Source organism: Fannyhessea sp. (assembly GCF_986145555.1).
This window is the reverse complement of the sequence record NZ_CFRCNA010000009.1, coordinates 1-57,671: the sequence shown is the minus strand read 5'-3', so window position 1 is coordinate 57,671 and position 57,671 is coordinate 1. Positions and strand designations below refer to the sequence as shown.

At 44.2% G+C, this 57,671-nt stretch carries 44 protein-coding genes and 8 tRNA genes (1 of these 52 running past the window's edge); 9 read left to right on the top strand and 43 right to left on the bottom strand.

The genetic code is table 11. The features are described 5' to 3' along the window. The 32 genes from AC5GD6_RS03220 to AC5GD6_RS03065 all read right to left on the bottom strand — a co-directional run. Positions 1-57, bottom strand: partial view of a type I restriction-modification system subunit M gene (locus AC5GD6_RS03220; RefSeq protein ID WP_491846220.1) — the start only. 1,515 nt of this gene lie to the left of the window's left edge; the window shows 57 of its 1,572 coding nt (coding positions 1-57); it begins with the start codon at positions 55-57; its stop codon lies beyond the left edge, outside the window. A 300-nt stretch (positions 58-357) separates the two neighbouring features. Then, on the bottom strand, positions 358-456 hold the full coding sequence (locus AC5GD6_RS03215) for a hypothetical protein (RefSeq protein ID WP_416432247.1): 99 nt from the start codon (positions 454-456) through the stop codon (positions 358-360). 178 nt (positions 457-634) lie between these two features. Continuing rightward, positions 635-1,642, bottom strand: a complete 1,008-nt coding sequence (locus tag AC5GD6_RS03210; RefSeq protein ID WP_491846219.1) for an ORF6N domain-containing protein — start codon at positions 1,640-1,642, stop codon at positions 635-637. Positions 1,643-2,088: 446 nt separating this feature from the next. Continuing rightward, complete coding sequence (locus AC5GD6_RS03205) at positions 2,089-6,546, bottom strand: DNA-directed RNA polymerase subunit beta' (protein ID WP_491846218.1); 4,458 nt, start codon at positions 6,544-6,546, stop codon at positions 2,089-2,091. A 5-nt stretch (positions 6,547-6,551) separates the two neighbouring features. Continuing rightward, entirely contained in the window at positions 6,552-10,079 is a 3,528-nt protein-coding gene (rpoB, locus tag AC5GD6_RS03200; protein ID WP_491846217.1) for a DNA-directed RNA polymerase subunit beta, read from the bottom strand. Between the two features lie 311 nt (positions 10,080-10,390). Beyond that, positions 10,391-10,768 carry a 50S ribosomal protein L7/L12 gene (rplL, locus tag AC5GD6_RS03195; protein WP_006302356.1) on the bottom strand — a complete coding sequence of 126 codons (378 nt, stop codon included), beginning with the start codon at positions 10,766-10,768 and terminating at the stop codon, positions 10,391-10,393. An 82-nt stretch (positions 10,769-10,850) separates the two neighbouring features. Further along, complete coding sequence (rplJ, locus tag AC5GD6_RS03190; RefSeq protein ID WP_048596384.1) at positions 10,851-11,369, bottom strand: 50S ribosomal protein L10; 519 nt, start codon at positions 11,367-11,369, stop codon at positions 10,851-10,853. 575 nt (positions 11,370-11,944) lie between these two features. Beyond that, positions 11,945-12,652, bottom strand: coding sequence for a 50S ribosomal protein L1 (gene rplA / locus AC5GD6_RS03185; protein ID WP_048596385.1), 708 nt, complete (start codon positions 12,650-12,652; stop codon positions 11,945-11,947). Between the two features lie 145 nt (positions 12,653-12,797). Then, positions 12,798-13,226, bottom strand: a complete 429-nt coding sequence (gene rplK, locus AC5GD6_RS03180; protein ID WP_082734871.1) for a 50S ribosomal protein L11 — start codon at positions 13,224-13,226, stop codon at positions 12,798-12,800. Positions 13,227-13,421: 195 nt separating this feature from the next. Further along, complete coding sequence (gene nusG / locus AC5GD6_RS03175; RefSeq protein ID WP_006302350.1) at positions 13,422-13,967, bottom strand: transcription termination/antitermination protein NusG; 546 nt, start codon at positions 13,965-13,967, stop codon at positions 13,422-13,424. A 2-nt stretch (positions 13,968-13,969) separates the two neighbouring features. Further along, positions 13,970-14,335: a preprotein translocase subunit SecE gene (secE, locus tag AC5GD6_RS03170; protein ID WP_006302348.1), complete on the bottom strand. Its 366-nt coding sequence runs from the start codon at positions 14,333-14,335 to the stop codon at positions 13,970-13,972. A 77-nt stretch (positions 14,336-14,412) separates the two neighbouring features. Next, positions 14,413-14,488 (bottom strand) — tRNA-Trp (locus AC5GD6_RS03165). A gap of 15 nt (positions 14,489-14,503) precedes the next feature. Continuing rightward, positions 14,504-14,653 (bottom strand): 50S ribosomal protein L33, encoded by a 150-nt coding sequence (rpmG, locus tag AC5GD6_RS03160; RefSeq protein WP_006302346.1) that lies wholly within the window; start codon positions 14,651-14,653, stop codon positions 14,504-14,506. Positions 14,654-14,916: 263 nt separating this feature from the next. Next, complete coding sequence (gene tuf / locus AC5GD6_RS03155) at positions 14,917-16,122, bottom strand: elongation factor Tu (protein ID WP_006302344.1); 1,206 nt, start codon at positions 16,120-16,122, stop codon at positions 14,917-14,919. A 114-nt stretch (positions 16,123-16,236) separates the two neighbouring features. Then, positions 16,237-16,313: transfer RNA gene (locus AC5GD6_RS03150), tRNA-Met, on the bottom strand. 16 nt (positions 16,314-16,329) lie between these two features. Further along, positions 16,330-16,405: transfer RNA gene (locus AC5GD6_RS03145), tRNA-Thr, on the bottom strand. A 4-nt stretch (positions 16,406-16,409) separates the two neighbouring features. After that, a tRNA-Tyr gene (locus tag AC5GD6_RS03140) sits at positions 16,410-16,493 on the bottom strand. A 421-nt stretch (positions 16,494-16,914) separates the two neighbouring features. Further along, positions 16,915-16,989: transfer RNA gene (locus AC5GD6_RS03135), tRNA-Thr, on the bottom strand. A gap of 1,022 nt (positions 16,990-18,011) precedes the next feature. Continuing rightward, a complete protein-coding gene (locus AC5GD6_RS03130) occupies positions 18,012-19,046 on the bottom strand; it encodes a PTS fructose transporter subunit IIC (RefSeq protein WP_491846216.1) in 1,035 nt (344 codons plus the stop codon). A 115-nt stretch (positions 19,047-19,161) separates the two neighbouring features. Continuing rightward, a complete protein-coding gene (locus tag AC5GD6_RS03125; protein WP_491846215.1) occupies positions 19,162-19,476 on the bottom strand; it encodes a PTS fructose transporter subunit IIB in 315 nt (104 codons plus the stop codon). A gap of 78 nt (positions 19,477-19,554) precedes the next feature. Continuing rightward, positions 19,555-22,428, bottom strand: a complete 2,874-nt coding sequence (locus AC5GD6_RS03120; RefSeq protein ID WP_491846214.1) for a glycoside hydrolase family 38 N-terminal domain-containing protein — start codon at positions 22,426-22,428, stop codon at positions 19,555-19,557. A 19-nt stretch (positions 22,429-22,447) separates the two neighbouring features. Next, positions 22,448-23,233: a MurR/RpiR family transcriptional regulator gene (locus AC5GD6_RS03115; RefSeq protein WP_491846213.1), complete on the bottom strand. Its 786-nt coding sequence runs from the start codon at positions 23,231-23,233 to the stop codon at positions 22,448-22,450. An 888-nt stretch (positions 23,234-24,121) separates the two neighbouring features. Next, a complete protein-coding gene (locus AC5GD6_RS03110) occupies positions 24,122-24,877 on the bottom strand; it encodes an NYN domain-containing protein (protein WP_491846212.1) in 756 nt (251 codons plus the stop codon). 45 nt (positions 24,878-24,922) lie between these two features. Beyond that, positions 24,923-26,011, bottom strand: a complete 1,089-nt coding sequence (rlmB, locus tag AC5GD6_RS03105; RefSeq protein ID WP_491846211.1) for a 23S rRNA (guanosine(2251)-2'-O)-methyltransferase RlmB — start codon at positions 26,009-26,011, stop codon at positions 24,923-24,925. Between the two features lie 64 nt (positions 26,012-26,075). Beyond that, the gene (cysS, locus tag AC5GD6_RS03100; protein ID WP_491846210.1) at positions 26,076-27,548 is read right to left on the bottom strand and encodes a cysteine--tRNA ligase; all 1,473 of its coding nucleotides are present in this window, start codon (positions 27,546-27,548) and stop codon (positions 26,076-26,078) included. 54 nt (positions 27,549-27,602) lie between these two features. Beyond that, a complete protein-coding gene (ispF, locus tag AC5GD6_RS03095) occupies positions 27,603-28,094 on the bottom strand; it encodes a 2-C-methyl-D-erythritol 2,4-cyclodiphosphate synthase (protein ID WP_491846209.1) in 492 nt (163 codons plus the stop codon). A gap of 12 nt (positions 28,095-28,106) precedes the next feature. Then, positions 28,107-28,823, bottom strand: coding sequence for a 2-C-methyl-D-erythritol 4-phosphate cytidylyltransferase (gene ispD, locus AC5GD6_RS03090; RefSeq protein WP_464360870.1), 717 nt, complete (start codon positions 28,821-28,823; stop codon positions 28,107-28,109). Next, on the bottom strand, positions 28,820-29,896 hold the full coding sequence (disA, locus tag AC5GD6_RS03085) for a DNA integrity scanning diadenylate cyclase DisA (protein ID WP_491846208.1): 1,077 nt from the start codon (positions 29,894-29,896) through the stop codon (positions 28,820-28,822). The genes ispD and disA overlap by 4 nt, the downstream gene beginning before the upstream one ends. Positions 29,897-30,081: 185 nt before the next feature. Beyond that, positions 30,082-32,709 (bottom strand): ATP-dependent Clp protease ATP-binding subunit, encoded by a 2,628-nt coding sequence (locus AC5GD6_RS03080; RefSeq protein WP_491846207.1) that lies wholly within the window; start codon positions 32,707-32,709, stop codon positions 30,082-30,084. A 17-nt stretch (positions 32,710-32,726) separates the two neighbouring features. Continuing rightward, positions 32,727-34,283 (bottom strand): lysine--tRNA ligase, encoded by a 1,557-nt coding sequence (lysS, locus tag AC5GD6_RS03075; protein ID WP_006302331.1) that lies wholly within the window; start codon positions 34,281-34,283, stop codon positions 32,727-32,729. A gap of 173 nt (positions 34,284-34,456) precedes the next feature. Continuing rightward, complete coding sequence (gene greA / locus AC5GD6_RS03070) at positions 34,457-34,930, bottom strand: transcription elongation factor GreA (protein ID WP_311431198.1); 474 nt, start codon at positions 34,928-34,930, stop codon at positions 34,457-34,459. A 98-nt stretch (positions 34,931-35,028) separates the two neighbouring features. Next, on the bottom strand, positions 35,029-35,265 hold the full coding sequence (locus AC5GD6_RS03065; protein WP_010241907.1) for a twin-arginine translocase TatA/TatE family subunit: 237 nt from the start codon (positions 35,263-35,265) through the stop codon (positions 35,029-35,031). A 165-nt stretch (positions 35,266-35,430) separates the two neighbouring features. Between AC5GD6_RS03065 and AC5GD6_RS03060 the strand changes: the two genes are divergently transcribed. Then, complete coding sequence (locus AC5GD6_RS03060) at positions 35,431-36,333, top strand: spermidine synthase (protein WP_491846206.1); 903 nt, start codon at positions 35,431-35,433, stop codon at positions 36,331-36,333. A gap of 57 nt (positions 36,334-36,390) precedes the next feature. Here the strand turns inward: AC5GD6_RS03060 and tadA are convergent, their stop codons facing one another. Beyond that, complete coding sequence (gene tadA, locus AC5GD6_RS03055) at positions 36,391-37,029, bottom strand: tRNA adenosine(34) deaminase TadA (RefSeq protein WP_082139639.1); 639 nt, start codon at positions 37,027-37,029, stop codon at positions 36,391-36,393. A 226-nt stretch (positions 37,030-37,255) separates the two neighbouring features. On the opposite strand from tadA, the gene AC5GD6_RS03050 reads away from it, so the two are divergent. After that, positions 37,256-37,346: transfer RNA gene (locus AC5GD6_RS03050), tRNA-Ser, on the top strand. Between the two features lie 282 nt (positions 37,347-37,628). Continuing rightward, a complete protein-coding gene (locus tag AC5GD6_RS03045; protein ID WP_048597180.1) occupies positions 37,629-38,183 on the top strand; it encodes a LemA family protein in 555 nt (184 codons plus the stop codon). 141 nt (positions 38,184-38,324) lie between these two features. On the opposite strand, the gene AC5GD6_RS03040 is transcribed toward AC5GD6_RS03045, so the two are convergent. The 6 genes from AC5GD6_RS03040 to AC5GD6_RS03015 form a co-directional block, all read right to left on the bottom strand. Then, positions 38,325-39,665, bottom strand: a complete 1,341-nt coding sequence (locus tag AC5GD6_RS03040; protein WP_491846205.1) for a carboxylate--amine ligase — start codon at positions 39,663-39,665, stop codon at positions 38,325-38,327. A 211-nt stretch (positions 39,666-39,876) separates the two neighbouring features. Further along, positions 39,877-40,839, bottom strand: a complete 963-nt coding sequence (locus AC5GD6_RS03035; protein ID WP_491846204.1) for a transketolase family protein — start codon at positions 40,837-40,839, stop codon at positions 39,877-39,879. Between the two features lie 28 nt (positions 40,840-40,867). Continuing rightward, the gene (locus tag AC5GD6_RS03030; protein WP_276790056.1) at positions 40,868-41,803 is read right to left on the bottom strand and encodes a transketolase; all 936 of its coding nucleotides are present in this window, start codon (positions 41,801-41,803) and stop codon (positions 40,868-40,870) included. A gap of 78 nt (positions 41,804-41,881) precedes the next feature. Then, the gene (locus AC5GD6_RS03025; RefSeq protein ID WP_006302322.1) at positions 41,882-42,163 is read right to left on the bottom strand and encodes a PTS sugar transporter subunit IIB; all 282 of its coding nucleotides are present in this window, start codon (positions 42,161-42,163) and stop codon (positions 41,882-41,884) included. Positions 42,164-42,414: 251 nt separating this feature from the next. Continuing rightward, positions 42,415-43,869 carry a PTS ascorbate transporter subunit IIC gene (gene ulaA, locus AC5GD6_RS03020; protein ID WP_006302320.1) on the bottom strand — a complete coding sequence of 485 codons (1,455 nt, stop codon included), beginning with the start codon at positions 43,867-43,869 and terminating at the stop codon, positions 42,415-42,417. 154 nt (positions 43,870-44,023) lie between these two features. Further along, a complete protein-coding gene (locus tag AC5GD6_RS03015) occupies positions 44,024-44,473 on the bottom strand; it encodes a PTS sugar transporter subunit IIA (protein WP_006302319.1) in 450 nt (149 codons plus the stop codon). Between the two features lie 428 nt (positions 44,474-44,901). Between AC5GD6_RS03015 and AC5GD6_RS03010 the strand changes: the two genes are divergently transcribed. Continuing rightward, positions 44,902-45,792: a DeoR/GlpR family DNA-binding transcription regulator gene (locus AC5GD6_RS03010; RefSeq protein WP_311431200.1), complete on the top strand. Its 891-nt coding sequence runs from the start codon at positions 44,902-44,904 to the stop codon at positions 45,790-45,792. An 80-nt stretch (positions 45,793-45,872) separates the two neighbouring features. Here AC5GD6_RS03010 and dcuC read toward each other — a convergent pair whose 3' ends face one another. The 3 genes from dcuC to rbsK all read right to left on the bottom strand — a co-directional run bounded on the left by dcuC (position 45,873) and on the right by rbsK (position 49,442). Further along, on the bottom strand, positions 45,873-47,345 hold the full coding sequence (dcuC, locus tag AC5GD6_RS03005; RefSeq protein ID WP_311443951.1) for a C4-dicarboxylate transporter DcuC: 1,473 nt from the start codon (positions 47,343-47,345) through the stop codon (positions 45,873-45,875). 78 nt (positions 47,346-47,423) lie between these two features. Beyond that, positions 47,424-48,368, bottom strand: coding sequence for a ribonucleoside hydrolase RihC (rihC, locus tag AC5GD6_RS03000; RefSeq protein WP_491846203.1), 945 nt, complete (start codon positions 48,366-48,368; stop codon positions 47,424-47,426). 132 nt (positions 48,369-48,500) lie between these two features. After that, entirely contained in the window at positions 48,501-49,442 is a 942-nt protein-coding gene (rbsK, locus tag AC5GD6_RS02995; protein WP_491846202.1) for a ribokinase, read from the bottom strand. 384 nt (positions 49,443-49,826) lie between these two features. Here rbsK and AC5GD6_RS02990 point away from each other — a divergent pair, with 384 nt between their 5' ends. Next, entirely contained in the window at positions 49,827-51,902 is a 2,076-nt protein-coding gene (locus AC5GD6_RS02990; RefSeq protein WP_276778160.1) for a PfkB family carbohydrate kinase, read from the top strand. A 59-nt stretch (positions 51,903-51,961) separates the two neighbouring features. On the opposite strand, the gene AC5GD6_RS02985 is transcribed toward AC5GD6_RS02990, so the two are convergent. Next, a tRNA-Val gene (locus tag AC5GD6_RS02985) sits at positions 51,962-52,037 on the bottom strand. A gap of 86 nt (positions 52,038-52,123) precedes the next feature. Here AC5GD6_RS02985 and AC5GD6_RS02980 point away from each other — a divergent pair. The 4 genes from AC5GD6_RS02980 to AC5GD6_RS02965 all read left to right on the top strand — a co-directional run bounded on the left by AC5GD6_RS02980 (position 52,124) and on the right by AC5GD6_RS02965 (position 57,394). Beyond that, positions 52,124-53,866 carry a Mur ligase family protein gene (locus tag AC5GD6_RS02980; protein WP_491846201.1) on the top strand — a complete coding sequence of 581 codons (1,743 nt, stop codon included), beginning with the start codon at positions 52,124-52,126 and terminating at the stop codon, positions 53,864-53,866. Beyond that, positions 53,856-54,836 (top strand): HAD family hydrolase, encoded by a 981-nt coding sequence (locus tag AC5GD6_RS02975; protein ID WP_491846200.1) that lies wholly within the window; start codon positions 53,856-53,858, stop codon positions 54,834-54,836. The genes AC5GD6_RS02980 and AC5GD6_RS02975 overlap by 11 nt, the downstream gene beginning before the upstream one ends. A gap of 142 nt (positions 54,837-54,978) precedes the next feature. Next, positions 54,979-57,186 carry a DUF6541 family protein gene (locus AC5GD6_RS02970; protein ID WP_491846199.1) on the top strand — a complete coding sequence of 736 codons (2,208 nt, stop codon included), beginning with the start codon at positions 54,979-54,981 and terminating at the stop codon, positions 57,184-57,186. Between the two features lie 133 nt (positions 57,187-57,319). Next, positions 57,320-57,394 (top strand) — tRNA-Glu (locus tag AC5GD6_RS02965). Positions 57,395-57,671: the final 277 nt, after the last annotated feature.

The window sequence follows — 57,671 nt, the reverse complement described above, 5'->3', positions numbered from 1 at the left end:
CCATATAGCACGGTGAAGTTCATCACGTTCCTGTTCCTTCTTATTTTCGATAGCCATGATCTTTTTCCCTTCACTTTAAAATCAAGCCATGCCTCTTCTACATCTGAATAATCAACTATTACGCACACACGCCTGCTCCAGCAAAGCGCGCGCATCAGCTAGCGTAATTCTCGCAATGCTTACAGTCTTTGTATCAGGTTCTATCTTACCATGTGCTCAGGACAATAATTGCATGTACAGCAGCGACTACTTTCCGCGTTACGCTTTTGCGCAAACTTGTCATGTTTCGTCAAAACTTGAATACCAAAACTTAAATACCTAAACTTGAATACCAAAACTTGGATACCTAAAAAACTACTACATTTGGATACTCTCCATTTCTCTAAGCATTATCCTTTTCAGTTTATCTTGCATAGTTTCAGTCGCATTTTCATTAAAATGGACAATAAACCTCATAAGTTACTTTTCCAATCTTCTGTATGGTCTTAGTTCCTGTATTTTGTTCGTTTTTATTTTCGTGCATATAGTTTCCCTCCTGTTAGTTGCAATCAAAAAAAAGACGATAGAGTTTTATTTCTACCGCCTTTCACAAGTCTTATAGCTATTCATTGAATACCACTTTACCATTTACATATTAAATTTTCAAATTTTTATTGTTCAGCATTCCGCCAAACATCGTATGATACATATCCTTAGAAGATTCCTCTATCTTTGTAATACTTGATATTTTATTTCCTGCATCTTTTGATGAAGCTCCGCAAAGATAAAAGTCTTCATTTTCTGTTCCATAGTCAATAGCAATATATCTATCGTGATACCTTTTCCCTGCTACTTTCATCTTAAGATTGATATTAGGGTAATCTTTTCTAAAATCGTTTAGGATATTTTTTGTAAGCATATCCTTGTTTTTCACATTGTCGCTAAAGACTATAATTTCAACATTGTCTTTGGCAGCCCTTAATAATTCTAAGGTTTTCAAGCCTATATAGTTATCTATCACATAAATACTTTTCTTTGCAGACTTATATATTTTGGTATAGGCAACATCTGCTTCAATCTTATCTCCGTTCATTAAAAGGAAATGCTTGTATGTGTCTGGATCTATAAAATTATCCATCACCTTTTTCAAATCTTCTTTTGTAGCTAAAGTACTAATTTTATTGTTTATTGTTGCTATATCCTTTGTATTTTGGTTTGTCTGCACTGCTATTTGTAATAATTCTTTCGAGGTGATAAAGTCTTGGTTTTCAACTATAAAATCTTTCATCTGCTTAAACATTCGTATTAAAGCCTTGCTTTGTTTGACAGCAAGTTCTCCTCTTAATACAGTCATCAGCATATAAATACCTTGTTCTGTAAAGGCATAAGGCATATATCTTCTACCGCCTGAACCTTCATCTGATTTTGAGGTCAAAAATTTTGACCTCAAAAATTCCCATTCATTTTTGGTAAGTTGAAATCTAAAATCTTCATCAAATTTTTCTATGTTATTCTTAACTTGCTGATTAAATGTTTTTGTTTCATATCCATATATTTCAGCAAGTTCAAAGTCAAGCATAACCTTTTGACCTCGTATATAGTAAATCTTGCTTTTCATTGTAGTTTCATCTATCACTACAATTTCTCTGTTTTCTTCCGCCATGAAATGCACCTCCAACATTAGTCCTGTGAGTGGGTGATATTCTCCCCTGGGTATATCTACTTTTTCACTCTCCAATATCTTTGCTATTCGATACGGACCATTGCCTTGCATGGTCATATTGAATAATATTTATCGGGTTATTTCCCAAAAACACTCTTGCCTAAATAGCACACTCGCCTGCTCCAGCAAAGCACATGCATATCATCTAGCGTAATTCTCGTAATGCTTACAGTCTTTGTATCAGGTTCTATCTTACCATGTGTGCTGGACAAGAATTTCATGTCACCGCGCGCTCTTTAAACAAAAAAAACAGCCGACATGTGTCGGCTGTTTTAACTCAAACTTAAACGAGGTTGTTTATTGGCGCATTAACGAGCGCATACGCGCCACGCACCACACGCGCTAACGAGCGCACCACGCGCCGCGCGTACGCGCGATACGCAAACCTACTCGTCTTGTTTATCACTATCCGCGCTGTCTTGCTTCATAACGCTTGAAAGCAAGTCGCCTAAGGAATCAAGATCCTCGTTGATAATATCGCTATCTTCGCTATCATCATGCTCATCGGAATCTGCACCACCAATAAACTCATCTTCGGTAAAGTGATGCGTTGCAGGAGCAGCAGTTCCAAGCATAATGTCGTTATCAGGATCAGGCGAGAACACCATGTTCAACAGCTGCGAAAGATCTTCGCTGTCGGCTTCGTCCTCATCGGGCTCCAAGATATACAGCAAGTTACGCGCCTCAAGACCCTCGCGAAGCTCTTCAATTGCTTTCGCACCAATACCGTCAATACGCAGCAGCTCGTCCTCGGTCTTGCCAATAAGATCGCCCACGGTTTCTATACCAACTTCGCTGAATTTATTTGTCCAGCGTTGCGATACACCAAGGTCGTCAAACAGATAAAGCTTAGCATCCTCGGTAGAAAGCGAGCGGCCGTTCTTAGAGTAAACACCATTGTTGGAGTAATCCTCACCAATCCAGTCAAGCTGCTTGGGGAGCTGCTCTTCAATATCTTTAAGCTCATCGGGTGCCCAATCGGGGAGCGCTTTTGCGTTAGGAGAGGTAGGTCCATCAACAGCTTGACCCTTATACGTAAGCTGAACATCATCATACGCTTTAAGTCCAGTACCTGCAGGAATCTTCTTTCCAGCAATTACGTTAGACTTAAGGTCAAGTAAGTGGTCGGTTTCGCCCTTAATAGCAGACTCGGTTAAGACACCTGCCGTACGGATAAACGACGCGCTCGAAAGCCACGAATCAATTGAGGACGCAACTTTAAGCGTACCCAAAATAACCGCTTCTGCCTCGGGAACTTTACCACCTGCAGCGCTAATGTTTGCAACCGTATTGGCAAATACGTATCTATCAACATACTGACCAAGCAGGTATTGCGAATCGCCCGGATTGGTAATTTGAACACGGCGCAACATCTGACGTGCAATAACCTCGATGTGTTTGTCGTTAAGGTCTACACCTTGTGAGGTATAAACGTCTTTAACCGACTTAACAAAGGTGTGCATGGTTTCTTCGATACCAGTTAAGCTGCGTAAAACTCTAAAGTTAACAAAGCCGCGAGTGATCTGATCACCAGGCTCAACTTCGCAACCATCTTCGATACCAGGCATAAAGCGAACCGACGCAGGAACACGCCACTGTGCAAGAATACGGCTTTCGTCGTCTTTATCGGTAATGCTAATTTGGTACTCGGTTTGCTCGGGCGTAATGTGCAAAATACCACTGAATGCAGCAAGATCGGCTTCGCGTCCCAAAATCTTTTCGTTAACGTTGCCAACAACGTCGAACATACGAGCAACCGTAGGCAAACCTTGCGTAATATCCTCGGCACCTGCAACACCACCAGAGTGAATGGTACGCATCGTAAGCTGGGTACCAGGCTCACCAATGGACTGAGCAGCAATAATACCAACTGAAGTTCCAATGTTTACGGGACGACGTGTAGACAAGTCCCAACCATAGCACTTTTGACAAACACCATAACGAGACTTACAGGTAAGCAGCGCACGAAGCACAACGCTTTTAAGACCAGCGTCAACAAGCTTTTGCAAGTCTTGCTTTGAAGAGATGTAAGAGTCTTTGGCAAACAAAACTTCACCCGTCTGGGGATCACAAATATCTTGCAAAACGCAACGACCCACCAGATCCATATCAACATCGTTTTCGCCCGGCTTAATAAGCTTATAGGTTACGCCGTCTACGGTTTCGCAGTCTTCTTCGCGAACAATAACGTCTTGCGCAACGTCTACCAGCCTACGTGTTAAGTAACCAGAGTCAGAGGTGTGCGATGCCGTATCTACCAAACCTTTACGTGCACCATAGGTAGAAATAAAGTACTCAAGCGGCTCTAGACCCTCGCGGAAGTTTGCTTTAATAGGCAAGTCGATGGTATCACCAGACATATCGGCCATCAAACCACGCATACCAGCAAGCTGACGAAGCTGCGTTTTAGAACCACGAGCTCCCGAATCTGCCATCATGTAAATGGGGTTGTCTTCGTTAAAGCCCTCGAGCATTTCAGAACCCAAGTGCTCGGTGCAGTCGGTCCATACGTTAATTACTTCGCTGTGACGCTCTTTTTCTGACAAGAAGCCGTCTTCGTAGTACTCGTTAATTTGGTCTACTTTACCTTGTGCTTCTTCCAAAAGCTGAGGTTTATCATCTGGAATAATAGCGTCCCAAACAGAAACAGTTAAGCCTGCCTGAGTTGCATAATGGAAGCCCACGTGCTTAATTGCGTCCAAAATGGGCTCTACGCGAGAAAGCGTATAGCGGTCGCAGCAATCGTTAACCAAGGTAGCAATGTCGCCTTTAGCCATCTTAAAGTTCATGTATGGATAGTCGTTGGGCAGGCATTGACGATTAACAATAATGCGTCCAATAGAAGTTTCAAAACGAACAGGATCGCCGCTTAAATCGATTTCTTCAAGCTTGCCACGAGCAGAATACGTGCGGAAATAAGGCTTTCCGTCAACGGTTGCATTTGCATCTGCTGCGGTAAGGCGTACAAAAATGTGTGCTTGAATATCAATACCAGTAAGCGCGTTATAAGACGCCAGTGCATCATCAAAATCTGAGAACACACGACCCTCACCAGCAAGGCCGTCTTTTTGTGTGGTAAGGAAGTACACACCAAAGACCATGTCTTGCGATGGAATATTTAACACTTTACCCGATGCAGGTGAGCGCAAGTTATTGCTTGAAAGCATAAGAACACGCGCCTCGGTTTGTGCCTGCGTAGAAAGTGGCACGTGAACCGACATTTGGTCACCGTCGAAGTCTGCGTTAAACGGAGCACATGCTAATGGATGTAAGTGGATGGCTTTACCTTCTACCAAAACAGGCTCAAATGCCTGAATTGAAAGACGGTGAAGCGTTGGGGCACGGTTAAGCAGTACCAAACGGCCGCGAATAACCTCGTCCAAAATATCCCAAACCATAGCAGAGCCACGGTCGATAGCGCGCTTTGCACCCTTAATATTTTCAGCTTTGTTAAGTTCTACCAAACGGCGCATGACAAAGGGCTTAAAGAGCTCAAGAGCCATAACCGAAGGCAAACCGCATTGGTGAAGCTTAAGACGTGGGTCAACAACGATAACCGAACGACCAGAATAGTCTACACGCTTACCAAGCAAGTTTTGACGGAAACGACCTTGTTTACCTTTAAGCGATTCTGCCAAAGACTTTAAGGGGCGGCCGCCACGACCAGTTACCGGGCGTCCACGACGGCCGTTATCAAACAGTGCGTCTACCGACTCTTGGAGCATACGTTTTTCGTTATTTACAATAATTGCAGGCGCATCAAGGTTAAGCAAACGCTTTAAGCGGTTGTTACGGTTGATGACACGACGATACAAATCGTTTAAGTCAGACGCTGCAAAACGGCCACCGTCGAGCTGTACCATAGGACGTAAATCGGGTGGAATAACAGGGATAACGTCGAGAATCATGTTGGCAGGGTCATTGTTACCCTTCAAAAATGCGTCAACAATTTCCAAACGTTTGACCGCACGCTCGCGACGTTGCTTTTGAGAGTCGTCAGAAGCAATAATCTTACGTAATTCGGTTGCTTCTTTTTCCAGATCAACGCTGTGCAACAAATCGCGGATAGCGCCTGCGCCCATGTCGCCCTTAAAATACATCTTATAGTAACGACGCATTTCAGAGAACAGCGACTCATCAGAAATAAGCTCGCGGCACTCAAGCTGCATAAACTTGGTAAACGCCTCTTTGCGCAAGCGTTTTTCGTCTGCATACTCTTCGCGAAGATCAACAATACCGCGTTCAATTTCTTCGGCAGAAAGCGGCTCTAAATCGCTAAACTCTGGGTCATCGTCTGATGACTCACCTTGCGCACGCAGGCGTGCAATTTCGTCTTCGCACTCTGCATCAAGTTCTTCAAGGTCGGCTTGAAGCTCTTCTTTAAGGTCTTGAGCATCTTGCTCGCGTGCTTCGGTGTCAACTTCGGTAATAACGTAGGACGCAAAGTAAAGAATTTTCTCAAGATCTTTGCTCTTCATGTCCAAAAGGCGGGCAAGAGGAAACGTTGCTGGGCTCTTAAAGTACCAAATGTGCGAAACAGGAGCAGCCAGTTCGATATGACCCATGCGATCACGACGAACCTTTGCGCTGGTAATTTCTACACCACAACGCTCACAAACAATGCCTCTAAAGCGAATGCCTTTATATTTACCGCAGGCACATTCCCAGTCTTTTACAGGACCAAAAATCTTTTCGCAGAAAAGTCCGTCCTTTTCAGGCTTAAGCGTGCGGTAGTTGATTGTTTCGTCTTTCTTGACTTCACCACATGACCAACCGCGAATGTCATCCGCGCTGGCAAGGGAAATCTTGATAGCATCGAAATCTGTGGAATCAAAGTCTGCCACGTTCGCTACTCCTTATCCTTGAGCGTGCCGCCAATAAGAACCTCATCGGAATGATGAGACATAATTGTTGATCCGCCAATTAAATCATCAGCAGAATCGGCATGTGCAAATACATCGACCGCCTCGGGTTTGTCTTCTTGCTCCACAGGCTTGGCCGGAACATTTTCTTTATAAACAATAGGTTCAATGTTAAGTGCAAGAGAACGAATCTCTTTTACCAAAACCTTAAACGACTCGGGGATACCCGGACGAGGTGCGTTTTCGCCCTTAACGATAGACTCATACGTCTTAACACGGCCGTTGGTATCGTCAGATTTAACGGTCATAAGCTCGTGCAATACATTGGACGCACCGTATGCATACAAAGCCCAAACTTCCATCTCACCAAAACGCTGACCACCAAATTGAGCTTTACCACCCAAAGGTTGCTGCGTAACAAGAGAGTAAGGACCAGTTGAACGAGCGTGAATTTTATCGTCTACCATGTGGCCAAGCTTTAAGATGTAAGAAGTTCCAACGGTAATGGGGCTCTTAAATGCTTCACCAGTTCGACCATCATAAAGCGTGGTTTTACCTTGTTCGTTAAGCTGAGGAACAAATGCTTTGTTCATGCGCTTGCCATAGGTGCGCATAGCTTTGTTAATCATGTTGATGTTGGTACGGCGAATTGCGTCGGCAACTTCTACATCGGTTGCACCGTCGAAGATAGGCGTTGAAACAAACATAGGTCCTTCTACAACCTTGTCTGAGTTCTCGCTGTCTACGTCGTAACCATGGCTTGCAGCCCAACCTAAGTGGCACTCAAGCAGCTGACCAACATTCATACGAGAAGGTACACCCAACGGGTCTAACAATACGTCAATAGGAGTACCGTCTGCCATATACGGCATGTCTTCAACAGGTAAGACGTTACAAATAACACCCTTGTTACCGTGACGACCAGAAATCTTATCGCCTTGTTGAATTTTTCTGCGTTGAGCAACAAATACGCGAATAAGCTCTTTAACTCCTGGAGGAAGCTCGTTTTCTTTAGATTTATCTTCGGGACGAACAAAACGAACAACATCTACAACGCGGCCGTATGCACCGTGTGGCATTCTAAGCGAGGTATCGCGAACGTCTTGTGCACGGTTACCAAAGATTGCAGCAATAAGGCGTTGTTCTGGAGTTGGAGCAGGCTCACCTTTAGGAGTAACCTTACCTACCAAAATATCGCCAGGGCCAACTTCGGCACCAATGCGAACAATACCGTCTTCGTCCAAATTAGCAAGTGCTTCTTCGGATTGGTTAGGAATTTCACGAGTAATTTCCTCGGCATGTTTTGCAGAGATGTCGCGCGCGTCAACTTCGTGACGAGAGATATTAACAGAGGTTAACAAGTCGTCTTGAACAAGGCGCTCAGAAACAACGATACCGTCCTCGTAGTTATAACCTTCCCAAGGCATGTAGGCAACGGTTAAGTTAACACCTAATGCAAGCTCGCCTTTATCAATGGATGTACCATCGGTAAGAGGCTGACCTTGCTCAACCTTTTGGCCTACTTTTACCACAGGACGGTGGTTAATGCAGGTGCTTTGGTTAGAACGTTGGTACTTGGGGAAGTCATAGCGCTCAAAACCGTCCTCGGTTTGAACAACGGCGTGCGAAGCGTCTACCTCTACAACTTCGCCGGCATGAGTGGCCATAACCGACTCGCCAGAATCGTAGGCTGCAGCACGCTCAAGACCAGTTCCAACATAAGGAGCGTGAGGCTTAATTAAAGGCACGGCCTGACGCTGCATGTTTGCGCCCATGAGCGTACGCTTTGCGTCGTCGTGCTCAAGGAACGGAATAAGGTTAGCAGCAGCTGAAAGCATCTGAGAAGGAGACACGTCCATGTAGTCTACGTCGTTAACGTCTACTTCACTTGGCGCACCAAAGGTACCGTCGAAGTTGCGTGTACGCGCAACAACAGTTTCGGGATAATAAATTTTTCCATGAGCGTCTGTTGCAACAAAACGACCCGTCTTTGGATCTACAGGAACATCTGCAGGAACAATAACGTGATGCTCCTCTTCGTCTGCTATCATCCAATCAATTTCATCGGTAACCTTGCCGTCTACAATCTTGCGGTATGGTGCTTCGATAAATCCATACTCATTAACGTGGGCAAACAGCGCAAGAGAGCCAATAAGACCAATGTTTGGACCTTCAGGCGTTTCGATAGGACACATACGCGAATAGTGAGAGTTGTGAACGTCGCGCACTGCGGTAGGAACATTAGTACGACGGCTTGAGCCAGACTTATGACCTGCCAAACCACCAGGTCCTAATGCAGAAAGACGACGCTTGTGCGTAAGGCCAGCAAGTGGGTTTGACTGATCCATAAACTGCGACAGCTGTGAGGAGCCAAAGAACTCTTTAATAGCCGCTACAATTGGGCGGATATTGATAAGAGACTGTGGCGAGATGTCGTCGGGGTCTTGCGTTGCCATACGCTCGCGAATAACGCGCTCCATACGGCTTAAACCAATGCGGAACTGATTTTGTACCAGCTCGCCTACCGTACGGACACGTCTGTTACCAAAGTGGTCGATATCATCGGTCTTTTTGGTGGTATCTCCTGCATGAAGGGCAAGCAGATAACGAAGAGCTGCAACAATATCTTCTTTAGTAAGAATCTTTACACTTGGATCAATGTCAAGTGCAAGCTTTTTGTTAACTTTATAACGACCTACGCGTGCCAAATCATAACGCTGATTATTAAAATACAATCCTTCGATAAGCGAACGAGCAGAATCTACCGCAGGTGGCTCACCGGGGCGTTGACGACGATAAATTTCGATAAGAGCGTCCTCACGCGTGGTTGCAACATCGCGCTGAAGCGTTGCTTTAACGATCTCGGAATCGCCCAAAAGCTTGATGATTTCTTCGTCGGACTCGGCAATGCCTAACGCACGAAGCAGCAGCGTTGCATTCTGACGACGTTTGCGGTCGATGGATACAACAAGATGGCCGTGCTTGTCCACTTCAAACTCAAGCCAAGCACCACGTGCAGGAATAAACTGAACATGATGCGTTTGGACTCCGTTATCCATTTCTTCTGAGAAATAAACACCAGGAGATCTAACAAGCTGAGAAACAACTACGCGCTCGGTACCGTTGATTACAAAGGTACCGCGATCGGTCATGAGAGGGAAATCTCCCATAAACACGAGCTGCTCCTTCATTTCGCCCGTTTCTTTATTGATAAAGCGAACGTTTACAAGAAGAGGAGCTTGATACGAAATATCTTTAGCTCTACACTCGGCAATGGTGTGTGGTGGATCACTAAACTGATGAGCACCAAAGGTCACCTCCATTGTTTTAGTAGAGTTCTCTATAGGAGAAAACTCCATGAACGACTCAGCAAGACCATCGGTCATGAATCGTGCAAAGGACTCTTTCTGCACAGAGATTAAATTAGGGAGCTCCATAGTAGGAGCAATCTTGGAGAAGCTTACGCGGTCGCGCTGCTTCGGTCTATCACCATGGATTGATTTTAATTTAGGCACCAGGCTTTTCCTCCTTCAAAAGGGTGGGAGGCGGCAATTGTCGCAACGTAACAATTTAGCTAAGGTTATGACAGTCGTCAATATCAGACCTTGACATACTTTACGCTTAGGACTAGATTTTCGATTTCACCATGTATAAACAGGCATTTCTTAAAATCAGCTCACACTCATATATGGAGAGCATGTGAGGGGTTAGCAGAAACTGCACAGAATCTACACAGTTCAAACATATGACAAAAAGAGCTAGATCCAAGCGAATCTAGCTCTTCTTTTATGTATCACCTAAAAATTAGGCGCTTAAGAGGTGGTTGTTACTTAAGAGTAACAGAAGCACCTGCCTCCTCGAGTTGCTTTTTAGCAGCTTCAGCGTCTTCTTTCTTTGCGCCTTCAAGAAGTACCTTAGGAGCAGCCTCAACAGCGTCCTTAGCCTCTTTAAGACCAAGAGAAGTAAGAGAGCGAACAACCTTAATAACAGCAATCTTGTTAGAACCTACAGAAGTAAGCTCAACGTCAAAGTTGGTCTTCTCTTCTTCTGCAGGAGCAGCGCCAGCAGCAGGAGCAGCAGCAACTGCTACAGGAGCAGCAGCGGATACGCCAAATACGTCTTCAAGTTCGTGAACGAGCTCAGAAAGCTCGAGGGCTGGCATCTCTTTAAGAGCCTCAATGATTTCATCTTTAGTTACAGCCATTGTATTCTCCTTATACAATCGGGGCTTTCGCCCTTTAATTTACTAAGACGGCAAGCATAAAGCCTGACCTGTGCGCTTAAATCTAAGCAGCGTTTTTCTTTTCGGCAACTGCGTCCAAAGCGGTAACAAGTCCACGAGCAGGACCTGCGCAAACAGAAGCAATGCCAGACAGAGGACTACCAAGAACGTAAACGAGTTTAGCAACAAGCTCATCACGGCTGGCAAGCTCGGCGTAAGCTTTAGCACCTTGTGCATCAAGAGCTTTACCATCGGCTAATGCGCCAACCCATTCGATCTTTTTAAGAGCCTCAGCTTGCTTTTTGATAACTTTAGCTGCATCAACAGGATCGTTTTCGTAGAACACGTATGCACATGTTCCTTCAAGACCGCTAATCTCGGGAAGATCGGCATTCTTAAGAGCAATCTTAACAATGTTGTTCTTGTAAACCTTCATGTGAGCTCCCGCTTCGCGAAGAGCACGACGAAGACCTTGTGTCTCTTTAACGGTAAGACCGCGATAGTCAATAACAAAAACACCTTTGGAGTTCTCAATTGATTGGGCAGCCTTATCGAGCATAGAAATATTAAGTTTGTTAGGCATAGATACACCTCCTTATGTTTTACTCGGGCACGAGCGCTGACGCGAGCGAGCCTTCATAAAAAAGACCCTGCCTGGCTTATGCCAAAGCGGGGTCTACAAGAAGACGATTCTTAAGACCACCTCGGCAGGCGGTTATACACCATGTGTACTCCCTTTAAGCTTCTAGACGAAGCACCGGCTGTCTTTGGCAGCGAACGTGCTATGTGCACTTGAGCAGATTGGTATCTGCAACTTCTCTATTGTAGCTAACTTTTAGGGATGCGCAAGGTTCACAGGCAAAATATGTGGTAAATTGCTGGTCCTACATATGATTGCCATATATGCATCCAAGCCTTGCTATGCAGGGACTCATTATTCCTGTGCGTAGAAACGTTTGCCTATCTTATATACGGGCAAAATTACTATGATGAGAGACCCTCGTTATGCATGATAGATGAATCCACATCTGTCTCAACAAAATTGATCAATATTTTTCAATGAAGTGCGGCTAAAGTAGCTAAGAAAAACCTCGTCCAGAACAAACTGGACGAGGAAGATTCGCGCTTTATTGCGATTGCGTCTACTGGCAAACGCGTTTATGCCTCGGTAAAGTTACGCGTTACAGAAGTATCAGCTTTAACGCCAGGACCCATTGTAGAAGAAAATACAACGGACTTAACATAACGACCTTTAGTACTTGAAGGCTTAACGCGCAGAAGCTCGGTGAAAAGTGCACCGTAGTTCTCTGCTAAGTCGTTAAGATCAAAGGAAACTTTACCCATAGGAACGTGGCAAATACCATAACGATCAGCACGATACTCAACACGACCTGCTTTAAGCTCGCCTACCATCTTTGCAACATCCATGGTTACGGTACCAAGCTTGGGGTTTGGCATTAAACCACGAGGTCCTAAAATTCTACCAAGACGACCAACTTTGCCCATAAGGTTAGGTGTTGCAATAACAGCATCAAAGTTGATAACACCTTTTTGAATGTCTTCCATCAAGTCGTCGGAACCAACAATATCTGCGCCAGCTTCTTGAGCTTCGCGAGCCTTGTCGCCCTCGGCAAATACTGCCACACGAACAGTTTTACCTGTTCCGTGAGGAAGAGAAATAGAACCACGAACGTTTTGATCTGCTTTACGCGTATCAACGCCCAAACGAATTGCAACTTCAACGGTCTCGTCAAACTTTGCAGATGAAAGCTCCTTAACAAGCTGAAGAGCTTCCTTGGGAGTGTAGAGTTTAGCTGCTTCTACTTTAACAGCAGCGTTACGATAGTTCTTTCCATGCTTTGGCATAAAAGCTACCTCCTTTAGGTAGTTGGGTGGTTATAACGGACGCCAATGTCCTCCCACATGAATACAAAAGCTCTGATGTTCCTTTTGAGTGGCAAGCAATTCTATAGACTTACAAGTGACCCAAAAAGTATTCAGAAAAGTGTTACTACTCAGCAACCGTAACACCCATAGAACGAGCGGTACCTGCAACGATCTTTTTAGCAGCCTCAATGTCGTTTGCATTAAGGTCGGGCATCTTGATTTCGGCAATTTTGGTTAACTGCTCTTGAGTAAGTTGTCCAACTTTGTCGCGTTGAGGAACGCCAGAACCGCCTTTAATACCAAGCTCCTTGATAATAAGCTTAGCTGCAGGTGGAGTTTTGCATACAAAATCAAAGCTGCGATCTTCGTAAACGGAAATCTCAACAGGGATAATGTCTCCACCCTTGTCTGCAGTAGCCGCGTTAAATGCTTGGCAGAACTGCATAATGTTAACCTGAGCTGCACCCAAGGTAGAACCAATTGGAGGTGCAGGAGTGGCTTTACCTGCAGGAATCTGCAGCTTAATAAACTTTACAACTTTCTTAGCCATAATGCTCCCTTGGTGTTGTTTGAGAATCTTATTCTCAAAGCTACCCATACTATCTCTTGCATGCTGAGAAGCATATTCTTTCGAATACAACATGCACATCATTCATATCTTACCTGTTTTATGAGCAGTAAAGCAGGTAAGAGAATGTCAAACTTGTGGCTTTATACAAGCCTCGTAGAAAAGCTTAACTTCGCTTTGCTACGCAATAACTTCCACTTGATTCATGGTAAGCTCAACTGGAGTTTCGCGGCCGAAGATGGTAAGCGAAACTTTAAGCTTACCTGCTTCAACCATAACCTCGGTAATTTTGCCTTCAAACTTTTCAAGCGGACCTTGGATAACACGCACAGCCATTCCCACTTCAAAATCGGTGGTGATGCTTTGTGGCGTAACCTTTTCTTGAGAAGCGTTTGATTTTCTCATCATTTTATTAAATTCAGAACGACGAAGCGGTGCAGGCTTTCCATCAATACCAACAAAACCCGTTACGCCGTTCGTATTACGCACAACTGCCCACGAATTATCGTCGACTTCCATGCGAACCAAAACGTAACCAGGGAAGACGTTGGTTTCAACGTTCTTACGTTTTCCATCGCTTTTAACCTGTACAACTTCCTCGGTTGGAATTTTAATATCAACAATCTGATCTTCAAGACCATACGTTTCTATACGGTGTTCAAGATCTGACTTAACCTTATTTTCGTACCCTGAATAGGTGTGAATTACATACCAATGCTTTGCCACAACTAACCTCTCAAACCTGTGAAGCTCACGAGCAGAGCTACAAACCCTGTATCTACAAGCCAAATAGCCAGCCCGCAAACAACGAGCGCACAAATAACGGCACCTGAATAATTCTTAAGCTCAGGTTTGCTTGGCCATACCACACGATGCATTTCGGTTTTAACGGCTTTAAAATAGGTTTTAATGCGTCCTCCGTTAGCCTTTTTTGCATCAGACTTGGAGTGCTTACGCGATGGCTGAAGAGAAGACTGAACCGCCTTAGTAGACGATGTTGTTGCCTCGTCACTAGCAGCATCAGCAGCCATGCGTTCACGCTCTTGCGAACGTGCTTGACGAGCACTTCTCCTTTGTCGCTCTTTTTTTGCCATCAGTTCACTCCTTTAGAGCTCTTCTAAGTATGCATGAAACCGGCTCTCTTCTAAATGAAGAAAGCCGGTGGTATTTCTGGCAGGCCAGGTAGGACTCGAACCCACAACGAACGGTTTTGGAGACCGCCGCTCTACCATTGGAGCTACTGGCCTAATTACATCCGCTAATTAGCGGGTTTCCCTATGAAGGGTGTGTTTATGACACCACGGACAATATTTCTTAAGCTCCATACGATCTGGAGTGTTGGACTTATTTTTGTCCGTAGTATAGTTGCGACGCTTGCAATCGGTGCATGCAAGAGTAACTAAAGTACGCATAAATCCTCCTGTAACTGTTGCCTTCGATAAGACAACACGATAGCTAACGCTATCATTCAACAGTTAAGACTGTCAATAATTGTTTAAGCAAATTACAGAACTTAACAAAACCACCAAATTATCAAACATCGCAGCAAGTCATCTGAGTGATTTCTTCTGTATAACTAAAACGGTAAAATAGGTCCAGCGTCCCTATGTGGAGCACCGGACCTATTGTTTGCTGTAATAAACCTTACGGAATTTAGCAAGCAAACGTGAATGTACTACTCAATAATGGTAGATACACGACCATCGCCTACGGTGTGGCCACCTTCACGAATAGCGAACTTAAGACCTTCCTCCATAGCAATGGGGTGAATAAGTTCACAAGTAACGGTTACGTGGTCGCCAGGCATAGCCATCTCTACTTTACCACCGTTGGCATCGGTAAGAGCTTGTACGTCACCGGTTACGTCAGTGGTGCGGAAGTAGAACTGAGGACGGTATCCAGAGAAGAATGGAGTGTGACGTCCACCTTCGTCTTTAGTAAGAACATAGATCTCGCCAGTGAACTTCTTGTGAGGAGTTACTGAACCAGGTTTGCAGAGAACCTGTCCACGTTGGATATCTTCACGTTTAATACCACGAAGAAGAATACCTACGTTGTCTCCTGCTTCACAGAAGTCAAGAGTCTTACGGAACATTTCGATACCAGTAGCAACGGTAGATTGAGTATCTTTAATACCAACAATCTCAACGGTGTCGTTAAGCTTAAGCTCACCACGCTCAACACGACCAGTAGCAACGGTACCACGACCAGAAATGGTCATAACGTCTTCTACAGCCATCAAGAATGGCTTCTCGTTGTCACGAGCAGGGGTTGGAATGTAGGAGTCAACAGTGTGCATAAGCTCTACAACAGAGTCTACCCACTTTTGCTCGCCATTCAAAGCACCAAGAGCAGAACCACGGATGATAGGAATATCGTCTCCAGGGAAGTCATATTCGCTCAAGAGGTCACGAGTTTCCATTTCAACGAGGTCGATAAGCTCTTCATCGTCTACCATGTCGCATTTGTTAAGGAATACGATGATGTAAGGAACACCTACTTGGCGAGCAAGCAAGATATGCTCACGAGTTTGAGCCATAGGACCATCGGTAGCAGCAATTACGAGGATTGCACCATCCATCTGAGCTGCACCAGAAATCATGTTCTTAACGTAGTCGGCGTGACCTGGGCAGTCTACGTGTGCATAGTGGCGCTCCCAAGTTTCGTACTCAATGTGAGCAACGTTAATGGTAATACCACGTTGACGCTCTTCAGGAGCCTTGTCGATGTTCTCGAAAGCGGTGAAGTCTGCTTTGCAGCCCTCTTGCTCGGAGAGAACCTTGGTGATGGCTGCAGTTAAGGTAGTCTTACCATGGTCGACGTGACCAATCGTACCAATGTTAACATGCGGCTTACTACGATCAAATTTCTCTTTGGCCATTGCCGTCCTCCTCTGTGAAAAACAACCTTATCGGCCATTCACTTCTACACGTACTTCCAACTAGAGAGGAGTTGAAAGTAACTTTTTTTTAAACGGTTTTCACCGTTAATTTCCTGGTACCGGTGACTGGATTCGAACCAGTGGCATCACGGGTATGAGCCGTGTGCTCTAACCAGCTGAGCTACACCGGCATAAATGCCTGAACAATGGAGCCCGCGACCGGACTTGAACCGGTGACCTCTTCGTTACCAACGAAGTGCTCTACCGACTGAGCTACACGGGCGAAATGGTGGGGGTGCTTGGACTCGAACCAAGGAACCTGAAAGGAGCGGATTTACAGTCCGCCGCAGTTGCCGCTGTGCCACACCCCCATATTTTCAAGCTTCCCACGAACTCTCGTCGTTGTGTTTTCTTCAGCGAAGACATACACATTTGTGAGTTTTTCTTGACTCAATCTTGTTCATGAGCGTAAGCATATTACGACTGAATTTTATTCTTGTCAACCTCTACCACTGAACCGCGCGTATCCATATCATATTTCCACCATAATTGGCAAAACTCGCCGATAGCTCGTTGACATTAGGAGGACTTTTATGATGGCTTTTATGATGGATTTTATTGCAAAGCTTTATGCTGTGCCTCACGCTTGCTCTTATGGTGACTCTTATGCTTGCCTGACACGCCTCTTATGGTTGATGGCAATTCTTATGCCAACTCTTATACACGCCAACAATACACACATGACATCAAGATACAAAAAAACCAAGCCGAAGCTTGGTTTGTTTAATTCAGTGGAGCTGGCGATAGGGCTCGAACCTACAACAACTGGTTTACAAAACCAGGGCTCTACCATTGAGCTACGCCAGCATTGCACTATGCATAATATCGTGTTCTTATTTTTTTTGCTACTGTTTTTTGCAAAATCGCCCAAATTTGGCAAAGTTCCACAATTTGCCGACAACAGGTGCCTGAAATAATATAAAGCGTTTGCGCAGGTGATATTTGTTGTAGTTGTCGACGTTTGCACAGGTAGCAAGACCCGTCTTTAGAAGTTAGCACTAGAATCCTTAGATCACATACGCATAAAGAAAAGAATATACTTCTGAGACAAACATGGATGAAAGATGCACGTACGAGATCTATCACAATCTGTGGAGGATACAAGAGTCCTTTAGAGTCATGAAAACAGATTTAGACGCACGACCTGTGTATCTCCAGAAAGATGATAGTATCAAAGGGCATTTCCTCATCTGTTTTCTGACTGTATTGTGTGAGCGTATCTTGCAATTTAAGGTGCTTAATAACAACTTTTCATCAAGCGATCTATTTCGTTTCTTCAAGGAGTTTAGGGTAGTAAAAGATGGAAGCAAGTATGTAAACACAACGAGATTCACACCCCTTATTGCAGAATTGGAACGGATGTTCGATCTTCCTCTAACCAATTATTATTTATCACCTAAACAGATTGAACGTATTACGAACTGCAAAGTATAAGCAAAGAAGAGGGGCGGAGGAAAGGAAGGGAGCATGCTTTAATCGTATGTTCCCTTATTAAACGCTTGTATGCTGTCTTTCGTGATTAGTTGTATGATCAAACTACTTGACTAGCACCATTTTTGAATGTTGGATACCAAAGTCAGGTAGTATACACCCAATTTATATTGTGCGCGTATGGGTATCGCAGGACAGTCTATGGGTGGTGCTATAGGATACTCTCCTTAGAAAATCACCGCACGCCACCTAACACATTATCAGAGGTTAAAACATACCGTGTTTCAATAAACCTAAAGATAAAAAAGGCTGGCAAAAGCCAGCCTTTTTGAGATATGCACATAGTCTGTGGTGACTACAACGACGGACTCCGTCCGTATAGGTATACAGCGACCCAACTATTCAGCAGCTATGTCCTTATGCAGCGTTTTCTTGAGGAAATTAACCATAAATGCGCCAAATAGACCACCTACAGCAACAGCAACAAGATAGAGAACAATATTTGATGCAAAAGGTATAGCCATAAATGTAGCAAGGGTTGTTGCTTGCGTAACATTAAAGAAGGCGTTTATTCCGCAAGTCACCGCAGTACCAGCCACAATAGAGGGAATCACGGTCAATGGATCATTCAAAGCAAAAGGAATCGTACCTTCCGTTATGCCCACCAACCCCATGAATATAGCTGTTTTTGAGTTTTCAAGCTCTTCCTCGGTATATAGTTTTTTGTTTAGCAATGTTGCCAGGAACATAATAAAGGGAGGCATACCAATTGCCATAACCATCGCAGTACTAATAGCATAATTCCCCTGCGTAAAAGCAGCAGTACCGAATGCATAGGCGATCTTATTAACAGGACCACCCATATCAAAAGCCATCATGCAGCCAATGATCATAGCAAGAATTACACCGTTGGCTCCGCTCATGCCATTAAGCCACGCGGTAAGACTCTCAGTCAAAAGACGAATAGGAGCACCGATTACGTACCACAACAGCAACCCAATCAGGAATGTTGTAAGCGTAGGGACAATCATGATTGCCTTTAAGCTTGCAATAATATCTGGAAGCTTAATGTTCTTCATAAGAAACTTGGTCAAATAACCAACAGCAATACCAGCTGCCATACCGCCAAGAAAACCAGTTCCCATCTCGTTGGCAATTAAACCGCAAATAAAGCCCGGCGCAAGTGCAGGACGATTACCTGCAGAAAAAGCGACATACGCCGCGATCATAGGGACAATAAACTTAAGGCCAGTATGACCTATCATACGCATAACGCCAAGAAACGTATCAGTAGTGTCCCAGACAGCAAGGCCACCAAAAGCAACAGCGAGCGATGTCAAAAGACCAGAAGCAACTACAAGGGGGATGATGTACGAAACGCCACTCTGAAAGTGCTTAACGATCTCGGTCCCTAGACTCTTCTTTCTAGCCATTTTTCCTCCTAACATTCTCTAATTGAATCTGCGTAATCCGCATCTACCATGCGAAAACAGCCCAATCATTTTGACTCCACAATAAATAGCTATAAATGCCGTAACACCATAAAACTCATTCATGTACCAGCTCAAGCGCATTTTTAATAACAGATTCAGGATCTTTTATCGTCTCTGAAGTACCAACTTCAAGAACCTCTATGTCATCAAAGCGCTCGCGTTCATCAACACTCGCATCTACGGCAAAAATCGCTACGTCAGCTGTCTCAATATCTTCATCCGTAATGCGATTTTCTATACCGCACATACCTTGGGTTTCAACCTTTATATCAACCCCCAGTGCACTCGCTGCATTTTCGAGCGCCTTCTTCGCCATCATGGTGTGTGCAATCCCTGCAATGCATGAACTAATAGCAACTATGCGAGACATAAAGTCCTCCCTTTCTCTAAATCCCACCGCGGGTAAAATCCCCCGCTACCAACCGTGATACTGTCCCTTATCATCTATTTAGCGTTGATCTCCTTTCATAAGCTTGAAGGTGACAAATTGATTTGGCTTAAGCTCCGAAATACTATGCTCCTTTATAGCGCCAAGGAGATTGACCTGAGCTTTTTGGTTTTTGCCTGCATACCAAAGCTCAGACTTGGAAAGCACCTTTTGCTTTCCGTTGTAGACTCTCAATAAATAGCTTTCTTCATCCTCAGACTTTGTCAGTGAAGAAAATACAGCGTCTCCCTCTAGGTGCAAGAGACTGTATGTTGCTTCCAGGTCTGACTTAACCGGAGTCATTGCAAAACGCAAACGACCGTTCAAAAACTCTGCGTGACTATAGCAGCTGATAGGAGTATTAAGTGTCCGAGCACGACCAGCAATATGCGCCTCATCAAACGACACAGCCGAATATGATGCAGCAAATTCAAAGTCTAGTGAGCCTAACAGTTCAGCATCAGGTGTTGCGATTGTCTTTTCACCACTCGCTCGACCAGGGCGATACAACAGGTTTTCTTTGCCCATATAGCCGTAGGTTCTGAAGAGTGTAAGAGCGATGGTCGAATAACCTTCTCCTATAATTTCGTATTCACGAACTCCCTGAGGGTATACTGCAACCGTCTCCCCTTCTTTTGCGAGAGCGCAAAAACTCTGCGTAGGAGATATAGCAACCGTGGGCTGCTGCCATCCATTGGCATTTTGTACCTGGTTTGCAAGTGGAATGTCCTTTAAATCTAACTTATCAAGAGAAAACGAAGCTTGAGCATGCTCTAAATAGCTCGCCATTTCTTGAGAATAGTAAACAGGTCGTTCAATAACTCCAAACTGATGATCCGCGATGGATACAGCCGATGCAATGGTTGTATCAAAATTAACTGTCATACGATGATCGAGAACTTTATTGTCGGTGCGGAATCTAAAATGTATTACATCATCACCGCGCAAAAGCACGATGCTCAGCTGCGTTTGCTGCAAGACTCCGCGCTCACCGCGCGCGCGTGTGTCAAGATCATACGGCAAGTCGAACTCATAATCTACGCACAGCTCCTGATACAGATCGCTTTTTCTCATGTTCCAACTAAAAGGACAATCACTCGAGGAAATCAAGAGATCGCGCGCTGGCGGCGAATAGTCAAAGCTATCCCCATCGTCGCCATTTTCGACAATAATTGCCTGGTTGTAATATGTTTTTCCTGATAGCTTATTGGTGATATCAAAAGTCCCGTGTTCATTGATGCATACTCGATAGTATGCATTCTCAATTGAACTGCTTGACTCTGGATTATGCTTTTGTACGCACGGCGGATTATATTGTTTATCAATGCTGTCTGAAATTTGTGCTGGAATTTGTGCAGATGCGCTAGGGTCATGTGCGAAACATGTGTTTGTCTTACCGTCATCCCATTGATGCGACGTAAGAATGGGACGGTTGTAGCACATATCTTCCTTTGCCTCAACAATATGATAACTGGCATAACCAAGTGCTGGAATGCCTTCCGCCCAGATAATAAGCTTGCACCGACGAATATAACAAGGCGCCTCTACATCCCTAGAAGGATCCAGCTGAATGCGATTGGATATGACATAATTAGTCATGTCCTTTTCCTCCAAGATGCTGTATTCTACTTCATGACCTGATGGATCTAGTATAGAGAAGTACTTATAAGGAACGAATCCCTCATAATATACAGCACGTGAAGAATTTTTAGCTTCGTGATTGAAAAGAACTATATTCATGCCTTTGTCGCATGCTATATGCGTAGAAATCTTTCTCATGTATAGTTCAACTGTATTTTCAGCCAATTCTAGCAGCTCAAAGTAGCGATTCTTTATGGAGCGATTTGCTTTATCGGATACGCAACACCCGATGGAATCATGCGCGGCATTTTGCAACATGAGCTTCCAAATTTTTTCAACAAGATGATGTGGATATTCAAAGCCTAGACTATCTGCTAGAACGAGCGTTGGCTCCAAGATATTTACAAGATAATGTTGAGCATAGGTATTGATCGATTTGATGTCAGATCGAGAGGAGTAAATCGACTTGTGGATCCTGCTGTGTTTTGGAAAAACAAGCTCACCTGTTATAGTCTCAAAATCCTCAGTCTCATTTCGAACCTCATTACGAACTGATGCAATATATCCCTCGATACTATCGATCATGTAATGATTCTCGGGGTCACGAACATTTTGCTCAGCAATGAGCTGAGGAAGGTTCTCCCGTATAGGCGCTTGATCAAAACCATTCGGAAGATAAATATGAGAAGTTTTTGCACGAGCACCTGCAGTTTCTATAGCGACTTTTTGCCAAAAATCTGCAGCAGCTTTACCCTTCTCAGGGATATTACCACCAATATAGTAGCCATTGGGAATTTGAATAGCCAAAACTCTGCTACCATCTGCACCTTCCCACCAAAATTCGTTGTACGCAGACATTTCGTTTGTTGATCCCCGCCAAAATAGCGTGTCATGAATACCGAATTCTTGATATATCTGCGGCATCGAAGAACTTTGGCCAAAAGAGTCAGGCACGTAGCCAACATGCTGATATGCGCCGTATGTAAGAGCTTCACGCATACCATAATGAAGATTTCTCACAATGCTTTCCCCACTAATAAGCATCTGATCACTCTGGGTATACCACGGGCCTAATACCACACGCCCAGCCTTAACAAGTGACTGAATACGCGATTTATCCTGAGGACGCAATTCAATATAGTCATCAAGCAGCGAAGTTTGTCCATCTACGACAAAGCATTTGAAGTCGGGATTCGCTTCCAGCACTTCCATAACGCGTAGAAAATCATTCATGAAATAAACTTTTGCGCGTTCGGCTGTAAAATACCATTCACGGTCCCAGTGGGTGTGCGGTATAACATGGATTGTTTTCATAGCTTCCTTCCTTGTAATCTTATTTCTTAAGAATGTCTTCGGTGTTTTTCCAGCGCGAGACTAGGTCTTGATGAAGTTGCAAGTATATATCAAAAATTATGTCAAGCTGAATAAGCATGGGAAGTTGTGGAGAGATATTTGCGCAGGTATATCTAGTTGTGGCCACACCTGTAAAAAGCGTCTGCGTCGCAAAAGGAATAAGCTCGCTTTTTTCATTTGATGTAATCAACACGACATCTATATGCTTTTGTTTATATGTTTGAAGAGTGTCAATAAGACTCGCGTGAATGCCTCGAAGTGTCAGGATAAATATGACTTCATCGGGTTGCACGAGGCTCGCATGAACCTTCAATAAATTTATATCCTCAATTACGTTAACAAGCTTGCCAATATTTTGGTAGCGAAACGCCATGTCATACGTAGTATATTTATTAAATCCGCGACCAAACGCATTAATAACTCTTTTATTTGCCATCAGCTCGCAAATTTGATGAACCGTCTCTTCCTGATAATGAAGAACAGCCGCTTCAAGCACACTGCTATACTGACTCACGACATTATAGAGCGGTGATTTTGTTTCAACCGCTTGCTCCTTTTCATAGCAATAAATGAACTCCTTATAATTGTTCAAACCGAGCTTCTTAACAAAGCGTGAGATTGAAGCAGGCGAAACGCTGAGCTTATCAGAAAGTTCGTGAATAGGAAGCGCTGTATTGTGTCCGTTAAAATAAGCCGCTATAACTCTTTCGACAGGAGTAAAATCCCACATTAAATTTTTTATACGTAAAAGAATCTGATCTCTCATGGTCCTACTCCCGATATAAGCGATCTTGATAAAGGAGCGTATCCTTGATTGGGAAATTAAGGAACCAAGATACAACATATAAAGCGAACTGTTTGCCACATGAGCAATAGACAGTATCAAATGCTATATCTTTAGCACGCCTCTTCTTAGCAAGAGATTAACATAGGGCACTATCCTACCAAGAGAACTCAGAGGTATTAGACTCTGTTTTCGAAATATTTTAAAAACAGTGAAATTAGTTTCAAGAGAAAAAAATAGCGTGCGATTGGATTGAGACTCACGATAATTCCGAAGCGGTAATTCAAAGCTTGGTAGAACACTTAGTCGAACACTGCAGCAGATTCCAGGCTTGAGCAAACGCGTACTAATAAGTCTGGTAACTACATTCTTTTCATTGGGTAACAAACAACAAGAGTTTAACCTTGAAAGAAAGGAAAGAGGGATAGATCCTTTGCTCTAAAGGAGTAAAACACATGTCAAATAATTAATGAATTAAGGTGTTCTACTAAGTCTTGAAACCTTAGACAAATGGCTGGATAAATTTGTCTCAAAACTTAAGTGAACACCTAAAAAGCCCATAGTTAAGCTGGAAAAATGTAAAACGTCTTATTAATAAATCAAATAATTTAGATAATTTGATCAAAAAAACGTGCTACTAACTCCTGTAACCTCAAGTGTTCTACTTACTTTTATAATCAACCTTTACCGACAACAGGTGCCTGAAATAATATAAAGCGTTTGCGCAGGTGATGTTACTTGTAGTTGGCAACATTTGCGCAGGTAATGTTACTTGTAGTTGGCAACATTTGCACAGATGATATTGGTTGTGCTAGCAACATTTGCGCAGGTGGTACGGCAGCAAGACACATCAACTCCTAGACACCCAACTCAACGATGAGAGAGATCGCCCAAAAGTTTCCACAGCTTATCGCGCGTTCCCTTTGGTACACGCGATTCCACCGTCATCTTTTGATGACTTGCACGCACAGAATCGGTATGCGAACGTGCATTTTGCTGTTCAACATCGTGCAATAAAAGTGCACTTGTTAATTTAGTAACATCGTCGCCCACGGTAGAACGAATGGTATTATCCGAGGTAATGAGAGTAATTTTTCTGTTAACTTGTTTTTCTTGCGTAACCAGACGCTCAATTACGCTATCAGCCGTTTCACCGTTTCGAGAAAACACAACACAGATACCCGCTTGAATAGAAACAGCTGGCACACTTGACAAATTCTGTGTTCCGTCAAAAACCACCACTGCTTCGTAACTACCTTGAGCAAAAGCAGCGACGTCGCTGATCAAGCGTTCGCGCGCGCGATCAAAAGGGTCGGCATGGGCAGCAAAAGCAGAAGACTCCCCTTTTACCATGGTATTCCTGCGCAATCTAGAACTTTGTGCCTGAGCACAAGAAGCATTATCAAACGGAGAAAAAGCAGCTTCGCCCATACTAGACGCGTAGTGTTTGGTAGCCATAAGTGCGTTGTAACCATCAACCACAAGAAGCGGCAAATGAGCAAACGCAGGGCGACAAATCAGCTGCAGCGACTGTTTAGCTCGCCGACCTGCAGCTTTTGCAGACGCAGCTGGCGTTTCGCGCTTTCCCCGAGGCTTTTTTGTATACTGATTTTTATGACGACTCATAACTATTTCCGTATGGTAGCAAACTCACGCGCAGGCGCAGATAACTTAAACAGAAAGCGCGTTCTGACGCATCCATTCGTAACACATAACCGTTGCAGCCTGTGCAACGTTAAGCGATTCAATACGGCCACGTTGAGGAAGTTTGCAGATAAAGTCGCACTTTTTTTGCACAAGCGATGAAATGCCGTTTTCTTCTGAACCCATAACCAAACAAACGTTTCCCGTGAAAGGAGCGTTCCATACTGTTTGCTGCGCATGTTCGCTGGCTCCAATAACCCAAAAACCATGCTCTTTGAGCTCGTCGATTGCGCGCGCCAAATTAACAACCTGCACAATAGGCATATGGAGTACCGCTCCAGCTGAAGTTTTATATGCTCCCACGCCAACCGATGCACACCGTGCATTTGCGATGATGACACAAGACGCACCCACAACCTCGGCAGAACGAACAATGGCACCAAAATTGCCTTCATCAACTACGTGGTCGAGCAGCACAACAAGCGAAGCTTGTTTGGGGGCGCTAGGTTGATTGTCGGTGTTTGTGACGAGCTCGCTAGCGTCTGAGGCGAAAGCCTCTGTAGCGAAAGCGTCTGCGGTGCGCGCACCTTTTCGGTCGATAGCGGCAAGCACATCGCTGAGCTCGGCATATGCAAAGGGCGCCGTTTCAAACATAACGCCTTGATGCGCGCCGTGCGAACTTAATGCGTCCATAGCAGACTTTTTAACATATTCGCACGAAATACCACGCTCACGGGCGCAAGCAATTAAACGCTCAACATCGGCTGTTTGCAACGCGGCGTTCATATTTTCTTGCACAAGAAGCTTTTTAAGTGGCAAATGGGCCTCAAGCGCTTCGAAGCAGGCGCGTCTACCCTCAATCATGGGCGCGCGTGCGCCACGTTCACGTCGCGGACGCATATGCGCAGAAGAAGCACCTGAACTGCGCTTTTGAGATGAGAAAGAACGCGCATTCGCACTCGAAGAACGTGCGCGTGTGCCGCTATCGCCAGCTACACGCGTACGCTTTTTGTAAGGTGCGCCCTTTTCGCTTGAAGTAAAGCGGGCGATTGGCACATTCTTATTCTTTTTTGTTGGCTTTTTGAAATTGCCTCGTGGATTATGTGTTTGAGCCATCTTGTATTCCCTTATCAGCAGACCTGTTCACCAATACATTAAGCAAGCACGGTATCCTTACCAATTAGTTTTTAACCTTAATGCGCGTACCGTTAGCGGTATCTTCGAGCATAAGCCCCAGTTCTGTAATGCCGTCACGTATTGCATCGGCACGTGCCCAGTCTTTATTGCTTCGAGCTTCTGCGCGAGCCATAATAAGCAGGCGTGCAGCCTCTTCGCAGCTAGAAGCACTCTGTTGGGTAACCTTTTGCGCTAAGTCAATAATTTCAGCAGGAAGCTCAGATGTTTTAGCTGCAAGCGTAATACCCAAAACCGAGCAGAGTTCGCAAAGCATGTCGGCACAACGAAGCATGGGAGCAACACAGGGATGTGCACCTGCTTCTTCGAGATATTTGTTTGCGTGCGCCATAAGATTAAAAATAGCAGCAAGTGCGCCTGCGGCGTTAAAGTCGTCGTCCATTTGTGTTTCAAATTCTATTTGAGCATGATCAACTGCATTGCCAAGAGCTTGTTCTGCTTTGCCTAAGGCACCCGACTCTCCCGACTGCTCTGCCGACCAACGTAAGTTTTCTACGCAACCAATAAGTTTTTGCAGGGTTCCGCGCGCGCCGTTAAGTCGTTCAAACGAAAAATCAAGTGGCGCACGGTAATGTGTTTGCAGCATAAGCAAACGCACCGCATCAGCAGGATAGGCATCAAGAACTTCTTTGAGCGTGTAAAAATTGCCCAAGCTCTTTGACATTTTTTCGCCGTCTACACGCAACATACCTGCATGCATCCAATAATTTGCCAACGGCTTATCCCATGCACAGCTTGCCTGCGCGTTTTCGTTTTCATGATGTGGAAACATAAGATCTTGTCCGCCACCATGGATATCAATAGGCGTACCTAGATACCTATGTATCATAGCGCAGCACTCGGTATGCCAGCCAGGACGACCTTTGCCCCAAGGACTATCCCAACTTGGCTCGGAAGGTTTTGCAGCTTTCCACAATACAAAATCAAACGGATCGCGCTTGGCATCGTTAACCTCGATGCGTTCACCTGCGCGCATGTCATCAAGCTGCCTTCCGGAAACTACCCCATAGTTGTGATCGCTTCTTACCGAAAAATATACATCGCCGTTATCAGCCACATAGGCATGACCCTTATCAATAAGTATTTGAATCATTGCCTGCATATGTTCGATTTCTGCAGTTGCACGAGGGCGAATGTCGGGATCCAAAATCCCAAAGCGGTGCATTTGTTCGATAAACGCACAAGAATATGTTTTTGCAAGCTCGTCTGCCGAAATGCCTTGCTCATTGGCTCGATTGATGATTTTGTCATCAACATCGGTAAGATTTTGAGCAAATACAACAGCAAAGCCTTTGTACTGTAAATACCGACGAATAATATCAAACGATAAAAACGTGCGAGCGTTTCCTATGTGAATTTGGTCATAAACAGTAGGTCCACACACATACATGCGAACGCGATTGGGTTCAAGAGGTATAAACTCTTCTTTTTTGTGCGTTTTACTATTGTAAATTAGCATGTGAACTCCTTGTTATACAACCGTTGCTTTAAAGGCGTAGCGGTTACTACGTTACTAGTTAATCTTAGCGCACACGTTTTCATCAAGCAAAACGCATGCCCATGCTGCTATACCTTCTGACCTTCCAACAAAGCCTAAACCCTCGGTGGTAGTTGCTTTAATACCTATATGCTCAAGCGGTATATCCATAACCTCTGCCAATTTTTGGCGCATAAGCTCACGATATGGCGAAATCTTAGGCGCTTGAGCTGCAATGGTACAATCGCAATCAACAATTGCAAAACCGCTTTGTTGAAGGTGCCTTACAACCTCACGCAAGAGCTTGCACGAATCGGCATTGTCATATTTAGGATCATCGGGCGGAAAAAGCTGACCAATATCGCCTAGACGCGCCGCACTTAAAAGTGCATCCATAAGTGCATGTACGCAAACATCTGCATCGGAATGGCCCCATAAACCACGCTCATATGGTATGGTAACACCCCCAATAATACAGGGTCTATCTTTGGTAAACGCGTGAACATCAAAACCGTGCCCTATCCGCATGGTATCTCCTTGCTATGAGTCTTGCGCATTAAAGCGTTGCTCCAGCAAAGTTTTTGCAACGGCAAAATCTTCGGGGAGCGTTATCTTTATATTATCACGCGGACTTTCAACGCACACCACATCTCCAAACATTTGTTCGACAACTGAAGCATCGTCGGTAACGCTGCGTTTGTGCGTAAGTGCATATTCGTGCGCTTTACAGATAATTTCTCGCCTAAAAACCTGCGGAGTTTGCGCTGACCAAAACAGCGCTCTATTAGGTGTTGAGATAATGCGTGTACCGTCAACCGTTTTAAGTGTGTCGCTTACGGGAAACGCACAAATTGCCCCTGCTATATGAGGCGTGGTACGTAGCTTGTTGATACAAGCCTCTATGGTATCAACTTTAATAAGAGGGCGCGCGCCATCGTGGATAGCCACAAAATTAAAGGTAGAAGGTACGTGGCGCAGACCTTCATACACTGAAAGTTGACGCGTAGCACCAGCATGAGCAAACACTATGGGCTTTTGTGTATGCAGATGGCAAACCACGCGCTTTTCCATTTCGGATTGGCGCTCGGCAGCACAAACAATAACTATACAGCCTACCGAAGGCGCTTCTACAAAAGCACGTATTGCCCAATATGAAATGGGATAACCGCATAAGGTGGTGTATTGTTTTCCGCGCGCGTCGCCAAAACGCGAACCCGTGCCACCAGAGGCTATAACGGCGCAGGTATCTGCTGTCATGCGCGCTTGCCCCACATACGGTATAAACTATCAGCCAAAATTGAAGGATTATCCACACCAAGTTCATCGAGCTTAGAGGGGTTTTGTTCAATATCATCCAAAAGCTGTTGCAGTGAGCCAAACTCATCTACAATCTTATCTGCCATACCTTTTCTAACCACTGACACATTAGAAAGCGTTCTTAACCCAAGTGGAACCATAATTGATTCCTCGCCTTTGTTTTCAAATCCAAGAAGTTCGGCTATTTTATCGGGTGCATGCAGCTGCGAATTTGAAATTTCGTGCAATTGCTTACGAATGCGCTGCGCGTGCTCTTCGGACGAATCCTTTGCATAATCTCTAATAAGCAGCGTGTAATCGCTTGACGCATTACCAATAAACTCTTCACGCTGCATTTCAATAGTTTTGCCCTCGCTACCAAGCTGTAAAATAATGTCGCTTAATTGCTCGGAAACGGTCATAAGCACTTCAAAGAGATAAATGGTATCTGCAATATCAGAAAGCGTTACATAATCATCAAGCTCAAGTGTGGTAAGACGCAAAAGAGCACGGTCAAGCTGCGCGCGCGTGCTTTGCATAGAAACCAACATTTGGTTAACCGAACTCATAAGTTCTGGAACCGATTGAAGTTGATGACCGTGACCGTCCACGTATAATGCAACCACTTGTCTGCGTTCAGACACCGAAATAACCACCGCTTTGGTAAGCAGGCTCATACGCGCTGCCGTACGGTGACGCATACCTGTTTCGGACGTGGGAAGCGAAGGTGAAGGATTAAGATGATAATTAGCACGCAAAATCTTAGTTAATCCGCGGTCAATGACAATGGCACCATCCATTTTTGAAAGTTCAAACAAACGATTTGCCGTAAAAGAGATGTCCAAGCGAAAGCCATCGTCACCTGCAGCCAAAACATTATCCGTGTCGCCAATACATATAAGAGCACCAAGATGACCTGCTAAAATCATATCAAGCGCAAAACGCAAAGACGTGCCTGGCGCTGTTTTGCGAATAGCGTCACGCAAGCGTGCTTTAGTATCTTGCGCATCCTCAGGTGTTTGAGATGTGCTCATGGCATCTCCTTTCCTTGGCTTATGCTCTTACACGGTTTATGGAGGTGTTGCTATGGTTTAACAAAGCGCAACGCCTTCAAAGGCTCCTTCATTTTGACACGAATTTCTTGGCGACCACAACCATTATATAATTGTTGCGCACACAAACGCTTGCAAAGTCTGCATGCGGCATAAACTTATGTAGGTTACTCGCTGTATGCTCCACCACTTGCATTTTGCGTACCAGCATAAGAAACACTGCGTTCATGCGACACATGAGATGCCGCGTCTGCAAGTTGTGACCCTCGCGCACGTAAAGCTTGTAGCTTTTGTAAGTCGGCTTCGCGCTTTTTGAACACAAGCTCATGCTCCTGCGCGTCAACGTACACCTCATCGCCTGCGTTCCACTTATGCTCAAGCAAGTCTTCGGCAAGACGATCTTCAACCAAACGTTGAAGCGTACGACGCAAAGGACGTGCACCATAAATAGGATCGGTACCTTTTTGAGCAATTAAATCACAGGCGGCGTCGCTCAGCGTAAGCATAATGTGCTCTTGTGCAAGTCGATATGCCAGCTTGGAAACCATAAGCTCCACAATTTTTCTGAGTTCTTCTTTGGAAAGCGTGGTAAAGACAACAATTTCGTCAACACGATTGAGAAATTCTGGCCTAAATGAGCGCTTAAGTTCACCTTTAACGCGCGATTTTATTTCTTTGTACGACAGACCGTCATCACCTTGGGAACTAAAGCCCATAGGAGAAGTATGCGCAATCTCACGTGCTCCAATGTTAGAGGTCATGATAATAACCGTGTTGGAAAAGTCTACAACACGACCCTGACCATCGGTTAAGCGACCTTCCTCCAAAATTTGAAGCAAGATATTAAATACGTCTGGATGCGCTTTTTCTATCTCGTCGAACAAAACAACCGAGTATGGACGACGACGAACAGCCTTAGTAAGTTCTCCGCCTTGATCGTAGCCAACGTATCCTGGAGGCGCACCAACTAGCTTGGAAACCTCATGTTTCTCCATAAATTCTGACATGTCAAAGGAAATAAGTGCCTCTTGGGTACCAAACAAAAACTCGGCTAAAGACTTAGCAAGCTCTGTTTTTCCTACACCCGAAGGCCCTAAAAATATAAACGAGCCGCCAGGGCGCGCAGGGTCTTTTAGAGGCGAGCGCGAACGACGAATAGCGTGCGCAACCTTTGCCACTGCTTCTTTTTGGCCAATAAGGCGTTTATGCAGCTCTTGTTCGCAGCGGAGTAATTTTTCTGACTCTTTTTCTGTTAGACTCGTAACAGGAACACCAGAAATATCCGATATAACACGAGCTATATCATTTGCGTCAACATTTTGTTGCTCGGACGCGCGCGATTTCTCCCAGTCTTTTACCGCATGAGCAATCTTTTGCTCCAAAGATTTTTCGTCATCTCTTACCGATGCCGCATCCTCGTAATTTTCGCGCGCCAGCAAGCGCTCCTTTTTTTCTTTGAGCTTGGCAAGCGCGGTACGCATGGCAATTATCTCGCGCGGCTCGTGACGTTTAACCACCGATTTACGAGCGCCTGCCTCGTCAATCACGTCAATTGCTTTATCGGGCAAAAACCTGTCTTGAATATAGCGATGTGAAAGACGCGTAGCCTCAACTAAAGCATTTTGCGTGTAATGGACGTGATGAAACGCCTCGTAACGAGCACTTAAACCTTTGAGTATCTGCAGCGTTTGAGAAACCGTAGGCTCACAAACTTCAACAGGCTGAAAGCGTCTTTCTAAAGCTGGATCTTTTTCGATGTGTTTGCGATATTCTTCTGCAGTTGTGGCACCAATAACTTGAATTTCACTGCGCGAAAGCGGCGGCTTTAAAATAGAAGCAGCGTCAATGGAGCCCTCGGCAGAGCCTGCTCCTATAATCGTATGAATTTCGTCGATAAACAAAATGATGTTTTTTGCTTTGCGAACTTCGTTAATTACACGTTTTAAGCGATCTTCAAATTCTCCGCGATATTTTGCACCTGCAAGCATCGAAGAAATGTCAAGCGTCCAAATTTGTTTATCTGCAAGGGTAACTGGAGCATTATGCGTGGCTATCAGTTGAGCTAAGCCCTCTACAACTGCGGTTTTTCCTACGCCAGGATCGCCCAAAATAAGCGGATTATTTTTTTGACGGCGAGCTAAAATCTGCGCAATGCGCGTGATCTCTTTATCTCTACCAATTACCGGATCAAGTTTTTCTTGTTGCGCCACGGCAACCAAATTTTTCCCATAGCGTTTAAGCAGTTTTCCCATCTTTGAGCGCGCTTGCGAAGCCGATGGAATACCATAGGCAACCTCGGTTAAGTCGTCGTCTTGCTCGTCTTGAGTAGACTCTGCGTCTTCTGGAGTTGTGTATTCTTCGCTGTCATCAAGCGCGTCAATTGCCGTACTGAGCGACGAAAACGAAACACCTATACGCGTGAGCACCAAACATGCATGGCTCTCGGGCAGCGCAAGCATGGCAATAAAAAGATCCTTAGTGGTAATTAAACCAGTAGCATGAGCGGATGCAAGCGTAAAAGCTTGTGCAAGCGCACGCTTGGTAAGCGCCGAAAACGGCACGTGTCCCGATGACGCATCAGCCGCGCCTGTAGAGGCAAGCGATTCCACAATTTCATATGCTTGTGCGTAGGAAATATCAAAAGACGACAACACTTGCGTAACGGCATTTTCCTCGTCTTTAAGGTATGCAAGCAAAATATGTTCGGTACCAACGTAGAGTTTTCCTACGCTGCGAGCCTCCTCTTGGGCAAGTAGTAAGATGTTGCGTGTTTGCGCGGTAAATTGTTCAAACATATGGGTTTAAGCCCCCTTTAGGAATTATCCACCTGAGCGGCAATATCGTCTTTAGAAATGCTTTCGGGTTTCATTTGTGGGAACAACAATACGTCACGAATGGACGGCTGATCACAGAACAGCATAATCATACGGTCGATACCATATCCAATTCCACCAGTTGGTGGCATACCATACTCAAGCGCGCGAACGTAATCGTAATCGTAACCCATTGCTTCATCATCGCCCATGCCCTTTGCCTTTACCTGTGCCATAAAGCGCTGAGCCTGATCAACTGGGTCATTAAGCTCGGAAAATGCGTTTGCATACTCGTGACCACAAATCACAAGTTCAAAACGATCTGTTAAGCGCGGATCTTCGTCTTTGCGCTTAGAAAGAGGCGAAACTTCTGCTGGATAGTCGCATACAAATGTTGGATCCTGCAGTGTTTGCTCACCAAGCTCATCATAAATTTCAAAGAGTAGCTTACCTGCACCCCAGCTTTCTTCCCAAGAAATCTCGTGCTTGTCACAAAGGGCACGTAGATGCTCAACAGGTGTATCCATGTTAATTTTTTCGCCCACAACCTCAGACGCAACATCAGAGAGCGCAACGCTTCGCCACGTGCCGCTCATATTAACGCGTTTGTCCTGGTACGTAATAATTTCGCTTCCCTTTTCGCATCCGCAAACATCTTGCGCAATAAGCTGAAACATTTGTTCGGTAAGCTCTTTCATACCCTGCAGATTGGAATACGCGCAATAAGCTTCCATAGACGTAAATTCGGGGTTATGGGTAAGATCCATACCTTCGTTTCTAAACTGACGGCCAATTTCAAAAACTCGATCCATGCCGCCAACAATGAGGCGCTTAAGCGGTAACTCCGTTGCGATTCTTAAGTAAAAATCACAGTCGAGCGCATTAAAATGCGTGGTAAATGGGCGCGCATTTGCTCCACCTAAAATTTGATGCATCATAGGTGTTTCAACTTCAAGATAACCTTGGTTTTCCATAAAACGACGAATCAGCGAAATAATGTGGCTGCGCTTGCGAAAAACATCGCGAACCTCGGGGTTCATAATCAAGTCAACATAGCGCTGACGATAACGAATTTCGCGGTCACTTAATCCGTGAAACTTTTCGGGCAAGGGGCGCACGCTTTTAGAAAGCAAAACCAACTTGGTGACCGATACCGACAACTGTCCTCTGCGCGTGCGTACGATCACGCCTGTTGCCTGAATAATATCGCCCAAATCGAGTTGCAAAAGCAGATTCCAGTCTTGCTCGCTCATATTGTTAATGCGCAAAAAGAGCTGGATTGTACCTGTTTTATCTTCCAAAACTATAAAGCAAACTTTGCCTTGACGACGATACGCCCTAATACGGCCTGCAACCGTGTAGGAATCTTCTGTAGCGGCTCCATCTTCAAGTGAGCCATACTGCGTTTCAAGATCGCGCGCAAAGGCAGTAATGGTGCTCGAAATAGGATATGGATTGATGCCTTGCTCAATAAGAGCCTTGCGCTTTGCACGACGTGTGGCGCGCTCGTCATTGATAGTTGACTCCGATGAGGTTAAAGCCGTAGATTCGGACATTTGATAACTCCTTAATAGCTGGTAGTGTGTATCGATTGCTTACCGTGTGGCTGCGTGCACCTGGCTTGTTCATGAGCGCATATGCGCTGTTAAATGCAAAAACGCGCCTTGAGCCGCGGGGCGCAAGGACGCGAATGCTTATCGTATAAAACACACGAACGAATCAGTTGCACCTAACGAGTAATATTTAATATCGTGTAGGTTTTTTCTTTGCCGCTTGGGGTAGAAAAGCTTACTACATCGCCCACAACATGGCCAATAAGCTCGGCGCCCGCTGGCGATTCGTTTGAGATTTTATGCTCAAGAGAATCTGTTTCGGTGGTACCAACAATGGTAAAGCTGATTGACTTGCCTTTTTTATCGGAAAGCTCAACGGTAGTACCAATAGAAACGCTCAACTCACCGTCGGTGCGCTCAACCACTTTAGCAGTAGCCAAAATTTGGCGAATCTCATTGATACGCGACTCGTTAAGTGATTGCTCTTCTTTGGCGGCATCGTATTCGGAGTTTTCTGATAAGTCACCAAACCCACGCGCTTCTTTAAGGCGTTCAACAATTTCTTCGTGCTTCTCGCCCTCACGATACGCAAGTTCGTCAACCAACTTCTGGCGACCTTCCGGGGTAAGTATCAACTCTTTTTTATCCATCTGCTACCTTCTCAAAAGAAACTTACAAACCATGCTCATGTGTTAGCGCACAATACTTTACCTTACGCACACAAAGTGCGTGACATGCGCAAATAAGACTAGTGCTCTTTGCTGTCCTCAACGACAACATCCTCTGCTTCTTGAGATTTAGCAGAGCTTTTTGCTTTTTCGTCTTTTTTATTGGTGTCATCGCTTGAATCATCAAGACCCTCGCGAACGCTTTTAACGGTTTTACCCAATGCACTTCCGAGTTTTGGAAGATTTTTAGGTCCAAAAATAACCAAAACAATGGCTACCACAATAACAAGCTCTAAAGGACCCATACCCAGAATCATATATGCCTCCAATACGTCCACGTATTACACATACCTGATGTTACCTGTTTTAGCGTACAATAGTATGCGATGTACAAGTTTGCACAAGTTAGTATAGCTGAGCCAACTGCAAAATAACAATTAGATTTTATCCATTATGCCCAACATAAGGAGTTTTCTTTAATAATGCACAATATACTTACATCACTTCTTACGATAAGCGGTTGGACTTGTGTAGTGAGCACAGGTATATTGGCACTATTTTACCTTATCTTACGAATGCGTGGGGCCCATCTCTTCATAAAAAGTAAATTTGGCCCTGTGCTGATTTTTGATTCACAAGATAAACAAAAAACGCCCATTCGGTTGTTGAACGTAGGCAACAAATTTCAGTCGGTATGCTACTTGCAAAAAGAGCTGCGCTATAAGCTGGTTTGCATCTATCATCAGTACATGATGCAAGTGGTGGAGCTTTCGCATAAAGAAGCAGGTAAAACACTGGTCATAGGTGCAGGAGGTTATTCGCTTCCCAAATGGATGTGGGCGCACTACCCAAACATGCAGGTGAGCGTGGTAGAAATTGATCCCACGATTACAAAACTTGCCAAACGGTTTTTCTTTTTACAACAAACACTTGATACATTTTGCAAAAACTCATATCAAGAACTCAACTATCCTGCATGCCTAGAGGAACAACGACCAAGCACGTGTCGTGCACGCATTATCCATGCCGACGGCGTGCATTATCTGCAACACACTCAAGAAACCTATGATGTAATCATTAACGATGCGTTTGCTGGAAAAAACGCGCTGATCTCGCTTGCAAATCAAGAGGGCGCGCGCTTACTTAAAAGCCGCCTACGCGCAGACGGCGTGTATTTAGCTAATATCATTTCCCCACTTGACATGTCTTCTAACAGTATTTTGCATAAGGTTATTGCGTCTATGCAAACACAATTTGCCTACGTGTATCTCATTCCCGAAGACGAAGAAGACCCTCATGTTGTGGCTAACAACGTACTAGTTGCTAGCAATTTAGCGTTAAAGATTGCAAAATCCTACCGCGTGGAGCCATTGCTCTCGCACTAAGTGTGTAAGAATGTATCGGGTCTTTCGTCCATCATGTGCGCAAAGACTCAAACTACGCTAGGCATGAGCGCGCTTATGTTTGAAAAACTGTTGCAGAAGAATTGCACTTTCATCAGCTAAAACGCCGCCTTTTAGCTCAAAGGAGTGATTAAGCCTAAAATCATTGCTTACGTTATATAGGCTTCCGCAAGCTCCTGCTTTTGGATCGTATGCACCAAAAACGCAGCGTGCAATGCGCGCGTTGAGCATAAGACCTGCGCACATAAGACAAGGTTCAAGCGTTACATATACACAGCAGCGCTCAAGATGCCATGAATCAAGCTTCTTTGCTGCTTGCAACATGGCAATAAATTCTGCATGATCGCTAGGGTTGTGGCTGTGTTGGCGTAAATTATGTGCTGCCGAAAGTATGGTGTTATTACAAACAACAACTGCTCCAATAGGGACCTCTTGCTCTAAAGCTGCCTTTTGAGCCTGTGCAAGGGCGCGTTGCATATAGTATGTGTCAAGGTCGCAAAAATCATCGGCGTCACATGACTCCTGATGTGTTGACGTATCAGGCGCCGTATCAGCCAATGTATCAAACGCGCGTGAGTCGTACACATGGTGCAACGGCTGCTTGCAGTCAACAAGCGCACGATGTAAAGGCGCCTCATTGGTTGTTGTGTTATCAGAACAAGAGCTCTTGTAGGTCATCTATAATTCCTTACAAATTTTTCCCCAAAACAGCACGTCATTTTGCGGCAAGCGCGAGCGCATAACATGCGTGCAAGCTTCGTATCCTTAAATTTTACACGAAAATCAAAAAGATATAAGTTTTTGTACACTTATAGAGCTTAATGTTGTACACTATAAAAGCTGTGCAAGAGCTTATGTACCTATTTCGTTTTGTTCATCGCACGTACAAAAGCTTGGCAGCTACGGAGGGGTGGCAGAGTGGTCGAATGCGGCGGTCTTGAAAACCGTTGAGCGGCAACCCCGTTCCGAGGGTTCGAATCCCTCCCCCTCCGCCATTTTTTTGTAATCACATTTACACAAATTTTTTGCAATATGACCAGCTTAACAAGCAATTTTTTGCTCACGCAAATCGCGCCTAAGTCGCACCTAAGTCGCGCGTAAATCGCGTTTTAATGCCCATACACTTCATATAACCTTTATTTCATCAGCCGCTCCATCTTTCGTTGTTTGATCACTCCGTAACGATATGCACCGTCTCAAAACTGCTCAGCAACGTGTATAATGAAGATGTATGTACAACAAAATTATCAAACACAACAAGGCGAACAGGAGATACCATGCCTGAAACACTTATAATTGTCGGCATAATTGTGGTTGTGCTGCTTATTGCAGTTATGATGTATAACCACATTGTCCAGCTGAACAACCGTTGCGACAACGCATGGCAAACTATTGATACACAGCTTCAACGTAGAAATGACCTTATTCCTAATCTCGTTGAAACCGTAAAAGGCTACGCCACGCACGAATCTAAGACGCTTGAAAACGTTATTGCCGCACGTGCAGCTGTTAACAGCGCAGCTACTCCCGTAGAAAAGATGGATGCTTCTAACACGCTTACGCAAACACTTGGTCATCTGTTTGCCGTTGCAGAAAGCTACCCCGACCTTAAAGCAAATGCCAATTTTCAGCAGCTTCAATCTCAGCTAAGCGATACCGAAGATAAAATTAGCTATGCGCGCATGAGCTTTAATGACTGTGTGCTTATGTTTAATAACGCCATAACCACATTTCCTGGCGTTATTTTTGCAGGACTTTTCCATTTTGGCAAACGTGAGGGTTTTGCTGTTACAAGCGAGAGTGCGCGCAATGTTCCCGAGGTAAAGTTTTAATTTCGCGGTTTCATGAGCGTGTGCGCTTGATTGCGCAAATGTAAACCCCTGTCGTATGTTACGGCAGGGGTTTTTATATCCCCAGACTCACCACCAACTTTTATGATAGTAAAGAGCATTTGCAACCACACATGGAGAGTCTTACAGAGTGATGTCTGTTGTATCCAACCACGTAGTACCTGTTGTTTTGGCGACTGATGGCGGAAAATCTCGATAAAACTTACGCCAGTAATTAAGATAAGCAATGCTTACATAGGCAAAACGCAGAAGCCCACGCTTACTTATGCCAAACTCAAAGGGGTAATACAAGGGATTATAGACGCTACCTCTGCTTATGTGCGTGCGTAAGGCGCGCTCACTTGAATCTCCCAAATAACGGAGCGCAAGACGAGGCGGCAAAACACTATAACAAATACTCTTTTTTAAACGCTGTGTTTCTATAGCACGATGTTCAATCTTATCCGCCACCAACACACGCATGGGATTAAGACCAGATGCAGTGTTGTAATACAAATTTCTACCAATGCGCGGATTCATTTCAAAACAGTACAGTTCGTGTGTATGCTCATCTATTTTAAGATCAAAATTTGCAAAACCTCGCCATTGAATACCCGTTAAGAAGTTGCAAACTTTTTGGTATATCTTTGGATAACTTTCCGTTATCATACATGCAGGATTGCCCAACGCTGTGGGTACATGATCTTCAAGCAAAACGTGCGCCGATCCCAACAGCGTTACGCGGTTGGATTCGTCTACATAAGCCGTTATTGACAAATTATAGCTATCGTTACCTTCAACGCGGCGCTGAACCAAAAAGTGCCTTACTTCTTCGTGTTCAAGTGCGTGAACATGAAGATCGCTTATAATACGAAATAATTCGTCTTGTGAACGTGCTGTATAAACCTTATATTTACCAGGCCATGAAAGCTTCTCATAACCAGAACTTAACACGGGCTTTAAAATGAGCGCATGCGTTGCAAAATTTACCGCAAGTTCATGATTGTCCATAATCTGGTCTAATACTGCACGAGGTTCATCGGCCAAATCAATCGAACACGACAACGGCGTTTGAAGCCCGTATTGTTTTATGAGAGAAGGAAAAACTTCCTTATCATTTACCTGTTGCAACAAACTAAACGAAGGCGCTGCAAAAGTGTAGTATGTGCTTAACACGTCGTTATGTGAAACTAAATCTCTTACGTAGGTATCTGCATTGGCGATCAGCAACAATTTTTGGCCCGCAAACGTGCGCTGTAATTGAGGACCCAGTGTCAGCAACGCTTGCACCAGTGCCGAGTAGGGCACATCGTGCATTACATAATCTTTCTCTAAGAACACCTGAATAATACGAGAATGAGCGATTGGTCCTAGAATTTGAGAAGCTACTACCGAGGAAGTTTTGCCGTATGCTTCATGAAACGACCGTGCGAGTGCATACGTACCTATGTCAGAGCCAATAATGACGGGGTGAAAATCTTGCATGGTAAACCCTTATCACGAAAGTTATAATGTTCTTAATAATTATGTACATCAGTATAAATCATAAGTTGATATGTCGGTATAAATTCATTTATAAAAACGCACGTCACAACATGCAACGTGCGTTTTATCTGCTCTTAATTACTTTTATACATAAGCTCGTAAATACATAATTCACATGTTTGCGCAAAGATAAACCCTACAGCAAAACAGGTTAGCGCGCCAACAAAGCGTTAACTGTCTTTACCACATCTGAAGCACAAAGGCCAAACTCTTTTTGAAGCCAATCGGCAGTGCCCACCTGACCAAACTGCTCATTTACCCCAATACGCTTAAATGGAACACATACTTGCGATTCTACAAGAGTTTCGGCAACACTTGATCCCAAGCCACCGTTAACGCTATGATTTTCAAAAGTTACTACAGCGCGTTTCCCTGCAACTTCGCTTAACACCAGTTCTTTATCAAGCGGCTTAATGCAAAACATATCAATAACTTCTACTGACAAGCCTTGTTTTTCTAATTCTTCTGCAGCATCGAGCGCATCTTTAACCAGCTGACCAGCGCTTATGATAAGAACATCACTACCTTTTTGAAGAACATTTCCACGTCCAAGCTCAAAGGTAGAACCACTCTCATAAATGCTGTACGAGGCTTTTCTTCCCGAGCGTACGTAGTGTACACCTTCCAAAGTTGCAAACGTGCGGATAATCCACTCCATTTGTACAGAATCTGCAGCATCGGTAATAATTGAACCTGGAATCATGCGCATAAGAGCCATATCTTCCCAAGTTGTGTGAGTTCCTCCGTTAGCTCCTGCAGTAAAGCCGGGGTCTGAGCCCCAAATATTGATGGTGTTGTGCGCATATCCACCAGACAAATAAATTTGGTCAAAACATCTACGGGTAGCAAAAGGTCCAAAGGTATGACAAAATGGAATATATCCCTCAGACGACATACCCGCTGCCATGCCCATCATGTTTTGTTCGGCAATACCAACTTCTACAAACTGTTCGGGCAGCTCCTTTTGAATTTTAAGCGTTCCGCTTGCTCCGCCTAAATCTGCGTCAAAACATAAAACACGATCATTTGTTTTCATCAGGTCAAGCAGCGTATCAACAACCGCATCACGATAAGGTTTTCCTGCGCTTCGACAATCTTTTGCAAGTTTAAACATTATTCCTCACTCTCCGTAGCTACTCATATTAAGAAAGATTTTGTGTGGCGCAAGAACTTTTACCATCGTCTAGGCCGCTACAAGCGCAAGGAAGACTCTCCCCTTCGAGCGCATAGGCAAGCGCAGCAATTTCTTGGTCAAAGCGCGCAATCGCTTCATCGGTAGCTTTATTGATTTCGTCGTTATTCCACTTCATCGAGTGATTCATTTCGGTTTCTTCAAAGTAAGGAACACCAGCACCTTTAATGGTGTCAAGTACAATAGCGTTAGCTTGATCGTGCTGGTCTTTTGCACGAGTAATTGCCTCATCAAGCGCAATAATATCTTGACCATTTACCTTTTGTGTATAAAAACCAAAGGCGCGCATTTTGTCTACGTAGTCAAAGGGTTCAAGAATATCTTTAGTTCTGCCGTCAAGCTGCTTTTTATTGTCATCTATAAATACAATGCAGCGATCAAGACGGTGTGCAGCAATGAACTCAAATGCTTCCCAGCACTGGCCTTCGTTAAGTTCCCCGTCGCCTACAAAAAGATAGGTATTACGAGAAGAATTTTTCTTTTTGAGGGCATAGGCAATACCAGCTGCAAGCGACGTTCCCTGGCCCAAAGAACCAGTTGTTGCATCAACACCAGGCGTTTTAAGACGATCGGTATGAGAAGGCAGGCGCGTTCCACCATCATTTAAGGTAAAGAGCCACTCCTTAGGAAAGAATCCGCGCTCGGCAAGCGTTGAATACATAACGGGACCTGCATGTCCTTTTGACAAAACAATACGATCTCTGTCTTCCCAGTGAGGATTATCAGGACGATGACGCAAATGTTTAGCATAAAGCACAGCATAGGCATCGGCTAATGAAAGCGAACCGCCAATATGGCCGTAGCCTCTATGCTGAAGCATTGCAAGTACATCACGACGAATTTTTGTTGCTAAAAGCTTAATTTTTTTATATTCCCTATCCTCCACGGAGCACTCCTGTTCTGTCACTGTATTGCACGCTCTATATATCTAGCTGTTATACGTTATTTACACACAAGACAACGATTATCCGATATGTTGTGCCAGCTTTTGTTCAAGCTCTGCCTTGTCTAAAATATTGATAAGAACTACTTTTTTCTCATCGGGAATACCTTGCATAAAATCCTTTAAATCATTGCCAACAATAAATAAATCGGCAGCTTGAGGATTGATGTCAGAAATAGTAGTATGATCCACTTCAATTTCGGGATGACCAAGCTTTTTAACAGCGTCTTCCGCATTCATATGAACGATAAGGCTTGAACCCAATCCGGAACCGCAACAACATAAAATCTTATGTACACTCATAGCAACCCCTTACAATTTATTTGGACGCCCTCTACACCTACCGTATCACAGGGCTGTAACCTTATTACACTATTATTATCTCTGAACTTTATTGAACACATGTTTGCGCTTGAGTTAAACAGAGATATAACACAATACATTTGTGTGCTTGTACCTTTATAAGTCCGTCCGATAAAACAAGCGAGGCCAGCTGACCTCGCTTGATGTTAAACAATCGCCAAAGCCTTCTTAGCGTCGCTGTAACAAAATTCTTACGCCTGCGTCTTTGGTTTAGGCGCAAGGAAGTTGTACAAAATAGGAGCAATGTAAACTACGACACAAATAAGCATTAAGAGCGAACCATTTGCATAATTTATAATGTTACCAAATACGATTCCCATCCAAGAGAAGTCGGCATCGGAGAAAGTTGCGCCTGTATAGCCAAGAGCGTTAAACACTGGCATGCAGATGGCTGGCAAGAATGTAATAAGCAAACCGTGCGCAAAGCCACCAGCAACACAACCTTTTACACCACCCTCTGCATTACCAAATACACCTGCGGTAGCACCACAGAAGAAGTGAGGGACAACGCCAGGCAAGATAAGAGCAACAGGAATCATAGCGTTTAATCCGCCAAGGATAAACAGTCCAACAATGCCACCAACAAATGAGCTAATAAATCCAATGGTCACCGCATTAGGTGCATATGTAAATGCAACAGGACAGTCAAGTGCAGGTTTGGCACCTGGAACTAGCTTATCGGCAATGCCTTTGAAAGCAGGAACAATTTCGCCAATAATAAGACGAACACCACTTAAGATGATGTAGACACCACCAGCAAAGCTCAAGCCTCCTGTAATGGCCCATACGATCCAGTTGTTAACTGTTTCGGAACCAATGTTCATAAGCCCTTTTAATGCGCCAAACTGAGCGTCAAATGCTTTGGGATCAGCAGCGAGTAATGCAGGACCTTCGGTTAAAATTCCGCGTGCAACAGCAATACCTGTTACCACTAAGAATAAAATAACCATCGTTAAACCAATTGAAACTGTTGTATCACGTAAAAAGATAAGACGTTTGGGGAAGTTGATTTCTTCGGTGCTTTTGCGATGAGGGTCATTGGCAAAGCAGCGGCCAACCACACCAGCAAGCCAGTAACCAAGTCCGCCTAAGTGACCAAGTGCCACTGAATCGCTTCCGGTTACTTTTCTAAACGTTACCTGACAATATGCAGGTGACAGCACCATAATAAAACCAAGCAAGCAGCCACCGGCAAGATAGAGCATCCAACCTTCAAGATGACCTGCGCCACCTAAAATAACCGCAATCATGCATGCCATATAAAGCGTGTGATGGCCCGTTAAGAAAATGTAGCGCATGCGTGAAAAACGAGCAAGAACAATGTTGAGAACCATTCCTACTGCCATAATAACCGCCGAACTAACACCAAAGTTCTTAAGCGCATCTGCAACAACGGCTTCGTTATTTGGTACAACGCCTTGCATATTAAATGCATAGTTAAAAATTTGGCCAAAACCCGTGAGAGAGTTTCCTACCAAAAAACCTGCGCCCGCACTTAACACCAAGAAACCAACAATGGTTTTAAGCGTACCTTTAACGATGTCTTCAACTGGTTTTCCTTGCAAACACAAGCCCAAACACGCAAGCAAGCCTACAAGAATAGCAGGTGTAGACAAGATGTTAATGATAACCTCAAGTACTGCCATCTGACTTCCTTTCTCTATGTATGCGCGCTTTATGTTAAAAACGCCACACACAATAATTGGATTTATCACGAGCTTCTTATGTAAAGTGCATAAGCTGACTCTGTTTTATCCGCTGCGTTATTACTGCTTTACCGCCGCAGACAATGTGTGCGCCTTACGCTGAAGCGCTGATAAATAAATCGTAAATTTCCTGTGTTGTTTGAGCTTGTGCAATGCTGGTAATGTTTGCCTCACAAGCAAACATGGTTGCAAGAATACGCATAACGTCAATATGATCGTTAGGATTTTGCGCAGCAAGTGTCACCAAAACACGAACAGGAGCATTACCCTCCTTAAAGACGACTCCTTCACGCACCACCGTAACCGCAAGCTGCTGATGTATAACACCTTGTTCAGGACGCGCGTGCAACAGTGCAAGGTCGGGAGTTAAAACAAAATATGGCCCGAATTCGTGCGCGTTTGCAATAATCCCGTCAATATAGGCACTCGTCACACTGCCATCATCCACAAGCGGCTGGACGGCAACGTGAATAGAATCTTCCCAGTCTTTGCACGCCGAAACAATTTGTATGTTTTTCAGCTTGAGCATTTCTTTCATAGTCATGCATAAACTCCTTCAAATAGTTCGTATGCGTGCAAAAATATGAAAACCGTCGGTTAAGACAGCTTTTAGTGTAACAATTAGTTCGTAATATTGACACATTTTTTTATTGTTCTTTCCTGATTTTCCGTCAGCGGTCTTATTTCAAGCGTAAAAGTACGGCTAACTTGTCCAAACACCCATAGTTCTTTAATATGCAACATAAGCTTTAATATTGTGTATACACAAGACGATCATTAACTTTTGTGTGCAAATTCTCCTTGAGGATTTGTGCGTAATCAAGGTTTCTTACATTTACTTCTTACATTTACTTCTTATGTTTACTTTTTACATTTACAAGAAATTGAATAAACGTGTAGTGCTCAAGAAAATATAAATCATTTCGCAAAGTACGCTACACTTAAATTGTCTGGACGAGAAGGGAGGAAACGTTGTTCCGAAAAGAACGCCATGCAGAGATTTTGCGCCTACTCGATAGACAAGGCCGTGTAGAAGTAGAAGATCTAGCTGCCCATTATGGAGTGAGCTGTGACAGCATTCGTAAAGATCTTCAATATCTTGATAAACACGGTTTATGCAAGCGCGTGTATGGCGGTGCGCTTAAGAGTGCTGATGTGAGCGCACTTAATAATTTTTTACATCCCAACGTTGATTCCAAACTTTCCACCCACCCTGACAGTCAGCGTACAAAACAGCGCGTTGACGAGCTTATACCCTCACTTAACCATGCACTTTCACCTGAGCCACAAACAGCACAAGGCTCAAACACGCACGATCATACTGACGCCAACAGATGGGCGGTTGCAAAACGCGCTTACTCGGAAATAAACGACGGCGATTCGATTTTTTTGGATTTATCGCGCATCAACATAGAGCTTGCACGGCTTTTAGCACAGGGAAACAAGCATGTTATTGTAACCACCAATATGTTAGATATTATTAAAATTCTCTCTGACGCACCGCACATTACAACGCTCGCAACGGGTGGTTTTCTTAACATAAAGCTCAATGGTTTTGTAGGATCCGAAACTATCAGCTTACTCGAACCGCTCCTATTCCTTAAAGCATTTATTGGCGCAGGAAGCATAGATTTAGACCAAATGGCGGTATCCTGCGACAATATTGACGGCGGAGCTGTAAAAGAAAAAGTTATCCACAATGCTTCATATACCTTCTTGCTGGCAGATAAAAACAAATTTAATCGAGAAGAACAGTATCGCTTTGCAACTATAACCGATTTTTCTGCCATAATTACCGACTGCGATGACGAGGTTGTGTTAAGAAAGTTGCGCACAACAGGAACGCCTATACTACAAGCGTAATAGAGGCGTTGTTTGTCACATATGTTCGATTGCTTTACGTTCGACAACGTAAAGCAATCATATCTTCCTAAATAATCTTCCTAGATAAACAGTATCATCGAAAGAACAAACATAAATACGCAACCCAAAAGCATAGGCGCGCTCACTCGTTTAACTACGTCAAGCGGGCTGGTTTTGGTGGTACCCGACACAATCATAATAACCGCGGAAACTGGGGATACCGCACGCAGTAAGTTGCCCGCCATTCCCATAGGAATGGAAACAGCAATAGGTGATATTCCCGCTGCCTGAGCCAAGGCTGGAATAAGCGGAACCATTGCATAAAAGAGCGCAACACCCGAGCCAGAAAGCAATACGATAAGAGCCGTAAGCCCAACCAAAATAAGAGGCAAAACAAACCCTAATCCATTACCGCTCATACCAGTCATCATTGCTTCAAGCGAGGCAATAAGTCCAATGGACTTAAGACCAACAACATAAATCATGGCAGCAACCAGCAAAGCGATAATAGGAAGCATCGAACCCATTCCCTTGAAGAAAGTTTCGGTTTTGCCAAGCGCTTCATGCACATCTTTACACCTAAGTGCATCACAGACGAGCGCGATTATAAACGAAATAAGCGTTGCGAGCTCTACACTCATTGTTATAGACACACCGCAACAAATTTTTGCGATGTACGCCACAACCAAAAGAACAATTGGCAAGAGAGGCAAAACAGCATAAAGCGCATGAAAGACGCCCTTGATTTCGTCTTTTGCTGTATCAGAATTTTTCTGTGCGGTGTGCGACTTATCTGCAGCCTCAACAGCTTGGTCTTTGGACTTACTTGCATTTTGCGTGGTAACTGTTTGATCAGCGCGCTTGCTCATAAATTTTTGCCAAAAGTAATGAACAACTGCCATAAAAATAAGGGTAGGAATAGAAACCAATGCATGATATCCAAAAACGTACTGAGAAACCGTGAGGTTTTCAAACATTGGATACTTTGCCAGCTCTGCCGTAATAGCAACATTATCGGCACCTAAAGGCGTTGGCATGATAGTTGCTGTTGTTGCGATAACCGCAGCTGCAGTTAAAGCCGACATCCCTGACTTTCTAAGCACCGGATATAACGTTGCAAGCAAGATAATTGCCAAATTTGACGCGCTTGGAACAACCAACGATAAAAGATTACCAAGAAGGAAAACAATAGGAACCAAAATATACGGCGAACGAACATGCGCAATTGGCTTTGCCAGCGCGCTCACGGTTGCGTCATTGGCACCAATTGAGCTCATATATGAGGTATAGCCACCTAAAAATAGCATGACAAGGCCTGCGCCCGTAAGCGTTGACTTAAACATGGCAATAATGGCAAGCAAAGGATCTAAAAGCGGAGTTGAACTTGGCTTAAAATCTTTAATTGCTAATCCATGACCCGTTGCAATTGCAACATACATAAGCACTAAACCAATAATAAACAGCGTAATTTTGATATCCATCTTTTTTACCAACATATAGCCGATAACACAGATGGATAGTGCTGCTATCACATACATTACTATAAGCTCCATACCACTCTCCTTACCACACATGCTTGTGCACGAGTACAAAAATTTACGTTACGGTACATGCATATGCACAAACATTAATTATTTTGAAGCTTCAACACGTTTACGCTCACATATACTAAGTTGTTCTACAAACCACGAACGAAATGCTTCGACATCAATATCGGTGCACACGTCAACATTGGGTTCTCCATGCAGATATCCCCTAAAGTCAACCAATGTGCAACCTGCAGTAAGCGTGCCTGCAAGCTCAATATCAACAAATGTTTTTTCGACCTTAAAGAATTCTGGCTTAAGAAAATACGCCATGGCTGTTGGATCGTACATTTTAAGTGCCGTGTTAATTGAGCCCGAACGATAGTGACTAAACAAGTCGTACACCATCTTGCCCGTTTTCCCAAACGTTTTAATTGTTAGGATGTCGTTTGCAGGAATTGTTGCTTTCCATCCAATATCAAGTCCAACCATAGCTAAAGGAATGCCTGATGAAAAAACAATTTTTGCAGCCTCGGGGTCGGTAGCAATATTGAACTCAGACAAAACGCCCTTATTGCCACGCGTGCATGTTCCACCCATAATAACAATACGTTTGATGAGCTCTTGATCTTGAGGATACAGGCGCAACAAGAGTGCCACATTGGTAAGAGGCCCTATTGCCACAATAGTTAAAGGTTCTTTGCTTGCATGGAGTGCTTTATGCATTGCAACAGGTGCAACGTCTTCCAACAAACACTCGTCTGCTTGACCTTCAAATTCGTAACCCGCTAAACCCGATTCACCGTGAACATTTGCAGCGGTTGTAAGCTCGCGCACAAGCGGACCTTGAGCTCCTTTTGCAACGGGGACATGCACATGCCAAAAATGCAAAAGTTTAAGCACGTTGTTAGTTACATTTTCAAGCGTTACATTACCGCCAACGGTGGTAATGAGCTTTATATCTGTTGTATCAGATGCAAGAGCAAGTCCTATGGCAGCAGCATCATCCACACCTGGATCGGTGTCTAAAATAATTGGTGTTTTCGCCATAACATTTCCTTTCAACGATAATATCTTTACACGCATGTTCTCTATAACCTCAAAGCTATGGTACTTAGTGCTACACCCTTTGTAACACAAGTCTTGGTGCGCTCACCGAAGCATACAAAGTTGACGCAATCCTTATACACAACTGATTGGCTTGTTCACCTTGTGCTGTATTTCAAACGCTTCAACTTCCTCACAAGTTGGAATAGACACTTGTGCTCCAACACGTGTTGTTGAAAGAGCAGCGGCGGCTTGTGCAAAAGCGATCGCCTGCTCTGTGTGTGCACCTTTTGCAAGACAAGCACTCATTGCGCCAACAAAGGTATCGCCAGCACCGGTTGAGTCTAGAGCTTTTATGGTATATGCAGGAGCAAAAAGTTGATGTTTGTTTGATACAAGCAAACATCCTGCGGCGCCCAACGTAACAACCAGGGTTTTCATTCCTAGTTGCAAAACCTTTGTAAGTGCGCACATAGTAGAGGCGTCCATGGTTGGATTAATGTCAAATAAGCTCATGCATTCGGTTTCGTTAAGGCATAAAATGTCGATACTTTTATACAACGATGGCTTAATAGAGCGCACGGGAGACGGGTTTACAACTGTGATCATGTCATGGGCATGAGCAAACTCTATGGACGACTCTACCGTCTGAGCAGGAGACTCAAATTGCGTCAAAAAAATGTCGTGCGGCTGTGCAACACGCGAAAGTGCTGCATGTGCAAATTGTGGTGTAACAGACTCATTTGCGCCGTGATTAATAATAATTCTGTTGTTTCCATGAGAGCGCAGGACAATTGCCATACCAGTTGTTGAGGTAGTTGTTGTTACCTCTTGAATATCAACCCCTGATTGAGCCATGCTGGCGCGCAGCTCTTTACCAAAGCTGTCGGTTCCCACACATCCAATAAGATGAGTGTGAACTCCTGCGCGCGCAGACGCCACCGCCTGATTTGCACCTTTACCACCAGCATTGATAAGCAGATTATCTCCCGAAAGTGTTTCGCCTTCTAATGGCATTCTGTCTGATTCTATGGAGACATCCATATTGATGCTACCAAGCACCACAACTTTGCTCATACCTCACCATACCTTATAGTAACGTGGATACAGCTTGCGCTCATACAATACAAACCTCTTTATTGTGTGAGCACAACCTGTCTCTACGGTTGCTTAAACCCCGTTTCATCAAATGCCAGCCCAATACAGGCATTCATGTTCTTATATCGGGCACATATATAGGGAACGTATTTCCTAATCTTGTTTACTATAGTAGACACACATGAAAACCCACATCGTATATCCATCCACAAATGGCATGGTTTAATCCGTCAACGGTATATTTCTTAGAAAATTATGCGCAATACACGATCTTTACTGGTAACATAATGCCTGCAATCCCAAACGTTATTTTTCGATTGACAAGATGTCTTAATTGGGGCGATAAACGTTCTAAGGAATACCATGAACATTAAAGATATAGCACGATTAGCAGGCGTTTCGCCAACAACCGTTTCAAAAATCCTTAATCGTAAAGACCAAAATATTAGTAGTCAAACACGCGCTGTAGTATTAGATACCATTAAAAAATATCATTACACCCCTTATGCACGTATTACCGCGCAACGAAACACATGGCTTGTAGGTGTTTGTGTGCGCGAGACAAAAGAGAATATGTGCTTGGTATCAGGAATAATAGAAGCGCTACAGAAGCATCACATATCTACCCTTGTGATATACACCCGCGAAGAATCCCGTGAAGAGCAGGTAATCACAGAGCTTATACAATCAAATATAAGCGCGCTCATCTGGGAGCCGCTCAATACTATGCAGACTCCTACTAACACAACTATAGACAATCTTTGCGTGAAGCACGACATTGAGGTGCTCAAACTTGCCAAAGATGGTGGCGAGCACAACTATAGTATTGATTTTCAAACACTTGCGCACGATCTAAGCGCCGAGCTTATCTTGGCTGGTCATCGTCATATTGCGTGTCTTACCAATAAAGAAACTCCACGCGCGTTTATACAGGGATACGCCTCGATACTTTTTCAGCGAAAAATTATGCTTGCAGAACAAAACTGTTATACAAGCGTGTGCAATGAACTGTTGCAAGCACTTGTAAACGGCGATATAACAGCCGTGGTGTGTGCTTCATGGCAACAAGCGCAAGACCTTCGTACGCAGCTTTATACGCTTCACATACAAGCACCGCAGGATTTTTCGCTTGTATGTCTGCAAAGCGATGCAGAACACGCGCCTCAGAGCGCAGACGAGCAGCCACAAACAGATACAGACGCTTCAAACACAAATGGTTGCGCCTCTGTGGTGTATTCCTATTTAAATACACCTATAAGCGCATACAGCATAAGCTATAAAGATTTTGGAACATATATAGCGCAACAAGTACAGATAGCAAATCAATCGGTCATTGATGCTGATGGATGTGCGCGCAAGCAAGACGATGCCTCAGACGCCGTGTTCAACTTTATCCCCACGCATAACGCACTTACCACCCAAGCAAGCATTGCTTCACCTCAAAATAATAAACACGAACGAATTGTAATTGTTGGAAGTATTAATATTGACACTCAGCTTTTGGTGGATCATATTCCTGGAGCAGGTTCTACCGTGACCACAACCACGTCTCATATTTCGGTGGGAGGAAAAGGTCTTAACTATGCTATTGGCGTTGCCAAACTTGCACATAAAGCCGTGCTTATTGGCAACATTGGCGACGATAGCGAATCGAGTATGATTTATAAAGAGTTAAGCCGCTGGAATATAGACACCAAAGGAGTAGTACGCACAAAAGACGAGCAAACGGGCAAGGCATACATCTGTGTAGATAAACAAGGCACGTCAACCATCACCATTCTTACAGGCGCCAATAGTAAACTTTGTGCTCAAGACATAATTGAGCGCAAACATTTGTTTAGAAACGCATCGTTGTGTCTTATTCCATCCGAAGTTCCACTTGATGCGGCCGAACAGGCTTGCAAAGAGGCAAAACGCCAGGGAGCGCAGGTTATTTTTAAGCCGGTAGCACTTACTGAATTTCCAAAACGCATGGCAGCCTATATTGATTACATTATTCCCAACGAACACGAGCTTGCTACGCTGTGTCGCACGCTCAAAAATTGCGTGCAGGCACGTACTCCTCACCGTGATGACCGCACAGCGAAAAAGACGCAAAATGCATTGATTGATCAGGCGCATATGTTACTTAACTTGGGGATTCCTCATGTCATAGTTACGCGCGGTGAAAAAGGTTGCGATTATTTCTCGGCGTCCTCTCATATCCATACGCCATCTCATGCATTCAAAACGATCGACACAACTGGCGCAAGCGATGCATTTATCTGCGCATTTGCAACAAGCTTGCTTAGCAATGATAGTGTTGAGCGCGCTCTAGATGACGCGTGTTATGCCGCAGGCTACAGCACCACACGACCAGGTGTTGTACAGGCGTTGATTGACGCGCAAACACTTGAACTGTATCGCGAGCGTCATATTGATACAAAACAGAACGCATAGGAAGCAAAATATTTTATAAAAGGGAAAATATAAAGGGGAAAAATAAAAAAGAAAATAAATGGTGGGCGATGAGGGATTTGAACCCCCGACCTTGTGCGTGTAAAGCACCTGCGCTAGCCACTGCGCCAATCGCCCGAAAGAAGTGTAGCACAAAATGGAATTATTTCGCAGTGATATTCTTCAAGAATCCTAAATTTCTAAAACGCACTATACTAAAACGTATGGAAACAACACTTTATGACATACTTAAACAACTCCAAGCTCAAGGGCTACTTCTTGAGGTTTATAACCTCAAGAACACTGAAGGTGACCCGCGCTGGGATGATTTTTTGCCAAACGTTCAGTTTATAGACTCTACCTGCGGTAATAACAAAATTATGGCAACTGCAGACAGTTTAATAAACGGTTTGGATTCAAACTCGCTCTACTCACAAAAGCACCATATTTTTGTGTGCAAAGGCGCGGCATTTAAGCCCGAATATCTCCAAGATGCACTCAAAAAAGGTGCAACGGCATATATGTGCGACAATACTCACGCGCAGACGTTGCGAACATACTGCCCAGATGCCACACAAATTGTTGTTAACGACATTAGACTTGCGATGGCACAAGCAGCACCTCTAGCATGGGGACATCCCGATACGCGCCTTATTACGGTAGGAATAACCGGAACCAAAGGTAAAACAACCACCGCATGCATGATTAAAAGCATTCTTGATGCACGCGCACAACGCAAACATATATGCACTTCACAAGGCAAATCTCCTATTGGACTTATGGGATCTATAACCACGTATGATGGCATTATCAACGAAGAAAGTACCAATACCACACCCGAAGCTCCCGATTTTTGGCGTCATCTACACAATGCAGCAGAATCGGGAATCACACATATGGTTATGGAGATTTCAAGTCAGGCGCTTAAACACCATCGTGTTGATGGCCTTCATTTAGATGTTGCACTGTTTTTGAACATCTCGCCCGACCACATATCCAAAGTTGAGCACCCTACCTTTGAAGATTATTTCTTAAGCAAGCTTATGATATTTTCTATGGCGGATGCTGCAGTTATGAATCTTGACGCCGATCATTTTGAAGCAATTTACGCGCATGCTCACGCATGCAGTCCCTTGCTTGTCTGCGGACGCGTGCACGCGCAGCGACGTCTTGAGGCATATGAGCCACAATTTCTGTCAGACAAAAAAGTAGCAAGCACATTAAAGGCTGCGCTTAACCGCACGTTACCTGCAGATATAGCGGCGCACGACATACGTCCCCAAGGGTGCGGTTTGCAATTTAGCTGTGACGAAGCACACAACGCTAACGCTCAACAGCGCGACTTTTTTGTACCACTTCATGGAACATTTAATGTGGATAACGCATTATGCGCTGTTGCATGTGCCGATCTTTTACATGCCAACACGTCTGATATCCAACAGGGTTTAGCCAACACACACGTTGCAGGACGAATGGAATTTATTCCAACTCACACGCAAAACATTCAAGGCATTGTAGACTACGCACACAATAAGTTGTCGTTTAGATGCTTTTTTAGTGACCTTGCTCATGAATTTCCTCATTACAAGATCATTGCTCTTTTTGGCGCACCCGGAGGAAAAGCCTTTGACCGCAGGCGAGATCTGGTAGAAGAAGCAGCTAAATGGGCAGATACCATCATGCTAACCGAAGAAGACCCCGGACATGAGCGCGTACAAGATATTTGCAACGAAATGGCAAAGCATATGCCAAAAGGTCAGAAATACTATATTGAATGCAGCCGAGCAGCCGCTATAGAAAAAGCAGTTGAGCTTGCAAATTGCTCACAAGCTAAAACACTTATTTGTATGCTTGGCAAGGGCGACGAAACCACCCAACACGAGCAAGATCGTTACGTAAGCTACTTGCCTGATAAAGACATATTCATACATGCCGTTAATGCTCTAAAGGAGTCTCATGACCAATAACCACACACAAAGCGCGCCTTATCAAACCACCTCACTGAACCGTCTCTCGTCACTAGACACCCTCAGTGACAAGCTCAAAGCACGTCTGAGTCGCATTAGCTATGTATTGTCTGACACCGACAACACCATGATTAGTCATAGCTGTGCTTTATGCTCCGCTGATGGAACACCCTCATTTGAACTTGCAAAAGCACTTGTTTTAGCACGTAAACACAATATTTCAATAGTTCCATGTACGGGTCGAAATCGCGCTATGATTCGCGAAGACGCACGCCTTTTAGGCCTTTCACAATGGATCGGCGAAATGGGCGGTATTATCTGCACAAAAGACGGAGCAGAATCTGTGTGGGAATATGCGTGTGCAGATATGGAATATGACGCAAACTCACATAAGACTCCACATGACATGATTATGCAAACAGGTGTTGTTGATGCACTTCTTAAACGTTGGAGCACATCGCTTGAACTATACAACGATAACGGGCTTGGCTATCAATATCGCGAAGTGACCGTTGCGCTGCGTGGTAAGCTTGATGAAGCCGAAGCTCAAGACATGCTTAACCACTGTGGTCTGGCACTCGACTTAGTGAACAATGGTGTTGTTACTCATATTAACGGACCAACTATTCTTGCGCGCAATGCACAAGGCGTGGCTACCAATATCAGCAACTATCACATCGTTCCTAAAAATCTTAACAAGGGTTATGCAGTTGCTCAATTTATGCGCATGATGAATCTTTCTCGCGAGCAAGTACTTGCCTGTGGCGACTCATCTGCCGACTGTTCGATGGCACAAAGCGCAGGTATGTTTGTGCTAATGCAAAACGGTGCAAAAAATCAATCGTGTATGCAAGAACTCGCAGGCGCAGATAATGCATTTGTAACCGATCGCCCTTCCACCGATGGTTTTTGCGATCTTATTCATCTGTTGTGTGCTTGTCAGGACGAATATAAATCAACAGGTATCTAAGCCCTGCAGAAAAATCGCAACTCGTGGTAAAGTTGATATGTACCTTGTGTACAGATAGCAAGAGATATACGCGCTCATTGCGCGCATGAACAATCTTGCTGTCTTTTTATACCTGCACATGACGTGATTATGGATTCATACTATGTGGTTTAGTTTTTTGGTAAGTGCTCTTATTGGAGTTGCACTTCTTTATATCCCAGGATTTTTGCTGCTCAAAGTTGCGCACATGGATACCGCACGCGCGCTTGCAACCGCCCCTCTCATAAGTTGTGCACTGCTTTTTGTAACAGCAGAAGCTTTGGCACTTATGCACATACCGCTTAGAGCCATTGGTTTATGTCATTGTAGTTTTATGTGGGTTGCTGCCATTATGTTCTACGTTTATGCATATAAGCGCAAAATTAAGACAAAGCAAACAGCTTACTCGCACAATAACACACCCACTCACAGCCTTATGTTATGCCAAGGAAATGGACTTTTGCAGTTGGCACCTACAACATACATAACGTATCTTTGTATGGGCTTACTAGGTGGCTTAATATTTTTTATGTTGCCGATTAAATCGCCCGAAAACATTGCACAAGGCTGGGATACCGTCAGTCACTTAAGTCTTACTCAGACCATGATAGGCGAAGGTACATATAATGTGCTTATGCCCTCATTTTACGAGCATGCATTTGCAGCCATAAACCCATCATCCTACAAACCTGCATTTTATCCCGCTGGTTGGAACGTGTTATGCGCGATCATTACGCAACTTGCTCATACCAATACCGTTATCGCGGCCAATGCACTTAATTTTATCTTTGCCTCAGTAGTATATCCTTTAGCAATTATGACTTTTATAGCTCAAGTGTATCCACGCTATCCGCGCACGATATATGTAGGAGCGTTTTTACCCGCACTTTCTTGTGTGTTTCCATGGATACTTTTGGTATACGGGCCACTCTTCCCCTTTGTATCCGCGCTCTGTATCACGCCTGCTATCTTTTGGGTGTTCATGACGCTTACGCGCTCAAAAACAACTACCAAGGATCGTGTATGCCTTATTCCGGTTTTTATCTGCGGAGCAATTACCCTTATAGCACTTCATCCTTCGTCCTTTTTTGTGTGCGTACTTGTTCTTACGCCGTGGTGTATGGCACGGATAAAAAACACAAGCAGAAATCTGCATATAGGCGCAAAGCGTATTAGTGCATTCTTACTATCAATTATATTTTTCTGCGCCGTTATTGCAGGGTGGATTGGCCTGTATTACCTCATTGTAGGAAAAGTTGCACTCAACTATTGGTGGAGCTCGTACAGTAGTTTTACCAACGCTCTTTTACAGGCAGTATTGTTTGAATTTGTAGGTAAGACGGCAATGGATAATTGGTTTGTTGCACCCCAACCAATACTGTTTTTTGTATTTATTATAGGCGTGTGGCAATCTTTCAAACACGCACAAGGGCGCTTTTTAACAGCGAGCTACCTTTACCTTGTAAGCGTTTGCATTATAGTTATCTCGTCGGATTCGCCCATTAAAGGTATCTTAAGCAGTTTTTGGTATACCGATCCTTACCGTATCGCCGCATTAATTGCGCTGGTAACCACGCCTGTTATTGCACGCGGATTAGATAACTTATGTTCCTTTGCGCACGAACAGCTCTATCCAATTATGCAAAACATGCACAAACGCATGCATGTTGTATCTCTGCGCAAAAAAGCGCCTGCGCAAACAGGCTTATTTGCCCCTATCAAACAAAATCACCTATGGCACACAGATTTTTCCCATTTCTCAACTACCTTAGTGATCGTGGCCTTTTTAGCGGCAAATACCCTCATACCGCTCCCCCAATTTAAAGAACAAGATCCCCACGAACCTCCTAACGTTATCCAAAGCAGTGGCGTTATCAATAACTTAAAAGTTGTGACTGCTGGTTATCAAGATAGCCGTTTTGTAAACGCTCAAAGATATGAATTTATGAAGCAAGCACAAAAGATCACTCGCCAAGATGTTGTTCTTAACAATCCGTTTGATGGAAGTGTTTTAGCGTATGGAATGACCTCTATGCAAACGTTTTGGCGTTATCCATACATCCTCAATGAATTTGAGAAGCCTGGTTTTACGCGTATTCGTATTGAGCTTGATGAAATCTCGTATAACGAAAAAGTACGCCATGACGTTAAAAAACTGGGCGCAAAATATGTATTGAGCCTTGGAAAGCATCGCCGTGAGGACGCAACTCTTATGGCTGAATATAGACCTCAAGCATTTAGCGGTATAGATAGAATAACGCCCGATACAAAGGGATTCACCCCTGTCTTACAACAGGGCGATATGGTGCTGTATAAAATTGATACAATGTAAATAGGCACCACGCGAAAGCCTCATGTATGCCAAAAAATTGTTTAGTATTTGTGATGAAACCGCCTCACCACGTTTTTCTTAAAAAGTCACTAGCATAAATTCTTATGGTTTGGTATACTTCTTCATTGCGCTTGTCCCCATCGTCTAACGGTTAGGACACCGCCCTTTCAAGGCGGAAATACGAGTTCGATTCTCGTTGGGGGTACCATAGAATTTGCTACCGTACTTTTTTGTAAGTGCGGTTTTTTTATAACGATATTTAGGGTATAATCTCCATCGCTTAAAAATCCATAATATTATATGTGGCATTTTTGCTTGATATTATGTATACAACCACAAAACGGTTACGCAACATACACGAGAAAGGAACCCATGCATACCTCGTTTTCAGCACATGTGGCTCGTATAGCACTCACATGCGGCTTACTTTATAGTGGTGTACCATATGCTATTTCGTACGCACAGAACTCAGCCACCCCCCCCCC

Coding starts and splice junctions, on each gene's coding strand:
- AC5GD6_RS02990 (WP_276778160.1), top strand. CDS start 49,827: ATGAACATTAAAGATATAGCACGATTAGCAGGCGTTTCGCCAACAACC.
- rbsK (WP_491846202.1), bottom strand. CDS start 49,442: ATGAGCAAAGTTGTGGTGCTTGGTAGCATCAATATGGATGTCTCCATA.
- AC5GD6_RS03110 (WP_491846212.1), bottom strand. CDS start 24,877: ATGAGTCGTCATAAAAATCAGTATACAAAAAAGCCTCGGGGAAAGCGC.
- AC5GD6_RS03115 (WP_491846213.1), bottom strand. CDS start 23,233: ATGAGAGATCAGATTCTTTTACGTATAAAAAATTTAATGTGGGATTTT.
- AC5GD6_RS03060 (WP_491846206.1), top strand. CDS start 35,431: ATGCACAATATACTTACATCACTTCTTACGATAAGCGGTTGGACTTGT.
- AC5GD6_RS03120 (WP_491846214.1), bottom strand. CDS start 22,428: ATGAAAACAATCCATGTTATACCGCACACCCACTGGGACCGTGAATGG.
- AC5GD6_RS03025 (WP_006302322.1), bottom strand. CDS start 42,163: ATGAGTGTACATAAGATTTTATGTTGTTGCGGTTCCGGATTGGGTTCA.
- rplJ (WP_048596384.1), bottom strand. CDS start 11,369: ATGCCTAACAAACTTAATATTTCTATGCTCGATAAGGCTGCCCAATCA.
- ispD (WP_464360870.1), bottom strand. CDS start 28,823: ATGACAGCAGATACCTGCGCCGTTATAGCCTCTGGTGGCACGGGTTCG.
- rihC (WP_491846203.1), bottom strand. CDS start 48,368: ATGGCGAAAACACCAATTATTTTAGACACCGATCCAGGTGTGGATGAT.
- disA (WP_491846208.1), bottom strand. CDS start 29,896: ATGAGCACATCTCAAACACCTGAGGATGCGCAAGATACTAAAGCACGC.
- rlmB (WP_491846211.1), bottom strand. CDS start 26,011: ATGGCTCAAACACATAATCCACGAGGCAATTTCAAAAAGCCAACAAAA.
- rplA (WP_048596385.1), bottom strand. CDS start 12,652: ATGCCAAAGCATGGAAAGAACTATCGTAACGCTGCTGTTAAAGTAGAA.
- AC5GD6_RS03210 (WP_491846219.1), bottom strand. CDS start 1,642: ATGGCGGAAGAAAACAGAGAAATTGTAGTGATAGATGAAACTACAATG.
- lysS (WP_006302331.1), bottom strand. CDS start 34,283: ATGTCCGAATCTACGGCTTTAACCTCATCGGAGTCAACTATCAATGAC.
- AC5GD6_RS02975 (WP_491846200.1), top strand. CDS start 53,856: ATGACCAATAACCACACACAAAGCGCGCCTTATCAAACCACCTCACTG.
- greA (WP_311431198.1), bottom strand. CDS start 34,930: ATGGATAAAAAAGAGTTGATACTTACCCCGGAAGGTCGCCAGAAGTTG.
- AC5GD6_RS03215 (WP_416432247.1), bottom strand. CDS start 456: ATGAGGTTTATTGTCCATTTTAATGAAAATGCGACTGAAACTATGCAA.
- AC5GD6_RS02980 (WP_491846201.1), top strand. CDS start 52,124: ATGGAAACAACACTTTATGACATACTTAAACAACTCCAAGCTCAAGGG.
- AC5GD6_RS02970 (WP_491846199.1), top strand. CDS start 54,979: ATGTGGTTTAGTTTTTTGGTAAGTGCTCTTATTGGAGTTGCACTTCTT.
- AC5GD6_RS03080 (WP_491846207.1), bottom strand. CDS start 32,709: ATGTTTGAACAATTTACCGCGCAAACACGCAACATCTTACTACTTGCC.
- AC5GD6_RS03065 (WP_010241907.1), bottom strand. CDS start 35,265: ATGATTCTGGGTATGGGTCCTTTAGAGCTTGTTATTGTGGTAGCCATT.
- tadA (WP_082139639.1), bottom strand. CDS start 37,029: ATGACCTACAAGAGCTCTTGTTCTGATAACACAACAACCAATGAGGCG.
- AC5GD6_RS03040 (WP_491846205.1), bottom strand. CDS start 39,665: ATGCAAGATTTTCACCCCGTCATTATTGGCTCTGACATAGGTACGTAT.
- ulaA (WP_006302320.1), bottom strand. CDS start 43,869: ATGGCAGTACTTGAGGTTATCATTAACATCTTGTCTACACCTGCTATT.
- AC5GD6_RS03015 (WP_006302319.1), bottom strand. CDS start 44,473: ATGACTATGAAAGAAATGCTCAAGCTGAAAAACATACAAATTGTTTCG.
- AC5GD6_RS03130 (WP_491846216.1), bottom strand. CDS start 19,046: ATGGCTAGAAAGAAGAGTCTAGGGACCGAGATCGTTAAGCACTTTCAG.
- rpmG (WP_006302346.1), bottom strand. CDS start 14,653: ATGCGTACTTTAGTTACTCTTGCATGCACCGATTGCAAGCGTCGCAAC.
- AC5GD6_RS03035 (WP_491846204.1), bottom strand. CDS start 40,839: ATGTTTAAACTTGCAAAAGATTGTCGAAGCGCAGGAAAACCTTATCGT.
- tuf (WP_006302344.1), bottom strand. CDS start 16,122: ATGGCCAAAGAGAAATTTGATCGTAGTAAGCCGCATGTTAACATTGGT.
- ispF (WP_491846209.1), bottom strand. CDS start 28,094: ATGCGGATAGGGCACGGTTTTGATGTTCACGCGTTTACCAAAGATAGA.
- dcuC (WP_311443951.1), bottom strand. CDS start 47,345: ATGGAGCTTATAGTAATGTATGTGATAGCAGCACTATCCATCTGTGTT.
- AC5GD6_RS03045 (WP_048597180.1), top strand. CDS start 37,629: ATGCCTGAAACACTTATAATTGTCGGCATAATTGTGGTTGTGCTGCTT.
- cysS (WP_491846210.1), bottom strand. CDS start 27,548: ATGCTAATTTACAATAGTAAAACGCACAAAAAAGAAGAGTTTATACCT.
- rplL (WP_006302356.1), bottom strand. CDS start 10,768: ATGGCTGTAACTAAAGATGAAATCATTGAGGCTCTTAAAGAGATGCCA.
- AC5GD6_RS03125 (WP_491846215.1), bottom strand. CDS start 19,476: ATGTCTCGCATAGTTGCTATTAGTTCATGCATTGCAGGGATTGCACAC.
- secE (WP_006302348.1), bottom strand. CDS start 14,335: ATGGCAAAAAAAGAGCGACAAAGGAGAAGTGCTCGTCAAGCACGTTCG.